This is a genomic window from Veillonella rodentium (assembly GCF_900187285.1).
Classification (GTDB): Bacteria; Bacillota; Negativicutes; order Veillonellales; family Veillonellaceae; genus Veillonella; species Veillonella rodentium.
In genome coordinates this window covers 57,672-105,000 of sequence record NZ_LT906470.1, presented here as the reverse complement: position 1 = coordinate 105,000, position 47,329 = coordinate 57,672, and the positions used below count along the sequence as shown (strand labels likewise).

The window sequence follows — 47,329 nt, the reverse complement described above, 5'->3', positions numbered from 1 at the left end:
TCCGGGTAATTAGATGTTTCAGTTCCCCGGGTGCCCTCCTCATACTCAAAGGTATGGGTGACAGTGCATAACCACTGCCGGGTTCCCCCATTCGGATACCTACGGGTCAAAGGTTGCTTGCACCTCTCCGTAGCTTTTCGCAGCTTACCGCGTCCTTCTTCGGCTGATATCGCCAAGGCATCCACCGTACGCCCTTATTATCTTTACTTATTTTGCGTTAGCATGTGCGCCTATCGTCGTCGCCTCACGCTCGATTTTGCCTTACGTACAACAGTACGCGGCAGCTTCATCTCGCTCAGGCTCCTAGATATGCATCAAATGCTAACGAAAATCTCATGATTAAATACATGAGAGATAATATTGACATGCATTAGATACATTGTCGTTCATTTGTAGCCGTACATTTTACATGTACGTCACCAATTAAGTCAGAGAATTATTTCCTATGTGCTCGGGTCAACCTACTTAGAAATTCTAAGAGATGACCTTACAAATATATATTAATTCTTCTATGCAGTTTTCAAAGAACAAACAATTCATATATTTCGCGTCTATCGTCGTTGCATTCGCTTCACTTGTCCTGCGTAATTACCATTACGCGGCGACGTCGTTCATCTCATGCGCCCGGATAGCCATCGAAATCTATTAAATTGTAAATGGTATTAAACCATCTGAGAGTCTTTACAGATCTCTCAAAACCGAACAATGATAAGTGGTAAGTACAGCTAGCGCTTATGCTACGTCTACTTACTATCCAAAGTGTCGACCTAAGTGACATCCAGGATCTCGGCCCGGTGTATGTCTCCCTAGAAAGGAGGTGATCCAGCCGCACCTTCCGATACGGCTACCTTGTTACGACTTCACCCCAATCATCGACTTTACCTTAGACGGCTGGCTCCCGAAGGTTACCCCACCGGCTTTGGGTACTTCCGACTTTCGTGGTGTGACGGGCGGTGTGTACAAGGCCCGGGAACGTATTCACCGCAGTATGCTGACCTGCGATTACTAGCGATTCCGACTTCACGTAGGCGAGTTGCAGCCTACGATCCGAACTGAGAGAGTGTTTCTCGGGTTCGCTCCACCTCGCGGCTTCGCTTCCGTCTATTGACTCCCATTGTAGTACGTGTGTAGCCCAGGTCATAAGGGGCATGATGATTTGACGTCATCCCCGCCTTCCTCCGCATTGTCTGCGGCAGTCTCTCATGAGTTCCCACCATTACGTGCTGGCAACATAAGATAAGGGTTGCGCTCGTTGCGGGACTTAACCCAACATCTCACGACACGAGCTGACGACAACCGTGCACCACCTGTTTTCTGGCTTCCGAAGAAGAGGAACCATCTCTGGTTCTGTCCATCAATGTCAAGACCTGGTAAGGTTCTTCGCGTTGCGTCGAATTAAACCACATACTCCACCGCTTGTGCGGGCCCCCGTCAATTCCTTTGAGTTTCAACCTTGCGGTCGTACTCCCCAGGCGGGGTACTTATTGCGTTAACTCCGGCACAGAAGGGGTCGATACCTCCTACACCTAGTACCCATCGTTTACGGCCAGGACTACCGGGGTATCTAATCCCGTTCGCTCCCCTGGCTTTCGCGCCTCAGCGTCAGTGTTCGTCCAGAAAGTCGCCTTCGCCACTGGTGTTCTTCCTAATATCTACGCATTTCACCGCTACACTAGGAATTCCACTTTCCTCTCCGATACTCTAGATCAGCAGTTTCCATCCCCTCACGGGGTTAAGCCCCGAACTTTTAAGACAGACTGACTGATCCGCCTGCGCGCGCTTTACGCCCAATAATTCCGGACAACGCTTGCCACCTACGTATTACCGCGGCTGCTGGCACGTAGTTAGCCGTGGCTTTCTATTCCGGTACCGTCAATCCTTCCAACTATTCGCAAGAAGGCCTTTCGTCCCGATTAACAGAGCTTTACAACCCGAAGGCCGTCATCACTCACGCGGCGTTGCTCCGTCAGACTTTCGTCCATTGCGGAAGATTCCCCACTGCTGCCTCCCGTAGGAGTCTGGGCCGTGTCTCAGTCCCAATGTGGCCGTTCATCCTCTCAGACCGGCTACTGATCATCGCCTTGGTGGGCCGTTACCCCTCCAACTAGCTAATCAGACGCAATCCCCTCCTTCAGTGATAGCTTACATGTAGAGGCCACCTTTCATCTATCCTCGATGCCGAGGTCAGATCGTATGCGGTATTAGCAGTCGTTTCCAACTGTTGTCCCCCTCTGAAGGGCAGGTTGATTACGCGTTACTCACCCGTTCGCCACTAAGATTGATAGAAGCAAGCTTCCGTCGCTCTTCGTTCGACTTGCATGTGTTAAGCACGCCGCCAGCGTTCGTCCTGAGCCAGGATCAAACTCTCCAAGATATCTTGAAGCTATTTGAATAGCTCATTTGTTTTGTTGTCGTTGCCATCAAGCAACTTTGAATTATGGTTGGTTTTGACTGTGTCAAAACCCGCACTCTGGCATATGTTCAATCGTTTTGATTGATTACCTATCATTGTTCAGTTTTCAAAGATCTGCGTCCCCCTCAAAGGGACTGCTTAAATATAATATCATTTCCACATACTCATGTCAACAGAATTTCTCTCAATTTCACCTTATTTTTTAAGAACTTTTACACCCTATCTTTTACTTATTTTAATAAACTATTTTTACCGAATTTCACGCAAACAAAAGAGACCGCAACAGAACGCATTACTGCATTCCGTTACAGCCTCTTTCCTATATGACAGTACGTCAATAGAATCCCTTATTGGCATCTTATTATATAATTAAAAACTATTATATTGTAAATAACTCGATAGATTACAAAAACAGCATAATCTATATAAGAAAAGAACTATCCATATAACAGATTAATTATATATTATGTGCAAATTAATTGTTTTCTTCTTGAATCGCTTCACGAAGATTGATTTCATGCATATCTCTGGCAGAAGGTTCTTCTGCAGACATATTTCTTACAGTTTGTTTTGTAGCAAACCAAACCGCTTCGTTCATGTAATGACGCAATTCTTCATTCGATACATGCTCTTGATCCTGAGCCATGATATCGAGCATAGCATCTTCCAATGCTTGTGCTTCTTCATCAGTCAAAGGACCGCCAACGGCCTTTTGTTTTTGAAGCAATTCATTCATGCGGTCAACCATGCTGCGCAATACGTTATAGCCATAGCTGTTCGTGAAACCTTTTTCCTCATCATATTTAGGGAATGTGTAATAGCTATACTCATTTTTATTGCGGTTTTCAGCATTCCAGTTCAACGCAGTCTCTTGACCATGTACATAGCCTAAAGAATGTTTACGGAAATAATCAGCATAATTATGCTTATCTTTAGAGTGTAACCATTTAGATTCTTCTTTAGTCAACTCTTGATGATTATTCTTTTTGCTTTCAGCTAGAGCAATGTGTTTTTCCGCATTTTCCCATGCTTTCACAAATTCATGAATGCCTTGTACAGCCTGAGGGCTGGCCACAGGGATCAATACGACGGAACCTTGTGTAGGCATTTTAGTCGGATTTGGTAAAAGCAATGCATCATCATATGTAGCAGGTGCCGCATTAACCTGCAATGCGCCACTGCCGAATAATACTGCCGCTGTGAAAGCAAGCAAAGTGGATTTTTTCATTATCTATTCCTCTTTTCTATCAACGAATTAATCGGGTGGGAGGACTCCCCCGAAAGGGAATCCTCAGCCCGTAATGATCAGAATGAACGTATTATAAACCTAGTCTTGCCATCATTGCAGCAATATTAGCTTTCATTTGTTCATTTTCAGCCTTCAAATCAGCTACTTCACCTTTTAATCCTTGATTTTCAGCTTTCATTGCAGCAAGTTCACGTTGCATTGCATATGTGGAACTGATAGGTCCTTTGCGATAACGATCTGCAGTTTGTGCTTCGCCATCCTTGTTGCCTACTTTCCAGGTTACACCGGCATTCGCCATCATATGGCTGTCGCCGCCTGCCCAAGCCAAACCGGCATGTAACATCATGGATTCATTTTTGTAATGAGCCACGCCTAATGCCAATGCGGAATCGCCATGGTAGTTACCATAACCCGCCATGATTTGAGTAGGTTCGTAAGGATCATAAGCCATAGGTTTCAACGCGGATAACGCGGAGGACATAGCACCAACTTGACGAACTTCACTAACAACATTGTTCATACTGTTAGCTACACGGTAAAGTTGGGAACCGTTCACTGCATCAGTGGAACTGGAGCTAACTTCACCAGGAGCCACATTGGTAATCTTATTACCGCCGTTGTTCAAACCGGAGCTTGTTAAGGATACGCTGCCACCACCATTATTCTTAATCGTGATACCGTTACCGTTCTGTACGGTTGTATGACCGGAATTATCCGTTGTCGTAATGGAGTTGATACCGGTAATATCTTTTGCGAGACGCACATTCAAATTACTGCTGCCGTCGGATACTACGCCGATATTATCCGCCGTTGAAAGTTTGCTCTGGTCTGTAATTCCGCCTTTGATATTAACTTGACCGTTAAGCTTCTGACTGATTACGGAGCCGGAATCGCCACCGTATTTCATACCGTCATCTTTAGTCGCCACCTGATGTGTCTTACCGCTTTCATCCTGGTATTTAATACGGGTAATTTCAGTGCCGCTGAGATCGGCATCACCTTTTTCGGTATAAATGTCAGCGCTGCGACCATCCTTGCCGTTCAGACCGATATGTCCGACGCCGTCCTTACCGTTAATGGCTACCGCATTTTGTCCATTATCACCTTTAGGTCCCACGGTAATACGTTCTTCAATTTCAACGGAACGACCTGTAAGATCTTTCGCCATCTTAATAGTGATGTTACCGTCTTTATCCGCTATCGTCTTAATGTTTTCACCGGAATATTCACTGTCGGCCTTAGTGCCTTCACCCTTGATGGTCACTTTTTGACCTAAATCGCGATGGAAGTCACCGCTGTTGCCGGCAAAGTCCAGACCGCCCTTCTTAACGCTGTCGATACCCTTCTTCAAGTCACCGATTGTCGCGCCGTTACTCAAACTGTCACTCTTATCAGTGATATTGTCGATATTTTCACCGGCTGCGTAACCGCTGGCCATATTGGTCACTTGATTTCCGCCGTTATTTAATCCGTTCTTGGTTAATGATACCTCGTTATTTATCGGAGCAGCTCTTCTCGCGGCAGCCGCACTGCCATTTGAAATTCTGATCCCTTCGGCATTTATGGATGTAATGGCCGTTTTAGAACTGATATCGACCCCTGCAGCATGCGTAGCGGTTCTATTCCCCTGAAGGTCCTGATTAACTACACTGCCGCCGGATACGGTCGTTATCAATTGACTTTTACCTTCACCGGTAGTAACGGTCATACCTTTAGACGTCATTTCCGCCTTATTGCCGGACTTATCGGCCACAGTCACGCCGGTCGCTTTCATATCCGTCGTATTGCCGTTACTGTCAGCCACGGTTGTACCTGTTGCGGTAGTCGTGGTTTTGTTACCTTCCTTATCCGTAACAGTTAAACCTTTACCATCGGTTACAGTTGTGTTGCCTGCTTTATCCGTAACAGCCAGCCCTTTAGCGTCAGTTACAGTTTTATTACCTTCACTGTCCGTAGTCGTTACGCTGTGAAGATTCAAGTCCTGCTTGATGTCCACTTTATACGTCTTGGATCCGTCTTTATTCTCAACAGGTGTTACAACCGTATTTCCGCTGTCACCGGCTTCCACCTTGGTAGTAGCCGCCGCAACCTTCTGATTTAACTGAGCCACATTAACCGCATCGGTATCATTTACACCGGCTTTTACATTGGTAATAATCTGATGATTGGCATTCAGACCGGCATTGGTAATATATACCTTACCGCCTACAGACACGCTGTTATTGCGAAGAACAACCTGTGTCGAAGGGTCCGCACCGACAGTTACGGAATCCAGTCCTTTAAGATTCTTAGCCAAACGAACATTCAAACTGCCGTTTTCAGATATAACACCGATATTACTGTCAGTTAAATCTTCTTTTTTGGATACGCCGCCTTTGATATTAAGCGTTTCACCGAGATTCTTATGAATCGCTTCACCGGAATCACCGCCGAAATTCAACCCTTTCTTAGTCAAGTCTTCAGTGTTTTTATCGATTTTGCCATCTACAACTTTCAACTGGTCTTCCGTTGCCGCCTGACCGCTTGTGATCGTCTTAGGATCCCAGGAAATGTTCGTCAAGTTGTTTACAGTACCGTTAGCGCCGTTAACCAGAACTTTACCTGCATTAATGTTGCCTGTTACACCATCGATTGCTACTTTACCAGCGTTGATTGTGCTGTTTACACCATTGATAGTTACTGCGTTAGCGCCGTCACCAGCTTTTACAATACCTTTTGTACCGTCGATGTTGACTGCATTATTACCGGAACCTAATGTTACAGTGTCTTTCAATGCAACTGTGTAAGTTTTAGCTTTTGTAGTTGGATCTACAGCTTCATCAACGTCGATGTTTTTGCTACCTTTTACTTTTGTATTAGATGCAGCTTTTACATCGTTCAATTGTTTAACATTTACAGCATCATTGTCTTCTACGCCAGCTGTTACGTTTTTGATTTGCGTATTGTTAGCATTGAAGCCATTAGCTGTAACGAATTGTTTGTTGTTGATTGTCAAGCCATCGTTGTTGATAGTTGTTTGACCAGTTGTTACGCTGTTCAAGCCTGTTAAGTCTTTTGCAAGTTTAACATTCAACTTACCGTTTTCGGATACAACACCGATGTTGTTGTCAGACAATTTAGCTTTATCAGAAATGCCACCTACAACATCCAATGTTTGACCAAGGTTTTTATGAATGCTTGTTGCGTCATCACCTTTGAAGTTCAAGCCTTTATTAGTGTTGTCTGTAACTTTTTGATCTACAGATTTCAATTGGTCTTCTGTTGCAGCTTGACCGCTTGTGATGTTTGCAGGATCCCAAGAGATATTTGTCAAGCTATTTACAGTACCATTTGCACCATTAACTAGAACTTTACCGGAAGTGATATTACCAATTGCACCATCAATTGCAACTTTACCAGCATTGATTGTGCTGTTTACGCCGTTAATAGTTACTGCGTTAGCGCCGTCACCAGCTTTTACAATACCAGTTGTACCGTCGATGTTGACTGCATTATTACCGGAACCTAATGTTACAGTGTCTTTCAATGCAACTGTGTAAGTTTTAGCTTTTGTTACATTATCTACAGTTTCATCAACATTGATGTTTTTGCTACCTTCTACTTTTGTATTAGATGCAGCTTTTACATCGTTCAATTGTTTAACATTTACAGCATCATTGTCTTCCACGCCAGCCGTTACGTTTTTGATTTGTGTATTGTTAGCATTAAAGCCATTAGCTGTAACGAATTGTTTGTTGTTGATTGTCAAGCCATCGTTATTGATAGTTGTTTGACCAGTTGTTACACTGTTCAAGCCTGTTAAATCTTTTGCAAGTTTAACATTCAACTTACCGTTTTCAGATACCACACCGATATTGTTGTCGGACAATTTAGATTTTTCAGTAATGCCACCGTTGATATCTAATGTTTGACCGAGATCTTTATGAATTAATTCGCCAGAATCAGCTTGGAAGTTCAAGCCCTTCTTAGTCAAGTCAGTGCTGTTGTCAGTGATTTTCTTATCAACAGATTTCAATTGGTCTTCTGTTGCAGCTTGACCGCTTGTGATATGTGCAGGATCCCAAGTGATGTTTGTCAAGTTGTTTACAGTACCAGCAGCACCGTTGACAGTCACTTTACCGGAGTTAATAGTGCCGTTTGTACCATTGATAGTTACAGCATTAGCACCGTCACCAGCTTTTATGATACCTGTAGTACCGTTGATGTTGATTGCATTATTGCCAGAACCTAAAGTTACATTGTCTTTCAACGCTACTTTGTAAGTTTTAGCTTGTGTATTAGGATCTACTGTGGAGTTAACGTTGATGTTTTCGCTACCTTCTACTGTAGTGTTAGACGCATTTTTAACTTCATTCAATTGATTCAAGTTAACTGCATCATTGCCATCAGTACCAGCTTTTACGTTTTTGATTTGTGTGTTGTTAGCATCAAAACCGTTAGCTGTAACGAATTTCTTACCACCAATTGTTAAACCTTCGTTATTAATTGTTGTAGCACCAGTTGTTACGCTTGTTAAGCCAGTCAACTCTTTAGCAAGCTTAACATTCAACTTGCCGTTTTCAGATACTACACCGATATTATTGTTGGATAATTTAGATGCATCAGAAATGCCACCGTTGATATCCAACGTTTCGCCAAGGTCCTTATGAATGCTTGTTGCATCATCGCCCTTGAAATTCAAGCCCTTCTTAGTCAAATCGCTGCCATTATCAGTGATTTTCTTATCAACAACTTTCAATTGGTCTTCTGTTGCAGCTTGGCCGCTTGTGATATTATTAGCATCCCAAGTGATATTTGTTAAGTTGTTTACAGTACCTTTAGCACCGTTAACAAGAACTTTACCGGAATTGATATTGCCTGTTGCACCGTTAATCGCTACGTTACCAGCATTAATTGTGCTGTTTGTACCGTTGATAGTCACAGCATTGTTGCCTTCGCCGGCTTTCACAATACCTTTTGTACCGTCGATATTAACAGCTGTATTGCCGGAACCCAATGTTACTGTGTCTTGTAAGCCAACTGTATAAGTCTTAGCTTTAGTAAGTGGATCTTCAGAATCAGTTACATTGATGTTTTTGCCTGCTTTTACAACAGTTTTAGCTGCCGCTGCGTTGTTGGATACTTCTTTCAACTGTTTAAGGTTAACTGCATGGTTATCCTCTGTACCAGCTTTCACGTTTGTGATTTGAGTATCGTTAGCATTGAAGCCATTACTTGTAACAAATGTGTTGCCACCGATTGTCAAACCATTGTTGTTAATAGTTGTAGCACCAGTTGTTACGCTGTTCAAACCTGTCAAATCTTTAGCAAGTTTAACATTCAATACGCCGTTGTTATTTACTACGCCGATATTATTTTCTGAAAGTTTAGATGCATCAGATTGACCGCCAGAAATTTTCAATGTTTGGCCAAGGTTTTTATGAATTGCAGTACCTGCATCGCCTTGGAAGTCCAAGCCTTTTTCTACGATTTCAGTTTTTGTAGTATCAATTTTATTATCTACTACTTTCAATTGATCTTCTGTAGCAGCTTGACCATTAGTAATAGCTTTAGGATTCCAAGTTCTGTTAGTCAATTCATTAACAGTACCTTTAGCACCGTTAACAACCACTTTTCCGGAGTTGATAGTGCCGTTTGTGCCGTTGATAGTCACCGCATTATCGCCAGTGCCAGCTTTCACGATACCTGTTGTACCGTTAATATTAATAGCTGTATTACCTGTGCCTAATGTTACTTCATCTTTCAAGCCTACAGTATACGTTTTAGCTTTAGTTACATTGTCGATGCTTTCATCAACTTTAATGTTTTTGCCTTCAGCTACCTTCGTATTTGCTGCAGATGCACTGTTGGATACTTCTTTCAATTGTGCCAAGTTTACTGCATCGCTGTCGATTGTACCACGAGCAACGTTAGTAATCTTGTTACCACCATTATCCAAGCCAGTTTTAGTAAGGGATACAGATGCATTGTTAGTAGCACCGTTGCTGATAGTTATGCCGTTGGAAGTAACTTTTGTATCGCCTACAGTTACGCTGTTCAAACCTTTAAGGTCTTTTGCCAAACGAACTTTCAAGTCGTTAGAGCCATCGGATACAACACCGATATTATCTTCAGCAGTCAATTTGGATGCTTCTGTAATGCCACCTTTAACATTTACTTGTTCACCAAGTTTTTTATTGATTACGTTACCGGAGTCAGCACCGAATTTCATGCCTTTATTGATCAATTCTTCTTTAGTCTTGAACAATTGGCTGCCGTTGATAGCATCTGTGGATGTAGCTGTTACAGCACCATCTTTTACATTTGTAATAGTAGTGCCGTCAGCACCTTCCAATGTTACCTTAGTTTTATCAACAACACCGTTATTGATGTCGTATTTAACAGCACGATCTGTCAATTTATCTACAGAAGTCTTGGATGCAATGTTATTGATTGTAACTTGCTCTTTAACGCCTGCATGGTTTTTATCCTCTACAGTCAAGGATACTTCACCATTGTCGTTTACCTTGTAGGAACCGTCAGCGCTGGAATTTCTTACAAGACGGTAATCAGTTGCACTGCTACCTTGTTGAGTAATTTGTTCGCTAACTTTTTTCAACTGATCTTCAGTCGCAGCACGACCGGATACGATAGATGTGGAATCCCAGTTTTTATTGCTCAAGTTAGTTACATAATTACCAGTTTCGCTTGCATGTTTCGTATTTTGAACAGTTTGAGCACCCATTACAACAGCGCCAGCAGTCACTCTGCCTGCAGTACCATCAAGAACTACTTGATTGTTACCGCTACCCAATGTCACTTTGTTGTTCAAACGAAGATCATATTTAGCGCCTTCAGTACTTGTAGCAGGAGTCGTTGTCAATTTAAGGTTATCATCGGAAACAGTTACTTTTGAATGTTTGCCTGCTTCGATTTTTACATCATGCAATTGGCTGCCATTTACAGCATCTGTAGAAGTAGAGGATACTTCACCGGCTTTCAAGTTAGTAATTGTTGTACCGCCTTGGCCTTCCAAAGTAACCTTGTTTTTATTAACAGTTGCACCATTAAGATCATATTTAACAGCGCGTTCTGTCAATTTATCCAATTCAGTTTTGGATGCGATATTGTTGATTGTTACCGTATTAGCAGGGTTGTTAGGATGAGCTTCATCTTTAACTTTTAAATCAACTTTATTGTTTTCTACAGAGTAAGAACCGTCCGCAGAATTTGTATTGTTGATCAAGCGATAATCTGTTTTAGCTGCATTAGTAGTCTTGATTTCATCAGACACTTTTTTCAACTGATCTTCAGTTGCGGCACGACCAGATGTAATCGTAGGGTTTTGAACATTCCATTCTTTGTTGTCCAACCCGGTTACATAGTTCTTATTGTCACTATGTACACCCATACGAACGGAACCTGCAGTTACACTGTTCAAGCCGGTCAGATCTTTCGCCAGTTTGACATTAAGGTTGCCGTCTTTGGCCACAACGCCGATATTGCTGTCCGTCAATGCACCTGTAGCGCCGCCTTTAACAGTTAAGGTTTCGCCCAGTTTTTTATTAATAGGTGCACCGGAATCGGCGGCGAAATTCAACCCTTTTCCGATCGTATTGTTGATGTTTGTAATGTCCTGCTTATTCTTATTAATGTTTGTAGTGTTAGTATCCTGTTGCGTTTTGGACGCGATATTCGTCAACTTGACCTGTGTAGGATTGGAACCGTCCGCATCCGCAACAGTCAATGTCATGCTGCCGTCAGCAGCTACTTTATATTCGCCGTTGCTACCATGTGCAGGGTTTGCAATTAAACGGTAGTCAGTTTTGGAAAGACCATTAGAGATTTTAGAGATATCAACATCGAATGTTTGATTATCATTACGTGTCAATGTCAATCTCTTACCGTCATTGGATACGGTACCGGATGTAACATACGTATTTTTCAAACCTGTTACTTCAGCAGCCAAACCGTTTGTACCGGTCATGTTTACCTTGCCGTCACCGTTCGCTTCATAGCTGGCGATACCGCGTTCCAGATATTTATCGTACTTGGCCGCAATACGACTGATATCGCCGATATTGGCCGCATTCGTTACCACATCGCCGCCGGATTTCACGTTGGTAATCTGATAGCCACCGGCATTGATGCCGGATTTGCTCATAGAAACATTGCCCGTTGTAACGGAGTTGAAGTTTGCATCATCAACTGTTGCAACCGTAACATTGTCTCCGGCGCCTTCTAATTTAATATTATTACCAGCGTTAAAGTTCACTGTACGATTAGGAGCTTTTACGTCTTTAACTTTTTTGCCATTAACTTGAAGTTCCCAACCTTGATTTACGGATTGAATTGCTTCATGAACAGTGTTTTTACCTGTATCACCAATATTAGTCATGGTGATAGAACCGTTTTGGTCAACTTTAGCATTACCGCCTAAGATATTCTTAGTGCTTTTAGCTACATTACCTACTGCATTAGCAACGCCATATAATTGGCTACCATTAATAGCATCTGTAGATTGTGCATTCACACGACCAGCCGCTACGTTAGTAATTGTACGTTTTGTAGAAGTATTACCTACGCTGACCGTGGAATCGGCGGAACTGCCGGCGTAGTTATATGTCAAGCCGTTAATAGTTTCACCGGCGGTACTTACAGGATCCGCTGTTTCAGAGTTAGCACCCAGTGCAACGCCACGAACATGATTTACCTTCGCATTGCTGCCAAGAGCTAAGCCTTTGTTTGCTTGTACGCTCGCTTCACTACCGATTGCTACCGCATCACTTACTTCTTTTACAACATTAAGTTTGGAAATAAGTTCCGGATTGTCCTTATACCGACCGTCACGTTCTCTCGTCAATGTACCGGCTTGAGCACTTACACCCAATGCGATGGAACGAGTACCGGTAGCCTGTGCGTCATCACCGATAGCCATAACACTTTTCTTGTCACCCGTTTGAGTACTCAAGGAGCTGGCTTCACGACCCATGGAAATAGAGCCGTAACCTTCCGCATGTGCATTATTGCCGACAGCTGTGGAACGGTCACCCAATGCCCATGCGGCATTACCTGTAGCCACGGAGGAACCGCCGGATGCGTTCGTATCGTTACCGAAGGCTACCGCCGATCCGCCCGTAGCATGAGCGGAGTTACCTACGGCAATAGAGTTATTCACTTTATAAGAAGGATCGTTTTCCACGCCCGCTTCGGCATTGTTCCCGATTGAAATTCCGTCAACAGCATAAGTTTTGGCATTATTGCCGATAGCTACCGCATTATCACGATAGTGTGCCGCACCGTTACCGATAGCTACGCCCTGTAATCCTTGAGAAGTGGCATCTTTACCGATAGCTACGCCTCTGGCAAATTCTTTACCTTTAGAATTCGTACCGGACACCACGCTGGCACCCGTCCCCATAGCGACGCTGTCATTCGTGTTCGATTTGGCACCTTGCCCCACAGCGATGGCACGTTGTCCGTTAGCCTGCGTATTGGTGTTCCCATCATATTTAGTATACGGAGTGTTTCTATCATCATATAAAGGTGTAGGGTTTGCGGAACCGATAGCAATGGACTGAGTCCCTTTCGCCAATGCGGAATGCCCCATCGCCAGGCTGGCTTCCCCCTGAGCGGATGCGGCCGTACCGATAGCCGCCGCATATTTTGCACCTGCATAAGCTTGGCGCATCATAGCCAGCGAGTTGAACGCATCCGCTTTAGTCGCCGAGCCTACCGCAACGGCTCCGATCGCATTGGACTGCGCATATTGACCGAACGCGGCCCCCAATCCTTGAGAGGTGGAATAATCACCGATAGCGATACCGGATACGGAACCGTCTTTAGCTCTCACACTGGCGCTATTACCGATTTGAATACCGAATACCTTGTTATTGGTATATAAATAACCTAGACCTTCATTACCCGGCGTACCGTAATCGAACATTCTGATTTCAGGAGCGCCCGGAGACGGTTTTAACCATGTCAAACCGCCGTCGTAACCGTTCGAGCTCGGGCTCAGGGAAATCCCCTGAGTACCGGCATATACGGACGACACCAGTCCGCTGCCGCCGGTAAGGATCATTGCGGCTAACCCGACTCTGGCCGCAACTTTAGTGGAATTGCCGACAAAACTTTTGGAACCACGGGAATGATTCTTCGCGATTTCAGATACGACAACATACGCTCCCCGTACCTGACTCCAAATTACCCTATAAATACGATTCATTTAGCAGTACCTACCTTTCACACAGTTTTATAAGGAATTCTTAAAACTTACACCAAAACACTAATAAATAAATTTTTTATCAAAAATTTAATCATCATACATATAAAATATCAGATTAGTTTATAAATGTAAATATATTTTTTCATGATGCGCTCATTCATTTTTATAAATTTATCTCTTTATTTATAATGTCAAAAATTTTACTCATCAAAATATCTTTACAGCCATATAAACCCTTGTTTTAAAAGGTTAAACAACACATATCACCAAACGTTAACCATTTTATAGTAAATTAATCACATTTATTATTTTCGATAAAAATCATATGTTTCGTATTATACACTATTATGAATTATTTGTGAAGTCAAATACAAAGAAAGAACGAAAGTCCTCTTGGAAGAGACTCTCGTTCTTTCGACAATTTAAAATATGCAGTTGAAATCATCGCATTTTCATGAGTATTTTATAGGGCATGCACTCATTTTAGCCATATGAGAAAAAGATGAAATTGCGGTAAATTATATCCCCAATCGACTCATAATAAGAGCCAATTGACGCTTCGTTTCTTCATTATCTTTTTGCAAACGAAGATTATCTTCTTTCAATGCCGCATAGTCCGCGGTCAACTGTTCATCATGCGCTTTCATCCGTGCATTTTCGGCTTTCAGCGCCGTCATTTCATCCTGCATCACGTACATGGAGCTGATAGGCCCGCCCTTGTAACGTTCAGGAACCGCTTTCTTCGCATCGGAGGTACCGAATTTACGGGTTACACCGGCATTCACCATATTATGATGGCTGCCTACGGACACGCCCACATGGAACATGGTGTCTTCCGCCGTGTAATGTGCAACGCCTAAAGCGGCCGCTGTTTCGCCTCTGTAATTACCGATACCGGCCATGATTTGAGTCGGTTCCAACGGATCGTATTGAATCGGTTTCAACGCGGATAGTGCCGCCGCATGAGCGCCTACACGCTGTGTTTCGCCCGCCACGGAATTAATGGCGTTGGCCAAGCCGTCTGTAGCACCCTTCAATTGATTCACGTTAACCGCATCCGTACCGTTCACACCCGGACCTACATTACTGATTGTGTTACCACCGTTGTTCAAACCGTCCTTAGTAAGACTTACGGTGTTACCGCCGGCAGGGGTAATCGTTACACCGCCGCCGTTCACAACGGTCGTATTGCCTGCCGCATCCTTGGTCGTTACGGAATTCAGACCTTGTAAATCTTTCGCCATACGAACCTTGAGGCTGTTGTTGCCGTCGGATACGACGCCCAGATTATCTTCAGAGGTCAACTTATCGACATCCGTGATACCGCCGACTACATTCACCTGTTCGTTAAGCTGTTTCCTGATTACCGTACCGGAATCACCGCCGTACTTCATACCGTCGTCTTTGGTGGCCACCTGATGTGTCTTACCGTTTTCATCCTGATACTTGATACGGGTAATTTCGTTGCCGTTAAGATCAGGATCACCTTTATCAACCGTAATGTCCGCATTACGACCGTCCTTACCGGTTAATCCGATGTGACCGACACCGTCCTTGCCGGACATGGATACGGCATCTTTACCGTCCTTACCGGTAACACCCACCTTGCCGTCCGTACCGTCAGCGCCGTTAGGGCCCGTAATGGATACGCCATCCTTGCCGTTTTTGCCGACTTTTACGGAATCGGTGGTTACACTGTCGGTCGTCAGATTCTTATCCATCATGATTTCCACATTGCCGTCCGCATTGATTTTCGTCCTGATGTTATCAGAAGTATAGTTATCGTCGGATTTAGTTCCGCCGCCGACAACGGATATAGTTTCACCCAGATTCTTGTGAGTCGGAGTGCCGCTATTTGCACCGAAATTCAACCCTTTTTTCGTTACTTCATCCCCCAGATTGGTGATCTTCTGATCCAACATGGTATGAGATTTCTGAAGTTGATCTTCCGTTGCCCCCTGTCCGCTGGTGATATTGTTCGGATCCCAAGTCTTATTGGTCAAACCGTTCACAGTTCCTTTATCGCCGTCTACGAGTACCTTGCCGGCTTCAACAGTGCCCTTGTTACCGTCGATAGTCACTTTATCGCCCGCTTTAACAGTACCTTTATCACCGTCAATGGTAACATTACCGGCCTTAATAGTACCCTTATTGCCGTCGATTTCAACTTTATCACCGGCTTTGATGGTACCTGCGTTACCGTCGATTTCGACCTGTTTTGTAGGGTCGGAGCCCAATGTCACCTTATCATTAAGACTCACTTCATAGTTCTTGGAACCATTAGAATTATCACTAGGTGTAACAGTGATATTGCTACCTGCGGATACCGTCGTGGATGCAGCCGCCGCCGCTTTATCCAATTGGGATTTGTTAACCGCATCATTAGAATCCGTACCTTCGGCCACATTCGTAATCTTCTTGCCCGCCGCATTGATACCGTCCGTCGTCATGGACGGTCCGTCCGTAATCGTCACGCCGTCCTTCGTAACGGATGTCAACGGTTTCCCTGCTGCATCGTTGATGGTCATACCGCCGCCGTTCACAACAGTTGTACCGTTCGTACCGTTATTAAAAGTTGCGGAATTTAAGCCCTTCAGGTCTTTCGCCAGACGAAGCATTAATGTATCGGTACCGTCGGACATGACACCGATGTTATCTTCGTCGGCTAATTTGCTTACATCGGAAATACCGCCCTTGACATTCACCTGGTTGTTAAGTTTTTTCTTAATCACATTGCCTGTATCGCCGCCGTACAGCATACCGTCGTCCATGGTCGCCACTTGATGTTCGCCGTTTTTGTCCTGATAAACAATGCGCGTAATACCGTTAGTACCGTCTACGCCGTTTGCACCTTTTACGCCTTTAGCTGCATCATCGTAGCCGTTCTTCACAGACATGTCGATACCGTTTGTACCGTCAATACCGTTCGTGCCTGCAGGGCCGGTCAGGCCGATATGACCTACGCCGTTCTTACCGGACATAGATACAGCATCTTTTCCATCTTGACCGGTGATACCCACCTTGCCGTCGGTACCGTTCACACCGTCAGGACCTGTAATGGACACGCCGTCCTTGCCGTCTTTGCCGACCTTCACGGATTCAGCTTTAAGATTTTTATTCATCTTCACGTCAATAATCGTGTTACCTGTCGCCGCATCCTGTTTGATGAAAGTTTTAATATTTTCACCGCTGTAGTCACCATCAGCAGCTTTTCCTTCACCTTGAACAGTGACAGTAGAACCAAGTTTATTAGTTTGTACGCCGCCTACATTAGCGTTGAATTTAAGCCCTTTATTAGTCAATGTGTCCGTATTATCCCTGATCTTATCATTCAAGTAGTCCACATTAACCGCTTCGCTGCCGTCATTTCCTGTCGCATACGCCAAGTTCGACACATGCGTGCCGCCTTGTTTGTTGTTATAGGCAGGACCTTCGTAGGTTACCTTGGATTTATCAGAGTTACCCGCAGGATCCAAATCATACTTAACAGCACGGTCTGTCAATTTATCAAGGCCGGATTTAGAGGCGACGTCCTTAATCTTGACTGTTTCTTTTGTACCCGGATGATTTTTGTCTTCCACAGTCAAATCGATGTTGCCGTTGTCATCAACCTTGTAAGCGCCATCGGCTTCACTAGCATTTTTCACCAAACGGAAGTCCGTAGCATTAGCGCCCTGTTTCTTAACTTCATCGCTAACTGTTTTCAACTGGTCTTCTGTTGCAGCACGACCGGATGCGATTGCAGGATTATCGATATCCCAATCCTTATTATCGAGGCCTGTTACATAGTTACCGTTATTACCAGGGTTCGCACCATCAGTCTGTTTACCCATGGTTACAGTACCGGCTTTCACAGTATCGGATGCCGTTACGGATTGCAAGCCTGTCAAGTTCTTAGCCAATTGCAATTGTAATTTTGCATTGCCATCAGCATCGACCGCCGCAGATGTAACACCGATATTATTACCGGTTGCCAAATCAGCCGCATTTGTCACACCGCCCGTGATGTTCACTTGTTTGTTAAGTTTAACATTGGATGTAGCACCCATATCGCCTTTAAATTTAAGGCCGTCGTTCAAGGTTGCCACTTCTTCATTCGTGCCGTCAGGTTTTTGATACGCAATACGTGTTGTAGTCGTGCCAGGTGCACCGTCTACACCGGGTTGACCGTCTCGAGTGACGGAAATGTTAGTCGTTACGCCGTCTTTACCGTTAATGCCGATTTTACCGTCTTTACCGTTTGCACCGGTAGCGGTAATTGTTTCGGTTTTAAGGTCTTTACCGAGTTTCACATCAATTGTGCTGTCGCCGTTACCGTCTTGAGAGATTTCCGTAATGATGTTGGAGTTATCCCCTTTAACAGTTACTTTGGAGCCCAATTTATTTGTTTTTACGCCGCCATTATTAGCGTCAAATTTCAAACCTTTATTAGTTAATGCATCTTCACTATCTTTGATTCTATCTTTCAAGTAATCCACATTAACCGCTTCGCTACCATCGTTGCCTGTAGCATACGCCACATTTGTTACGTGAGTACCACCAACTTTATTAGCATATGTAGGACCTTCATAAGTTACCTTGGATTTATCAGGGTTACCCGCAGGATCCAAATCATACTTGACAGCGCGGTCTGTCAATTTATCAAGACCGGATTTAGAGGCAACATCCTTAATCTTAACTGTTTCTTTTTTACCTGCATGGTTTTTATCCTCAACAGTTAAGTCAACATCACCGTTAGAGTCAACTGTATAGGCGCCGTCTGCAACTGCCGGATTCGCAACTAAACGATAGTCCGTAGAAGCAGCACCTTGGCTTTTAATTACATCGCTGATTTTCTTCAATTGATCTTCTGTAGCAGCACGACCACTTACAGGATTAGATGTATTTATATCCCAGTCCTTATTTTCAAGGCCTGTCACATAATTTTTAGTATCAGCGTGTTTACCCATTGTTACGCCGCCTGCTTTTACAGTATCTGTAGCAGTAACAGTAGTAACATTAAGATCTTTTTTCAATTTAACGCCGATTGTAGTATCATCACCAGTTTGCGTAATTTCAGTAGTGATATTGTCATCACCATTGACTGTTACTTTAGAACCAAGTTTGTTTGTTTTTTCATCGTTATTATCAGCGTTAAAACGAAGACCTTTGTTGATAAGTTCAGTTTTGGCATTATTGATATTAGTAGTTAATTCGTTTTTGGCATCGTGCAATTGACCGCCGTTTACAGCGTCCTTACTGCCTGCGCCTACTGTACCATTGGCAACATTCGTTACCTTTTGGTCATTCGCATTGAGACCTGTTGAAGATACATATGTTTTACCGCCTACAGTCAAACCGTTGCTATCAATCTTAGTATTACCAGCTGTAACGCTGTCCAAGCCAGTCAATGTTTTAGCTAATTTCACATTCAATGTGCCATTGCCGTCAGATTCAACACCAATATTACCATCGGATAATGTGCCTGTAGCACCGCCTTTAACGGTTACAGTATCACCTAATTGTCTGTTACTTGCAGTACCTGTATCGCCAGCAAAGTTCAATCCTTTATTAATTTTTGTATTAATATTGGAGATGTCTTGCTTGTTTTGAGCAATATTGCCAGCATTATCTGTGATATTTTGCTTATTATCAGCGATATCTTGTTTATTCTTGTCAATTTGAGTCTTATTAGTGTTAACTTTTTCGTTTACCGCTTTTAACTGATCTTCAGTAGCACCACGACCAGATACGGCCGCAGGATGATCTACATCCCAATCTGTATTTGTAAGGCCTGTTACATGACCAGCATCACCGTCTACAGTTACAGGGTTTGCAGTACCTACGGTAATCTTATTTCCTAATCCGACAGTGAATTCCTTACCGCCCGCCGCATTTGTACCTTCCGTAACAGTTACATTCGCGTCTTTCGCTTTCACAGTGGACGCCTTGGCAGTACCGCCGATAGCATTCTGTAATTGACTGAAATTAACTGCATCGTTAGGAGCGGTGCCGTTTGCCACATTGGTAATCTTCTGATTGTTCGCATCGATGCCGTTCGGTGTTACATAGGTCTTACCGCCTACGGTCAATCCGCCGTTATTAATAGTTGTAGTACCTGCTGTAACACTATCCAAACCTGTTAACGTTTTTGCCAATTTCACGGTCAATGTACCATTGCCATCCGACACAACGCCGATGTTGCCGTCCGACAATGTGCCGGTAGCGCCGCCCTTGACGGTTACGGTATCACCTAATTTTCTGTTGCTTACGGTACCGGTATCACCGGCGAAATTCAGGCCTTTATTAATTGTTGTATTGATAGTGGAGATATCCTGCTTGTTCTTAGCGATATCGCCGGCGTTTTTAGTTATATTCTGCGCATTGTTGTTGATATTTTGTGCGTTATTCGCAATATCCTGCTTGTTTTTAGTGATATCACCGGCATTTTTAGTTATATTCGTTGTATTCGTATCGATAGCGGATTTATTGGTGTTGACCTTGTCATTTACCTTTTTCAGCTGATCTTCCGTCGCTCCGCGGCCGGATACGGCCTGAGGATTATCCACATTCCAGTCCGTATTGGTAAGGCCCGTTACGGTACCTGCGGTACCGTCAATAGTGACAGGGTTCGTACTGCCTATTTTAACAATGTTGCCCAATGTCATATTAATGGTTGTATCACCGTTAGCCTGTGTGATTGCCGCATTGATATTGCTGCCGTCGCCTTTAACCGTAACTTTGGAGCCTAATTTATTGTTTTTCACACCACCTGTATTAGCGTCAAAATTAAGCCCTCTTTCAACTTCTTCCTTTACGGCGTATAACTGGCTGCCGTTAACCGCATCCGTACTGCTGTCATCGATACGACCGGCCGCCAGATTGGTAAGAGTACGATAATATTTCTTGATACCCGCCACACCGGATACATTATTGGCACCGATACTTACGGTACCCTGAGCCGTACCGCCTGCAAAAGTCTTGTTTACACCGTTGATAGTCGCATTAGGCGTGCTTACCACCGTTTCAGTGGTCGAATTGGTCCCCAGTGCTACGGAATTCGCCTGATCCACACGGGCGTTGTTCCCCATTACGAAAGAATCCATTGCGGTAGCATATGCCCAGTTACCTAATGCCATGCTGCCCTTTGCGGATATGGTGGAATTGTTCCCCATAATATGAACGCCTTCCTCGGTCGTATCCACATGGTTATTATTCCCCATAACGCTGGAAAATTTAGAATTAACAGTCCCGTTATTCGTTCCCCATACATAGGTATCATCGGAATTAACGATGTTCTTACTGCCAAGAACGGCGGAACTTGTGCCGTTGGCTTCGGAACCGCGGCCGATAACCAGACTGTCCTGTTTCGTCGCTTTGGAGCTGGTACCGATAGCGATAGCGTTCGTTTCCGTCGTCACCGATCCTTCACCGATAGAGATAGAAGAACTGCCACTGGCTGTACTGTTCCAGCCCATGGCGGTGGAATTGACACCGTCGGCTGTGGAGTTAGCCCCGATAGCGCGCGCACCGGCGGCCATAGCCTTGGCACCGTTACCGATAGCTACGCCCCAGTCGCCTCTGGATTGAGATCCGTTACCCATAGCAATGGCACCGCCTTTAGAGGCCTTCGCATCATTACCGAACGCCATGGAGGAACCGCCATAAGCACGGGCATTGGAACCGAAGGCCTGATCGTTATCAAGACCTATCAATTGATTGTTTTCATCAAACCCTGCACGGGCATTATTGCCCAGAGCAAAGCCGTTCGTAGACTGCACACGTGCTTCATTACCGATAGCCACACCGTTATTGGCGATTGTACGCGCATTACGGCCGATAGCCACGGCCTGCGCACCTTGCCCCATAGTGCCGGTACCTAATGCGATCGTATTGATATCTCTTGTTTCCGCACTATGACCGATAGCGATACCGCCACTCTTATCCGTAATGCCGGATGTAGCCGTTGCAGGGTTAACGGTTACTTTTGCACCGTGACCGATGGCGATACCGTTCTGACTTTCAGATTCGCTCGGATCACCCTTACCGACACTCGCATCAGTACCGAGAGCCACACTATAATCACCGCGAGCCGTTGAATTACCGCCCATAGCGATACCGCCGTCATTTTCAGCTGTTGCGCCTGTACCCCATGTTAAAGGGGCCGCCTGCGCCTCCATCGGCACCATAACACCTGTCAACATAACGGCACATACCGCAACGCCCGCCATTTTGGAAAATGCCGCCGTCAAAGATGACCGTTTTGTCATGTTCTTAGCCGTTTCCGCCACAACGACGTAACAGCCCTTCGTACGATTCCAAATTACTTTAAAAACCCGATTTATTTCATCTTACTCCTATAAACTAACTATATTCACTTACAGAAAAATCACAGTACTAATCGATAATCACTGAAATTATATCGATTTATCTAAAAGCATATATCTAAAATACCACAAATTACGAGAACTGCAAAGGCTTTTTTCATTTTATCTTCATAAAACGGCAAATCTAAACTATTAATGACCTCGATATAGTAAAAACTTCGCAATAGGTAATAACATTTCACAACAAATACAAAATTTATTTTCTCTTCCTCATCCTGTTTTATGATGAATTCTATAATAGAATGATATCTCGCCATAAACGGATATCGTACACGGCATTCCGCCATCGACTCAATGTACATACACAATTACTACATACCTACTTAAGCCAATTAACTATAGCACATTACACATGTCTATGCAGGTAACATTTTATTATATAAGAAAAGAAATACTTGTGAAGGTCAGATCACAGGTGTTTCTTTTCTTTTTTATACCCAAAGTATACAGAAGGCGCACCGACAGCTTTATACACTTAATAGAAATAAGACATATGTGTATAAAAACTATTTATGAAGAATCTCCATGTGTTTTTTAACTTTCCCTGTTATACTGAAAACAGAAAGGAGGAAGATTCTATGTCAGAACTCAATATCTTACAATCTAATCCAAAAACACCGGATGCGGTGACGGAAGAAGATATCGTAGTTACGCGAGATAATCAAACTTTCACAATCAAAGGCCTTTATAACGGTGATGAAGGCGTATTCACATACGATACGGACATCCAACCGAATGACCGGTTGCAATTTCTGCATCACGACATTACAGCCATTGTCAAAAAAATTACATATAAGGTGATTCAGGGTCAGCGAATCACATTAATTGCAAAATTATATGCATAAAAATATCGGGGTATTGTCATACAAACAACACCCCGATATTTTTTCGATTTTATAAGGCACACAACAACACAAAAAGCCTTATACTCCAGTTTTATTCAATTATTATCGATGTATCAATCGCCGCATGGAGGTCAACAGATCAATAATTTATTTTGAAAGCCCCGCCTGCTGCATCAGCAATGCTATTTGAGCTTTCATTTCCTCATTATCTTCCTTGACGGTAGACAATTCAGCAAGACTCTGTTTCATGCGTTCATTTTCAGCTTTCAACGCGACCACTTCGTCCTGCAATACATAAACGGAGCTGATAGGACCGCCCTTATAGCGTTCAGGAACCGCTTTCTTCGCGTCGGAAGTACCGAATTTACGTGTTACACCAGCATTTACCATGTTATGGTGACTACCAACAGATACGCCTACATGGAACATTGTATCTTCTGCTGTGTAATGTGCAACGCCAAGAGCCGCCGCAGTTTCACCTCTGTAATTACCGATACCGGCCATCACTTGAGTTGGTTCCAATGGATCATATTGAATAGGTTTCAATGCAGACATAGCCGCTGCATGTGCGCCTACACGTTGTGTTTCGCCCGCTACGGAGTTAATAGCATTAGCTAACCCATCTGTAGCACCTTTCAATTGATTTACGTTAACTGCATCCGTGCCGTTTACACCAGGGCCTACATTGGTAATTGTATTACCGCCGTTATTGAGGCCATCTTTAGTAAGACTTACAGCATTACCGCCGGCAGGTGTAATTGTTACACCGCCACCGTTCATAACTGTAGTATTCCCTGCAGCATCCTTAGTTGTTACTGTTTCAAGACCTTTCAAGTCTTTCGCCATACGAACCTTAAGGTTGCCGGTACCATCGGATACGACACCTAAATTGTCTTCTGTAGTCAACTTGCTAGCATCAGTAATACCACCCACTACATTAACTTGTTCGTTAAGCTTTTTCTTGATTACGGAGCCGCTATCGCCACCGTATTTCATACCATCATCTTTAGTTGCCACTTGGTGGGTCTTACCGTTTTCGTCTTGGTACTTAATACGAGTGATGTTGTTACCGTCTAAGTCTGGATCACCTTTATCAACGGTAATATCCGCATTACGGCCGTCTTTGCCAGTTAAACCGATATGACCAACACCGTCTTTGCCGGACATGGATACAGCATCTTTACCGTCTTTGCCTGTGATACCTACTTTGCCGTCTGTACCGTCAGCACCGTTAGGGCCAGTAATGGATACGCCATCTTGACCGTTTTTGCCAACTTTTACTTTATCAGTAGTTAAGCTGTCAGTCTTAAGGTTTTTCGCCATCTTGATATTAACATTACCATCTTGGTCGGCTACTGTTTTAATATTTTCGCCGAAGTATTTATCGTCAGACTCTGTACCTTCACCTTTGATAGTAACCTTTTGACCTAAATCACGGTGGAATTGACCTGTATTACCGGCGAAATTCATACCTTTTTTCGTGATTTCATCACCTAGGTTATTAATCTTATTATCCAAGGATTTGTGAGATTTTTGCAATTGATCTTCTGTAGCAGCACGACCGCTTGTGATATTGTCAGGATCCCAATCTTTGTTTTCCAAACCTGTCACATAACCGTCTTTGCCATCAACAGATACCTTGCCTGCTGCAATCTTACCATCTTTACCATCGATAGTTACCTTGTCGCCAGCTTTAATGGTGCCGTTTTCACCGTCAATTGTTACATTGCCAGCTTTAATAGTACCCTTATTGCCGTCGATTTCAACTTTATCACCGGCTTTGATGGTACCTGCGGTGCCATCAATTGCCACTTGTTTCGTCGGATCCGTGCCCAATGTCACCTGATCATTAAGACTCACTTCGTAATTTTTAGACCCGTTTCCGTTGTTACTCGGTGTAACCGTAATGTTCTTACCTGCCGTTACCGTCGTGGATGCGGCCGCCGCGGCCTTATCCAACTGGGATTTATTAACCGCGTCGCTACCAGCAACACCGTCGGCCACATTGGTAATCTTGTTTCCGCCTGCATCAATACCGTTTTTTGTAATGGACGGACCGTTCGTAATTTTCACACCGTCACCGTTAATAGCCGTTGTATTGCCGCCGTTTGTGAAAGTAGCAGACGTCAAGCCTTTCAATTCTTTTGCCAAGCGCAATTTCAATGTATCGGAACCGTCGGAAACTACGCCGATATTATCTTCAGCAGCTAATTTGCTTTCATCGGAGATACCGCCCTTGACATTCACCTGGTTGTTAAGTTTTTTCTTAATCACATTGCCTGTATCGCCGCCGTACATCATGCCGTCATCCATGGTCGCCACTTGATGTTCGCCGTTTTTGTCCTGGTAAACAATACGGGTAATACCGTCAACACCGTCCACGCCGTTTGCACCTTTCACACCTTTAGCCGCATCATCGTAGCCGTTCTTCACGGATATGTCGATACCGTTTGTACCGTTCACGCCGTTCGTACCCGCAGGGCCCGTCAAGCCGATATGGCCGACGCCGTCCTTACCGGACATGGATACGGCGTCCTTACCGTCGGCACCAGTAATGCCCACTTTACCGTTATTGCCGTCCTGACCGGCTACACCCGTAGGACCTGTAATGGATACACCGTCCTTGCCATCTTTGCCGACCTTCACGGATTCAGCTTTAAGATTCTTGTTCATCTTCACGTCGATAGTCGTATTGCCTGTCGCCGCGTCTTGTTTGATGAAAGTTTTAATATTTTCACCGCTATAGTCAGCATCGTCAGCTTTACCTTCACCTTGAACAGTAATTCTGGAGCCGAGTTTATTGGTTTGTACACCGCCACTATTGGCATCAAACTGTAATCCCTTAGCCACAACATCGTCCAATTTGGATTTGGATGCAATGTCTTTCAATTTCACGGTTTCTTTTTGACCCGGATGGTTTTTATCCTCCACGGTCAAATCGATGGCACCGTTATCATCAACCTTATAAGCACCATCCGCTTCAGCCGCATTTTTCACCAGACGATAATCCGTAGCGTTGGCACCCTGTTTCTTAACTTCGTCGCTGACTGTTTTCAACTGGTCTTCCGTCGCGGCGCGACCGGATGCGATGGTAGGGTTTTGAATATCCCAAGCCTTATTATCAAGACCCGTTACATAGTTACCGGTATTCGCAGGATTGGCGCCGTCAGTTTGTTTACCCATGGTGACGGTGCCGGCTTTCACGGTATCGGATGCCGTTACGGATTGCAAGCCTGTTAAATTCTTAGCTAATTGCAACTGCAATTTCGCATTGCCGTCGGCATCGACCGCCGCGGATGTGACGCCGATATTGTTACCGGTCGCCAAATCGGACGCACTCGTCACACCGCCGGTGATATCCACCTGTTTGTTGAGTTTAACATTGGACGTAGCGCCCATGTCGCCTTTAAACTTGAGACCGTCATTCAAAGTCGCCACTTCCTCGTTCGTGCCGTCAGGTTTCTGATACACGATACGTGTCGTCGTTGTGCCTGCCGCACCGTCCACGCCCGGCTGACCGTCACGAGTGACGGAAATATTGGTAGTGACGCCGTCTTTACCGTTGATGCCGATTTTGCCATCTTTACCGTTTGCGCCGGTGGCGGTAATCGTTTCGGTTTTGAGATCTTTACCGAGTTTCACATCAATTGTGCTGTCGCCGTTACCGTCTTGAGAGATTTCCGTAATGATATTAGAGTTATCCCCTTTAACAGTTACCTTGGAGCCCAGTTTATTCGTTTTCTCACCGCCGTTATTGGCGTCGAATTTCAAACCTTTATTAGTTAATATGTCTTCGCTGTCCTTGATCTTATCTTTCAAGTAATCCACGTTAACCGCTTCGCTGCCGTCATTACCAGTCGCATACGCCACATTCGTCACATGAGTACCGCCTGTTTTATTGGCATACGCAGGACCTTCATAGGTTACTTTCGTTTTATCAACATTACCGCCGTTATCCACATCATACTTAACCGCACGATCGTTTAATTTATCAAGGCTAGATTTAGATGCAACATCTTTAATCTTAACGGTTTCTTTTTTACCTGCATGGTTTTTGTCCTCTACAGTTAAATCAACATCACCGTTAGAATCGACAGTATAAGCACCGTCTGCAGCTGCCGGATTCGCAACTAAACGATAGTCCGTAGAAGCAGCACCTTGGCTTTTAATTACATCGCTGATTTCCTTCAATTGATCTTCTGTAGCTGCGCGACCGCTTACAGGATTAGATGTGTTCACATCCCAGTCCTTATTATCAAGGCCCGTCACATAATTTTTAGTATCAGCGTGTTTACCCACCGTTACGCCGCCTGCTTTCACAGTATCTGTAGCCGTCAACGTCTTAACATTAAGATCCTGATTTAGTGTAACGCCGATCTTGGTGTCATCCCCGGTTTGAGTAATTTCAGTAGTGATATTATTATCGCCGTTTACGGTTACCTTGGAGCCGAGCTTATTCGTTTTTTCACTGTTGTTGTCAGCGTCGAAACGAAGGCCCTTATTGATAACTTCATCCTTGGCATTATTAATATTCGTATTTAATTCATTCTTAGTATTAGTGATTGTATTGCCAAGATCTTCTTTAACCTGATGTAACTGACCGCCGTTTACGGCATCCTTGGAGTTGGCAGCCACGTCACCGTCAGCAACATTGGTAATTTTCCGGTCATTCGCATTGATACCCGTCGGAGATACATAAGTCTTGCCACCCACGGTCAGACCGCCGTTATCAATCTTAGTATTACCAGCTGTAACGCTCTCCAACCCTGTCAAATTTTTAGCCAATTTCACATTCAATGTGCCTGTACCATCAGATACAACACCGATGTTTCCATCAGACAATGCGCCTGTAGCGCCGCCCTTAACGGATACCTTTTCACCTAATTTTTTATTGATAACCGCCCCAGAATCACCGTCAAAGTTCAAGCCTTTATCAAGGGTCTTATTGATGTTGACAATATCCCCCGCGTTCTTTGTAATATTTTGCGTATTAGTATTAATATCCCCGGCATTTTTATCGATAGCGGATTTATTGGTGTTGACCTTGTCATTTACCTTTTTCAGCTGATCTTCCGTCGCTCCGCGGCCGGATACGGCCTGAGGATTATCCACATTCCAGTCCGTATTGGTAAGGCCCGTTACATGACCTGCATCACCGTCTACAGTTACAGGGTGTGCCGTACCTACGGTAATCTTATTTCCTAATCCGACAGTGAATTCCTTTCCGCCTGTCGCATTTGTACCTTCCGTAACAGTTACATTCGCGTCTTTCGCTTTCACAGTGGACGCCTTGGCAGTACCGCCGATAGCATTCTGTAATTGACTGAAATTAACTGCATCGTTAGGATCGGTGCCGTTTGCCACATTGGTAATCTTCTGGTTATTGGCATTGATACCGTTCGGTGTCACATAGGTATTACCGCCCACAGTCAACCCGTTGTTGTTGATAGTCGTTGCGCCGGCTGTAACACTGCCATCAATACCGAGATCAATATCTTTTTTCAATTTAACCGTCAAAGTATCGTCACCATTGGAAACAACCCCGATATTATTATTCGTTAAATCCGCTTCATTGGTTACACCACCGACAATATTGGTCTTTTCACCAAATCTCTGCATAAATTCATTAGTACCTGCCGCAGCGGCTTTTACATCACCTGAATAGACAATCCCTTTATTAAGTTCTTCAGTAACGGCAAACAACTGGCTGCCGTTAATGGCATCCGTAGATGCAGCACTGATACGTCCGGCCGCCACATTAGTAATCGTGCGTTCCACACCGACCTTACCGACGCTGACTGTAGAATTCGGATTCTGACCTGCAAAATTATGAGTAACCCCATTTATAACTGAGGAAGGCGTTCCTACCGCGTCCGCAGTTTCAGATGATGCCCCAAGCGCCACATCCTCCGCATTATTCGCTTTCGAATCGGCTCCGATAGCAGTAGCAGTACTTCCGGTCGCCTTAGAAGCGGAGCCGACTGCAGTTGCATAGGCACCTGCAGCCTGCGCATTATAACCCATAGCCGCCGCACTCGTATCTCCCGCATTCGCCAAATAACCTAACGCCGTCCCGGCATATCCGTCGGCTGTGCCGCCGAGAGCGATAGTGGATGTATTGGCCGCTTTTGCTCCGTTACCGATACTTACCGCATTTTGACCTGTAGCTGTCGCACCGGTACCAATAGCTAACGCCGCCCCGCTGAACTGACCGCCCGTCGCGGTTCCTGTCGCGGACGCCAGATGACCGATAGCCATATCATAATCTTTTACCGCCGCAGCATTTGTACCGATCGCCACGCCCCCTGCTCCCGATACACTGGATTGATTGCCCAGAATCATGGCATTGTCGGCAGAAGCTGTATTGTTATTCCCGATTACACGTACATTATTGATGGTACCGGAGAATGTATTATTATTACCAAATGCCCCCGATTCATTGGCCGCTACCGTACCGTTATTATTACCGACAGTATATGTACCTGTTCCCGTAATCGTTGTTGGGTCACCAATAGCCCCGGAATGTGCACCAGATACAGTATTACCTGTACCAATGGAAATAGCATCTTCCGCTTCTGCTTTCGCACCTTTACCAATAGCAATACCTTTTGGTGCATTTTTCGCACTAGCTTGGTCGCCAATAGCAATTGCACTCTCACTATTCGCAGCTACGGAAGATGTATACCCTACCGCAACACCTTTATTAGAAAGAACTTTAGCTTCACGACCTACCGCTGTTATGCCGGCGAAAGTACCTTTATTAGTGCCGGGTGCATTATCAGCTACATTATAATTACCAATAACTACATTATCCGCACCCAATACATCACGACCAGCATTTTTACCAATAAAAATACTGTCATTACTTTTTTGTAAACTACTTGTATCAATGCGAACCGTACCATCATTAGGTGCCATGGTGGCAGTGGATTGTGAACCTGCCTGGTACCCGATAGCAGTCGTATAATCACCTGCAGCTAATGAGCTAGTACCTATAGCAGTAGCACCTTTTTCACCATGTGCAGTAGATAATGTACCTAATGCATAAGTATCTGCTTTTTCTACTTTAGAACCCCAGCCAAGAGCTACGCCATTAAGTGCATTAGCACCTGTGTAACCCCCTAGTGCTGCCAAAGAATTTTCACCATGTGCCCGAGATTCACTACCAAAAGCAGTGGATTTTTTACCGTAAGCATGAGAGCCTGCACCAAAAGCTGTAGAGGCCGTGCCATTAGCTACCGTCCAGTTCCCAAAAGCTGTGGCATATGTACCATTAGCAACCGACTCATTACCAAAAGCTGTTGCTACCACGCCATTTGCTTCTGTAGAATTACCAAAAGCCGTTGCCTGTGTATTTGTTGCTTTCGACTCGAAACCAAACACCGTAGATAGCGAACCTGACGCTATATTTTTAGCACCAAAAACAGTACTATTTTCACCAGAAGCTGTATTATTAGAACCAAAAGCTGTCGCTGATTTAGCAGATGCGATATTCTCTAAACCAAAGGCTGTGGCCTGCGTACCGCTAGCTATAGTACCAATACCAAATGCTGTCGCATCTTCACCCTTAGCATTGGTTTTATAACCAAAAGCTGTCGCATTCTTTCCCTCTGCTATTGTTTCAGAGCCAAACGCGGTAGACTGTTCTCCAGATGCCTTTGTATTATTACCAAACGTAGTACTGTTACTACCACTGGCTTCAGTTTGATAACCAAAAGCGGTTGCCGATACAGCATTTGCTTTTGTTTCATAACCAAATGCTGTTGCACCTGTTGCACCTGCTGCTGTAGATGTGCCATTACCAAAAGCAACGGAGCTAACGCCATTAGCCGTCGTTTTCGTCCCAAGAGCAAAAGAGTTTTTGGCTAACGCCTTCGCTTCAGAGCCCATAGCAACAGAAGAAGCCCCTGTTGCCTGACTATTATCCCCTATAACAATACTATTCTCTCCAGTTGCCTTATTTTTATAACCAATCGTTGCCACATAATTTCCAGTAGCAGTATTCTGATCTCCTACATTAAGACTTGTTGCTGACAACCCCGCCGCATCAACTTGAATAGCTGGAAAAAACGTTGTCGTTACACATGCACCTACACATAAATAGACTAATTTTTTCTTATCCATCTTCATCTTTCACCTCACCCTAACATATTAAAAACACTATCACAGTTAAAATATACAATTATGTTCCCCTTAAAATGAAATTTTGATACTCCCTAAAAGCCGTTCGCTCTCCATAGGACCTCGTCTATACATATCTGGTACAGAGGCTTCTGCACTACGATTGCCAAATTTCCAAGTCACACCTGCGTTAGCCATTAAATGATTATCACCACCACCTGCATAAGAAACACCGGCGTGTAATAGCATAGATTCATTCTTATAATGTGCTAAGCCTAATGCAACGGCAGTAGAGCTGCGGTATGCACCAACACCAGCCATAATTTGTGTAGGTTCTAACGGATCATACTGAATTGGTTTTAATGCAGAAAGAGCTGCCCCCAAGGCATCCGTAGGCATCATAACGCCCGTCAACATAACGGCAACCGCAGTAGCGCCTACCATTTTAGAAAATACAACCGACAAAGAAGAGCGTTTCGTCATGTTCTTCGCTGTTTCCGCCACAACGACATAACAGCCCTTTGTGCGATTCCAAATTACTTAAAATACTCGGTTCATTAATCTTACTCCTATAAACTAACTATATCCACTTACAGAAAAATCACAGTACTAATCGATAATCACTGAAATTATATCGATTTATCTAAAAGCATATATCTAAAATACCACAAATTACGAGAACTGCAAAGGTTTTTTTCATTTTATTTTCATAAAACGGCAAACCTAAACTATTAATGACCTCGATATAGTAAAAACTTCGCAATAGGTAATACCATTTCACAACAAATACAAAATTTATTTTCTCTTCCTCATCCTGTTTTATGATGAATTCTATAATAGAATGATATCTCGCCATAAACGGATATCGTACACGGCATTCCGCCATCGACTCAATGTACATACACAATTACTACATACCTACTTAAGCCAATTAACTATAGCACATTACACATGTCTATGCAGGTAACATCCTATTATATAAGAAAAGAAATACTTGTGAAAGTCAGATCACAGGTGTTTCTTTTCTTTTTTATATCCAAGGTATACAGAAGGCGCACCGACAGCTTTATACACTTAATAGGAATAAGACATATGTGTATAAAAACTATTTATACAGAATCTCCATGTGTTTTTTAACTTTCCCTGTTATACTGAAAACAGAAAGGAGGAAGATTCTATGTCAGAACTCAATATCTTACAATCTAATCCAGAAACACCGGATGCGATGACGGAAGAAGATATCGTAGTTACGCGAGATAATCAAACTTTCACAATCAAAGGCCTTTATAACGGTGATGAAGGCGTGTTCACATACGACACGGACGTTCAACCTAACGATCAGTTAAAATTTCTGCGTCACAACTTCACGGCCATCGTAAAAAAAATTACATATAAGGTGATTCAAGGTCAGCGAATCACATTGATTGCAAAACTATATGCATAAAAAATCAGGGGTATTGTCAATACAAACAACACCCCAATTTTTTTTACATAATAACCCGATTTTCGGTCTTAACATAATAAGATTACAACACAACAACACTTCTTATCCGTTACGTAATATTCAATTGTCTATGTCGCAATCGAACTATCTATTGAACTGTCGGTGCGTTGATTGCAGTGCGAAGGTCAACCACATGTGCGTCCTCCATTAAAGGAGCGCCTTTTTCGTCCACAGGTTTCACGCGATTATTGCCGTCCTTCATGGCTTCGTTCAAACTGAAGATAACCATTTCATTCATATAGGCCCGCAATTCATCATTGTGTACATTGGCCGTATTGCGCTCCAGAATGTCGATGATCTGCTGCGCATAATCCGATTTACCGTCAACGGATACCGTCCCGTGTTCCGTGAAAAACTGTCTGTAATCATTATACAGACGGTCGAGCGCCATGCGCGCATAGCTGTCGTTCTTGTAACGATGACTCACGATGTACCAGCTGCGACGGACGTTCATATAATACAGCACGTTATTACGGTACCGTTCCTGCCCGCTCATAATACGCGTATCATCCATAATACGCTTACCGGTCTGATCCGACTGAAATTGTGTGAAAGCGTTCACCACATCGCGCACCTCCTCGTCAGGCGCCGGCACGGATACTTCCGCTTCGATGACGTTTAACGGTTCAGCCGGCTGTTCCGGCATCATCAATACATCGCGCGCCGCATCGGCCTGTCCTGCGACACATACGCAGGCAAGCGCCAATACAGGCATAATTTTTTTTAATTTCATACAGCCTCCTTATAATCAGCCGCCCGCACGGGCGGCTTTCATATTCCTTACATGATAAGAGTATACTAAATCTTTCATTTAATCAAATTAATTAATTTTAAAATTTATTTTTTTATTCCTGCCTTCTGCATTAATAATGCAATTTGCGCTTTCATTTCTTCATTATCCCGTTGTACCTGATCATACTTGGCGGTTAACTCTTCGTCATGTTTTTTCATACGTTCATTTTCAGCTTTCAAAGCCGTCATTTCATCCTGCATAACGTACATGGAGCTGATAGGACCGCCCTTGTAACGTTCAGGAACCGCTTTCTTCGCATCGGATGTACCGAATTTATAGGATACACCGGCATTGACCATATTATCATGACCGCCGATGGATACACCCATATGGAACATGGTGGATTCATTAGTATAATGTGCCAAACCTACAGCGGCGGCAGTGCTGCCTTTATAGTGACCCACGGCAGCCAATACCTGAGTCGGTTCCAACGGATCGTATTGCAACGGTTTAAGCCCCGAAATGGCTGCACTGGCGGCACCCACATCGGCGACCTTGCCGTCCATGTTACGCATAACGCTGCTCAACTGATTCACATTGACCGCATCGGTGCCGTTCACGCCCGGCGCCACATTGGTAATCGTGTTGTTTCCGTTATTCAAACCGTTCTCCGTGAGACTTACGGTATGATTGGAGACAGGGCGTCCGTTAACGGACGGTGTAATTGTCACGCCCTGTCCGTCCACCTTCGTCTGCACAGTGTACGGAACAGTTGTATTCGTACCCGCCACCGCTTTTGTGTAAGAGGTGGAACCGTCACCCATATTGATATCTTTGGCCAGCTTGATGTTATAACCGTCCCCGGCGGAATTCTTCACAACGCCGATATTGTTATCCGTCAAACGGTTCACGTCGGCACCGCCTGTAAGATTCACGGTGTCGCCCAATCCGCGAACGACCTTGCCGTCATCGCCGGACTGATCGCCCTGGAATACGCGACCGGTTTTCGCCTTATTGTTAAAGTCGTCATTAACGGCTTTCAACTGGTCTTCCGTAGCCGCACGACCTGTAACAGCCGCAGGATTGTCAGGGTTCCACGTTTTGTTATCCAAACCGGTCACAAAGTTGCCGGTCTGACCGCCGGAAGACTGTCTGCCCGCAACCACATCACCGGCTTTCACCGTATTCGCCGTTACGGAACCGTCGTTACCGTCAACCTTAACCCGGTTGACACCGCTGCCGGCCGTAATCGTACCTGCGGCGCCGTCCATCTTAACCTGTTTCGTACCGTCACCGGCTGTGACGCTGCCTGTGGCCCCGTCCACCTTAACCTGTTTTGCAGGATCCTGTCCGATGGTAAGCTTGTCGTTCAGAGAGATCTTAACGGCATCGCCGTCTACGGAAGTCTTGATATTGCCGTCACCTTTTAAGTCAATTGTACTGCCGAGCGGTTTTTTCACGGACTGACCGTCCTCCGCGGTAAGACCGAAACCTGCGGACTTGATGTCCTCAATCGCGGTATGCAGCTGACCGCCGTTTACGGCATCCTTGCTGCCGGCACCTACGGTACCTTCGGCCACATTCGTAATTTTCTTATCGGCCGCATCGATACCGTCCTTCGTCACTTTAGGTCCGTTTTCAATAGTCAAACCGTCTTTGTTGACAGTCACGGCTTTGTTGCCGCCGTCATTAATCTGCAATCCGTCTTTAGTCAGCTTGGCCGCTTCATTGGCGCCGTCCTTAACGGTAACACCGTTCGTATCCATCGTCGTATTACCTGTCGTCACCTTGTTGGCTGTCACGGTATCCACATTGATATCTTTCTCCAATTCCACCTTGACGATTCCGTTATCCACGGACGTTTTGATATTCGTGCCGTCGCCTTTAACCGTCACCGTTTCGCCAAGCGATTTTTTCACGGTTTGACCGTCTTCCGCGGTAAGGCCGAATCCTTTCTCTGTGATGGATTTAGTGACGGATTCAATTTGATCCGCTAATTGACCGCCGTTTACGGCATCCTTACTGCCTGTTTCAACCTTACCGTCCGCTACATTGATAATCTGCTTGTTCGCCGCGTCGATACCGCCCGTCGTCATGGACGGACCGTTCGTAATCGTCACGCCGTCCTTCGTAACGGATGTCAACGGATTCCCTGCTGCATCGTTGATGCTCATACCGCCGCCGTTCACAACAGTTGTACCGTTCGTACCGTTATTAAAAGTTGCGGAATTTAAGCCCTTCAGGTCTTTCGCCAGACGAAGCATCAATGTATCGGTACCGTCGGACATGACACCGATATTAGCATCAGTGGAAAGTTTGCTCTCATCGGATATACCGCCTTTTATGTTCACCTGATTGTTGAGCTTTTTCTTGATTACAGTTCCGCCGTCACCGCCGTACAACATGCCGTCATCCATGGTCGCCACCTGGTGTTCACCGGTTTTATCCTGATATACGATACGGGTGATGCCGTCAGCACCGTCCACGCCTTTCTCACCTTTTACGCCTTTACCGGCGTCATCGTAACCGTTCTTCACGGATATGTCGATACCGTTTGTACCGTTCACACCGTTCGTACCGGCAGGACCCGTCAAGCCGATATGACCTACGCCGTCCTTGCCGGACATGGATACGGCGTCTTTACCGTCGGCACCGGTAATACCAACTTTACCGTTGTTACCGTCCTGACCGGCAACGCCCGCAGGACCTGTAATGGATACGCCGTCCTTACCGTCTTTGCCGTTCTTATTGACCTTAATCGTGTCAGCCACGACATTCTTATTCATTTTCACGTCAATCGTCGTATTACCGCTCGCATCCTGGGTGATGAAAGTCTTGATGTTTTCACCGCTGTAATCGGTGTCGGCCGCAGCGCCTTCCCCTTTGACCGTAACTTTGGAGCCTAATTTATTTGTTTTTTCTCCGCCCGTATTGGCATCGAATTTCAGCCCCGTATCGGTCAATGTATCGGCATTGGCTTTGATTTTATCATTCAAATAGTCCACGTTAACCGCTTCACTGCCGTCGGTACCTGCCGCATACGCCACATTCGTCACATGAGTGCCTCCCGTTTTATTGGTATACACAGGGCCCTCATAGGCCACCTTTGTCTTATCCGGACTGCCGCTGCCGTCCAAAGCGTACTTGACAGCGCGATCCGTCAGTTTATCTACAGCGGATTTTGACGCCACATCCTTGATTGTAACGGTTTCCGTCTTATCCGTATGGTTCTTATCCTGTACGGTCAACGCCACATCGCCGTTGCCGTCCACGGTATAATCACCGTTGGAGCCGGTCGCCTGATTCCTGATCAAGCGATAATCCGTCGCATCCGCACTCTGTTTATCCAAGGCTTTTTTCAACTGATCCTCCGTTGCGGCACGGCCGGATACAATTTTATCCGCCGCCCAGTCCGTATTATCAAGGCCGGTTACATAATTACCCGTTTCAGCGGTTCCTTTAGTATTCGTCACCGTCTGATCGCCCATGGTAACGGTACCTGCTTTCACCGTCTTGGTCGCCGTTACGGAATCAAGATTCTTAAGATCTTTCGCCAGTTGAAGTTCCAACGTGTCGGTACCGTTCGCCTTCACATTGATATTGCCGGATGCGCTCGTGAACGTACCGGACGCCGTTTCCGTCACGCCTTCACCTTGTATTTTTACCAGAGAATTCAATTTCTGCTTATTCACGGTACCTGTATTATTACCTGTGAATTGCAAACCGTCTTCCATGGTCGCCACCTGGTGTTCGCCGGTTTTATCCTGATATACGATACGGGTGATGCCGTCAACACCGTCCACGCCTTTTTCACCTTTTACGCCTTTACCGGCGTCATCGTAGCCGTTCTTCACGGATATGTCGATACCGTTTGTACCGTTCACACCGTTCGTACCGGCAGGACCCGTCAAGCCGATATGACCTACGCCGTCCTTGCCGGACATGGATACGGCGTCTTTACCGTCGGCACCGGTAATGCCCACTTTACCGTTATTGCCGTCCTGACCGGCAACGCCCGCAGGACCTGTAATGGATACGCCGTCCTTACCGTCTTTGCCGTTCTTATTGACCTTAATCGTGTCGGCCACGACATTCTTATTCATTTTCACGTCAATCGTCGTATTACCGCTCGCATCCTGGGTGATGAAAGTTTTAATATTTTCGCCGCTGTAATCGGTGTCGGCCGCATTGCCTTCCCCTTTGACCGTAACCTTGGATCCGAGTTTATTGGTTTGTTCGCCGCCTACATTGGCGTCGAATTTCAGCCCGGTATTGATCAAATCCTGTTTTGTCGCGTCAATCTTATTATTTATAGTATTCGTCGTATCGGTAATCTGATCGCCCAAGTCCTGTTTTACCTGATGCAACTGACCGCCGTTCACCGCCTCTTTGGAGCCGGTCGCCACATTGCCGTCAGCAACATTTATAATTTTCTGATCATTGGCATTAATGCCGTTCGACGACACATACGTCTTACCGCCCACGGTCAAGCCGTTACTATCGATGGTAGTACCGCCTGCGGTTACACTGTCCAAACCGGTCAATGTTTTCGCCAGTTTCACGTTCAATGTGCCGTTGCCGTCGGATACGACACCGATGTTGTTATCGGCCAATTGAGTTGTATCGGCGCCGCCTTTAACAGCAACCGTATCGCCTAATTTTTTATTAATAGTCGCACCGGAATCCCCGTCAAAGTTCAGACCTTTATCCATTGCGGATTTGGACGCCACATCCTTGATTGTGACAGTCTCTGTCTGACCGGCATGATTCTTATCTTCCACGGTCAACTTGATATTGCCGGATGCATCCGCCGTATACGCCTTGTCGGCGGCATTAGCGTTTTCCACCAGACGATAATCCGTAGCGCTTGCATTGGCAGCTTTCACTGCATCACTAACAGTTTTAAGTTGATCTTCGGTGGCTGCACGACCCGATACATAGGCGGGATCGGACATAGTCCAGGTCTTATTATCCAGACCGGTCACAAAGTTACCGGCTTGCGTAGCGGACTTGTTGTCCGTTACGGATTGGTTGCCCATAGCAGCGGTACCCGCTTTCACGGTGTCGGATGCCGTTACGGATTGCAAACCTGTTAAGTTCTTAGCTAATTGCAACTGCAATTTCGCATTGCCGTCGGCATCGACCGCCGCGGATGTGACGCCGATATTGTTACCGGTCGCCAAATCGGACGCACTCGTCACACCGCCGGTGATATCCACCTGTTTGTTGAGTTTAACATTGGACGTAGCGCCCATGTCGCCTTTAAACTTGAGACCGTCATTCAAGGTCGCCACTTCCTCGTTCGTGCCGTCAGGTTTCTGATACACGATACGTGTCGTCGTTATGCCTGCCGCACCGTCCACGCCCGGCTGACCGTCACGGGTGACGGAAATATTGGTGGTGACGCCGTCTTTACCGTTGATGCCGATTTTGCCGTCTTTACCGTTTGCGCCGGTGGCGGTAATCGTTTCGGTTTTGAGATCTTTACCGAGTTTCACATCAATGGTGCTGTCGCCGTTACCGTCCTGAGCGATTTCCGTGATGATGTTGGCATTATCCCCTTTAACGGTTACCTTGGAGCCCAGTTTATTCGTTTTTTCACCGCCGTTATTGGCGTCGAATTTCAAACCTTTATCGGTTACCGTAGTTTCACTGTCCTTGATTCTATCTTTCAAGTAATCCACGTTAACCGCTTCGCTGCCGTCATTATCGGTCGCATACGCCACATTCGTCACATGAGTACCGCCTGTTTTATTGGCATACGCAGGACCTTCATAGGTTACTTTCGTCTTATCAACGTTACCGCTGTTGTCCGCATCATACTTGACAGCACGATCATTTAATTTATCAACATTAGCTTTAGATGCCACATCTTTAATGGTCACGGTTTCCGTCTTATCCGTATGGTTCTTGTCCTGTACAGTCAACGCCACGTCACCGTTGGAATCGACCGTATAGGCCCCGTCTGCAGCGGCCGCATTTTTCACTAAACGGAAATCTGTCGCATTGGCGCCTTGCGTCTTAACAGCTTCGGTAACTGTCTTCAACTGGTCTTCCGTTGCGGCGCGACCGCTGACAGCGGTCGGATTGGTGACGCTCCAGTCCTTATTAGCAAGGCCTGTTACATAGTTCCCCGTATTCGCAGGGTTGGCACCGTCAGTTTGTTTACCCATGGTGACGGTACCGGCTTTCACCGTATCTGCAGCCGTAAGGGTGGTCACATTCAAATCTTTATTTAATGTAACACCGATCTTGGTATCATCGCCGGTTTGCGTGATGTTCGTCGTAATATTGTTATCGCCGTTCACAGTCACCTTGGAACCCAATTTGTTCGTTTTTTCACTGTTATTATCGGCATCAAAACGAAGACCTGTATTGGTAAGCTCGGTCTTGGCATTATTAATATTGGTGTTCAATTCATTTTTTGCATCATGCAACTGACCGCCGTTCACCGCATCCTTGGAACCGGACGCCACATTGCCGTCCTGCAGGTTGGTTATCTTCGTACCGTTGACACCTTCCAAGGTCACCGTATCTTTACCGGCAGTACCGTCGTATTTTACGGAACGATCCTGCACCTTATCCAATTCGGTTTTGGATGCGATATCCTTAATGGTAACGGTATTGACCGTACCGGTTTTATCATCCTTCACCTTCAAATCGACCCGGTTATTGTCAACCTTATACGAACCGTCAACGGCATTATTCGGATCACCGATCAGACGATAATCCGTTGCGCTCGCATTAGCCGCTTTCACTGCATCACTGACGGTTTTCAACTGATCTTCCGTTGCGGCGCGTCCCGATACATAAACGGGATCGGATATGGTCCAGCTCTTATTATCCAGACCGGTTACGAAGTTACCGGCCTGCGTAGCAGCCTTGTTATCCGTTACGGATTGATTGCCCATAACAGCGGTTCCCGCTTTCACAGTCTTAATCGCCGTTACCGTATTGACGTTGATATCCTGCCCCAATGCGACCTTGATTGTCGTATCGTCACCGCTCTGTGTAACGGCAGTACTGATATTAGTACCGTCACCGGTTACCGTTATCCTGGAACCCAGTTTGTTGGTTTTAGCATCGTTATTATCGGCATCAAATTGTAATCCCTTGTCGATAAGATCCTGTTTTGTCGTATCGATCCTATTATTTATGGTATTCGCCGTATTGGTAATCTGGTCGCCCAGATCCTGTTTTACCTGATGCAGCTGGCCGCCGTTCACCGCCTCTTTGGATCCGGCCGTCACGTTGCCGTCCGCGACATTGGTAATTTTCTGACTATTCGCATCAATACCGTTCGACGACACATAAGTCTTACCGCCCACGGTCAAGCCGCTACTGTTTATGGTAGTACCGCCTGCAGTTACACTGTCCAGACCGGTCAGTGTTTTCGCCAGTTTCACGTTCAATGTACCGTTACCGTCGGATACGACACCGATGTTGCCGTCGGACAGGGTACCTGTAGCACCGCCCTTAACAGTTACGGTTTCACCTAATTTACGGTTGCTTGCGGTACCGGTATCACCGGCGAAGTTCAGCCCTTTATCCATTGCGGATTTGGACGCCACATCCTTGATCGTAACGGTTTCCGTCTTATCCGTATGATTCTTATCCTGTACGGTCAACGCCACATCGCCGTTGCCGTCCACGGTATAATCACCGTTGGAGCCGGTCGCCTGATTCCTGATCAAGCGATAATCCGTCGCATCCGCACTCTGTTTATTCAACGCTTTTTGCAGCTGATCTTCCGTTGCGGCACGGCCGGATACGATATTGGACGCATCCCAGTTCTTATTGTCCAGGCCGGTTACATAATTACCGACAGTCGGATTCGTTCCGTCAGCCTGTTTGCCCACGGTCACACCGCCGGCTTTCACCGTATCGACAGCGGTTACGCTTTTAACATTAAGATCCTGATTCAGTTTAATACCGATTTTGGTATCGTCACCGGACTGTGTGATTTCCGTCGTGATATTGCTGTCGCCGTTAACAGCTACCTTGGAACCTAACTTATTCGTTTTTTCGCTGTTGTTATCCGCATCGAAACGCAGACCTTTGCCGATGACTTCATTCTTGGTGTTAGTAATGGCAGTGTTCAATTCATTTTTAACGTCATGCAACTGACCGCCGTTCACAGCCTCTTTGGAACCGGACGCTATCAGACCGTCTTTCAGGTTGGTGATTTTTGTGCCGCCAACACCCTCCAAGGTTACCGTATCTTTACCGGCAGCCCCGTCGTATTTAACGGAACGATCCTGCACCTTATCCAGTTCGGTTTTGGACGCGATGTCCTTAATCGTCACTGTTTTCTTGTCGGCAGGATTCTTGGCGTCCTGTACGGTCAAATCGACCTTATTACCGGATACGGTATACGCTTTATCCGCGGCACCGCTGTTTTCCACCAGCTGGTAATCCGGAGCATCCACGTCAACCTTATATGTCTTATAAGTACCGTCAACGCCTTCCGTAATCACGGTATTTTTGCCGGCAATCACCTTGACGGAGTTTTTCGCCTCTTCACGGATAACGGTCCTGCCGCCGTCCGTAATATTACTTAAGTCAGTTTTCGCCACCTTCGCGGGATCCACGTCCACAATGTAATTGCGTACGCCGCTTGCGTCAGGTGTTCCTCCTGAAAGCGTCATTAACCCGCTCGTACCCAAAGATACTTTTGTATCCATACCGTTAACGGTATATGTTTTCTGCCCTGTCACGGGATCCGCGACAGGTGCGCCGACAGTCACATTGTTACCCGCCTGCACAACAGTACCTAAAGCTGTAATGTTCTTCTTAGCTGTATCCGTAATATTGGACAGATCCTTATCCGCCGCATTGTCGATTTTCTTTTTGGTCGCATCCGTCAACGCCACATCGATCGTCTGATTATTGGCGGTCGTCGTAATGTATGTACCGTCGCCTTTCACCGTCAATGTCTGATTGTCCAGCAAGACGTCATTTCTGCCGCCGTTGGCATTCGTATTGCCCGCCACTTTCAGATTGACGTTGCGCAATTGTGCCACATTGACAGCATCCGTATCGGCCGTACCCGCCGCCACGTTTGTAATCTGACGGGTCTTCGTGCCTCCGTCACCGACTGATACTGCGCCCAGTGCGGATGTCAGTGCGGCGCCTGTCAATCCGCTGTATGTATTGGTACGGCTGTTCGCCGTTCCCACATTATAACCGGTCTTGCCCGCCGCAACGGAAGCGACGGAATCGGAACCTAATGCGACACCGTCATTTACACTGCTTTTAGCTTTATAACCTATCGCGGTGCTGTTTGCATTAGCCGCGCTCGCATCGGCGCCGACAGCGGTACCGTAATTGCCCGCCGCGGATGTGCGCACGCCGGCCGCCGTCGCATTGGTACCGGTCGCCCCTGTATTATCATAATTGGCATCGGAGGAATCGCCTTTCGCACTGAAGAAGTTCGTCTGTGCCGCTTCCACCGCATCTTTCACCGTATGATACGTACTGTTCTTAATATTGAAATCGGGCGCCTTATAGGTGGACCCGTTCGCTTCATAACCCGTATAGGAGGAACCGGCGATGGATTGCGCCAGATTACTGTTTACATACTTCAACTGTTTTATATTCGCCGCGTCGGTATCATCCTCACCGCCCGCCACGTTGGTGATACGACGGCCGACACCGTCATTACCCACAGCCACGACACCCATCACATAGTTATGATTAATTTCATTGGTAAATGCGGAATATCCGTCCGTTAACGTCTTGGTTATCTCCGTGCCGGAGCCTAATGCCAAGGAATTGGGAGTGGACGCCTTCGCGTTTGTACCGATGGCCATAGCATTGGCCCCCGTAACGGTCGCCCCCGAACCGATAGCGGTACTGTTGGCGCTTACAGCCTGTGCGCCTTTACCTAACGCGATAGCCCCTGTATTACCGGCATTAGCGGCCCCGCCGATAGCCAATGCGTCCGCACCTTGAGACTTCGCATTACCGCCTAATGCGATGGAATTGGCCATTTTCGCCAAAGAGGAACTGCCCATAGCGATGGAGTCAGTACCCGCCGCACTTGAACTGCTGCCCATGGCGAAACTGCTGGTGCCCGTAGCCTGTGCGGATTTCCCCATAGCGGTAGCGCCTGTGCCGGTGGATACAGCGGTATTACCGATAGCGAAAGAGTCCGTAGCTTTGGCCTGTGCATTATAGCCCATAGCCACGGCGTTGGCACCGCTTGTATTCGCCTTGGAGCCGAACGCCATGGAATCATCGGCACCGGATGCAGTCCGAGCAGAGGTACCGAATGCAAGAGAACGCGCGCCTTCCGTTACGGTATTGCCGTCACTATTATATTCCGCACTCGGTATATTCCCCTGGCCCGCCAGTTTTTTCGTTTCCGCCGCACCGATGGCGATAGATTGCTCTCCTTTTGCCGTTGCGGAATACCCCATGGCGAAACTGCCCACACCGTCAGCCCATGCGGCCGTACCGATGGCTGTCGAGAAATCTTTCGTCGCCGCCGACTGACGCATCATAGCCAGGGAATTGAATCCTGACGACAATGTCGCGGTGCCAATCGACATGGATGACGCGTTTGTGGCTTGCGCATAATTACCGAAAGCAAGAGACAACCCGCCCGTAGCCTTTGCATAGCTGCCGACAGCCACGCCGGAATAGGAATTCGAAGTACCTGATTCCCGAATATCAGTGCCTTCACCGAGAGCCACCCCTGAAAAACTGGTGGTTGTATAATATCCGGATTCAGAACCGCTTCCATCCAAAGCGGCCTTATTCCCCGGATTTTTATAATTGAATAAGTAACTGTTAGAACTATATGGATTTTTACCTACAGCATAACCGTTAGATACACCGTCAATAATCAACACCGCATGTGCCGTTCCGATATTAATCCCCGCCAACAGTGCCGCTACGGCCATGATTACGCTCATGCGCGCCCATGACGTACCGGTGTGTACGGATCTGGTCTTGCCTCCACCGCTCTTTACCAGTTCAGAGACTACAACGTAACATTTTTTAGCTTTACTCCAAATGACATTATAAATTCGATTCATCTTGTTCCTTCCTCACCGAAACATCGGTAAAACCTGTATTACCATATATCGCCGTCCACGGCAACAGTAAAAAAAATAAGAAGCAGTAGTTATATACAATAGTCTACTCTTCTAACACAAAACGACAGTTATCGGAATCAACCCGATACTATGCTTTTAATTATCTTTTCATTTTATACTCACCCATGGATATACAATATCAAAACTTTTCTATCTTGTAAATGATTTTTTCATCTGTTATTCATTTTTGTATTTTATTTAATATTTTTAATAATCAGGATAGAATTTTTTCTATCTCTCATATGTATATGTGTGATAAAAATCACGTATACACAGGCGACAAAATATATGAACGACAAAAGCCGGTCAATATACGCCCCGACTTTTGCCGTTCCTGCATAGATGTATTCTATTTTTTATTGACCCTTACACGTTCAATTACCGGCTGCCCTTCATGATTTTGGGCAATTGTATCCACACGGAACAAGGCCATTTCAGGGCCGAATTCCGAAACGAGGCGATTGTCGACGGCAACGCCGTTCTGCACCGCACGATACACAATCTGCGCGAACTCATAACGGGTCAGCATCCGATCTCCTCCGAACGTACCGTCAGGATAGCCCTCCACAAGGCCGCGACGCGACAGATCGCTGACCGCCGCATACGCCCAATGGTTATTCGGCACATCAGGGAATAATGTGCTGCGGTCCGCTTTCATATCCGTCCCCGCCAAGCCGTTCAGGAGTGCGGTCAGCTTCTGAATCTGCGCGTTCTGTGCCGCCACAGTTTTCTTGAGTTCCAAGACCTCCTTACCGATGGCCACACGGGAACGGGATACATTACTGTGAGCCCCCAGCTTGACAGACAGACCGGCATTAACGACGGTTTCACCGTTTCCCACGGTGGAGCCCACACTGAACTGCACGTCCTCGTTCGGTCTGTAGAAAGCGCCCAACGCGCCGGCATTACCGTCACGATAATGACCGTAACCGGCGGCAAAGTCCCATTTCGCATCGGGATCAAAATCTAACGGATGCAATGCGGCAAGAGCGGCGGCACCGGCCACGGATTTATTGAGCCGCTTATCGAGACGCGCCACATTCTGTCCCATATCGGTCACATCATTCTTAATGTTCGTCACATCCTGCTTAATATTGTTCACGTCACCTTGTATATTAGTGATGTTTGTCGTATTGTCCGTAATCTGATCCGTTATATCGTCCGACAGACTGACCCTGTAATCTTTGACCGTACCGTCTGTGGTGGTCGTCACATTGATATGATTGCCGGCACTGACCGTAGTCGAACCGTTCGTATTCACCTGATTCTGCAACTTCTTGAGCTGCGCCACATTGACAGCGTCCGTATCCTTTGTGCCGGCCGCCACGGAAGTAATTTGCCGCGTTATATCATGATCCGCGTCACCGACGGATACCGCGGAACGGGTCGCCTTCCAGGTGGCGCCCGTATCCGTGGACTGCGCCTGTGTACTCATATCATACCCGGCCGCTCCGGCCGCCACGGTCGCCTTCGATTCACTGCCCACCGCAACACCGTCGGCAACGGTTACATTCGCGTTGTGACCAACGGCAACGGCATTATCGACCGAGGTCGTCGTATTCGTGTCCGCCGATCCGATAAGAACCGCATGATCGACGCCCGTCACGGTACGATTATCGCCCAATACGACACCATTTCGGGACCCGGTCACGGTATTTTCGGACCCCATCACGGTCATGTTGGACACTGTATCCGCCGTATTGTGAAAACCCGCCAGCATCGTATTTTTACTTTCATTATCCTTGGAACCGGTCAATGTGTTGTTCACACCGATAAGGGCGGAACGAAGCGTGTAGTCCGCCCTGTTGCCGCCTCCGAACGCCATCGTGGAGCCCGCACCGTCGGAAGCTTTTACGGCAGCACGCAATGTTTCAGCTAATTCCTTAGGGGAACCGCCTCCGTCAGTCGGTGCTGAAATACGAGTCACGGAGTTCGTAATCTCATTGCCGGCGCCAAATATGAGAGAACCGTTGGAATTGAAGGTCCGATTGGCGGTACCTACGATACTGTTGGCAACACCGGAATAATAACTGCCGGCCGTTTTAGATTCAATACTGTTTAACGCACCGTTAACGGTGGCTCCGAAATTCTTTGCGGGATTTGCCAAACGTCCGCCGTTATATTCACTGGAAATAATATTATATACACCTGTACTTGTAGTAAAAGCGCCGTTGCTGAAACTATTGGCGCCAATTGTCGTAGCGTACACATTCAACGCATCCGTCCTGGTCGAGGCGCTGTCCACAGTAGTATCACCCAAAGCACCTTTATAATTATGGGATCCGACCATAGTACTGCCGGTACGGGCAAAAGTATTATCGCCGATGGCGACGCTCCCCACCACTTTCGTCGGGTCCGCGGGAATTCTGGAGGAAGAAAACCAGTTACCGCTATAGGTTGTTTGCCCCAAAGCGAAGCTGGCTTCTCCGCCGCCGGCCATATTTTCAATTTTTGCATTTTTACCGATAGCGATACTGCCGCCCTGACTGGCATAGTTATTGATATTAGCACCATTGCCTACAACTATATCGCCCGTAGCCGCACTGGCACCGTTGGAATACGATATGCCCGCACCTCTGCCGATTGCCACATTTTCCGCCTTGGGCGCATTACTTCCCGTGCCGACAGCCACACCGTTACCGCTGCCCGGTGTCATATCCGCCGCACCGACAACATACAGCCCGGAAAATAGCATACCGTTAATTAATATCGATAATATAAGTTTTCGCCTGCTCATTCTATCCTCTCCATTCCTCGATGAATTCCGCTCAAAGCTTATAAGTTCATTT

9 protein-coding genes, 2 rRNA genes and 1 pseudogene (1 of these 12 running past the window's edge) are annotated in these 47,329 nt (G+C 46.0%); 2 read left to right on the top strand and 10 right to left on the bottom strand.

All coding sequences use genetic code 11. The features are described from left to right. The 5 genes from CKV62_RS00290 to CKV62_RS00270 all read right to left on the bottom strand — a co-directional run. Positions 1–208, bottom strand: a 23S ribosomal RNA gene (locus CKV62_RS00290) (it extends 2,727 nt beyond the left edge of the window). A 602-nt stretch (positions 209–810) separates the two neighbouring features. After that, positions 811–2,374 (bottom strand): 16S ribosomal RNA (locus CKV62_RS00285). The 16S and 23S rRNA genes sit together here, the layout of an rRNA operon. A gap of 514 nt (positions 2,375–2,888) precedes the next feature. Then, on the bottom strand, positions 2,889–3,641 hold the full coding sequence (locus CKV62_RS00280) for a hypothetical protein (protein ID WP_054674848.1): 753 nt from the start codon (positions 3,639–3,641) through the stop codon (positions 2,889–2,891). Positions 3,642–3,732: 91 nt separating this feature from the next. Continuing rightward, positions 3,733–13,869: an ESPR-type extended signal peptide-containing protein gene (locus CKV62_RS00275; protein WP_095064705.1), complete on the bottom strand. Its 10,137-nt coding sequence runs from the start codon at positions 13,867–13,869 to the stop codon at positions 3,733–3,735. 518 nt (positions 13,870–14,387) lie between these two features. Continuing rightward, positions 14,388–22,193, bottom strand: a complete 7,806-nt coding sequence (locus tag CKV62_RS00270) for an ESPR-type extended signal peptide-containing protein (RefSeq protein WP_095064703.1) — start codon at positions 22,191–22,193, stop codon at positions 14,388–14,390. Positions 22,194–22,813: 620 nt separating this feature from the next. On the opposite strand from CKV62_RS00270, the gene CKV62_RS00260 reads away from it, so the two are divergent. Beyond that, positions 22,814–23,080, top strand: a complete 267-nt coding sequence (locus CKV62_RS00260) for a hypothetical protein (protein WP_095064700.1) — start codon at positions 22,814–22,816, stop codon at positions 23,078–23,080. Between the two features lie 147 nt (positions 23,081–23,227). Here CKV62_RS00260 and CKV62_RS00255 read toward each other — a convergent pair whose 3' ends face one another. After that, positions 23,228–31,210, bottom strand: a complete 7,983-nt coding sequence (locus tag CKV62_RS00255; protein ID WP_095064698.1) for a YadA-like family protein — start codon at positions 31,208–31,210, stop codon at positions 23,228–23,230. 99 nt (positions 31,211–31,309) lie between these two features. Further along, a pseudogene (locus CKV62_RS00250) lies at positions 31,310–31,738 on the bottom strand (YadA-like family protein); the annotation flags it as partial. Between the two features lie 640 nt (positions 31,739–32,378). On the opposite strand from CKV62_RS00250, the gene CKV62_RS00240 reads away from it, so the two are divergent. Then, positions 32,379–32,645: a hypothetical protein gene (locus CKV62_RS00240; protein ID WP_095064692.1), complete on the top strand. Its 267-nt coding sequence runs from the start codon at positions 32,379–32,381 to the stop codon at positions 32,643–32,645. A 148-nt stretch (positions 32,646–32,793) separates the two neighbouring features. On the opposite strand, the gene CKV62_RS00235 is transcribed toward CKV62_RS00240, so the two are convergent. The 3 genes from CKV62_RS00235 to CKV62_RS00225 form a co-directional block, all read right to left on the bottom strand. Next, positions 32,794–33,438 (bottom strand): hypothetical protein, encoded by a 645-nt coding sequence (locus CKV62_RS00235; RefSeq protein WP_095064690.1) that lies wholly within the window; start codon positions 33,436–33,438, stop codon positions 32,794–32,796. A gap of 104 nt (positions 33,439–33,542) precedes the next feature. After that, positions 33,543–44,480, bottom strand: coding sequence for an ESPR-type extended signal peptide-containing protein (locus CKV62_RS00230; RefSeq protein WP_095064688.1), 10,938 nt, complete (start codon positions 44,478–44,480; stop codon positions 33,543–33,545). Positions 44,481–44,889: 409 nt separating this feature from the next. Continuing rightward, positions 44,890–47,277: an S-layer homology domain-containing protein gene (locus CKV62_RS00225; RefSeq protein WP_095064686.1), complete on the bottom strand. Its 2,388-nt coding sequence runs from the start codon at positions 47,275–47,277 to the stop codon at positions 44,890–44,892. Positions 47,278–47,329 lie beyond the last annotated feature (52 nt).

Bases quoted from the DNA above. Each gene is read 5' to 3' on its own strand.
- CKV62_RS00255 (WP_095064698.1), bottom strand. From the start codon at position 31,210: ATGAAGATGGATAAGAAAAAATTAGTCTATTTATGTGTAGGTGCATGT.
- CKV62_RS00280 (WP_054674848.1), bottom strand. From the start codon at position 3,641: ATGAAAAAATCCACTTTGCTTGCTTTCACAGCGGCAGTATTATTCGGC.
- CKV62_RS00225 (WP_095064686.1), bottom strand. From the start codon at position 47,277: ATGAGCAGGCGAAAACTTATATTATCGATATTAATTAACGGTATGCTA.
- CKV62_RS00230 (WP_095064688.1), bottom strand. From the start codon at position 44,480: ATGAATCGAATTTATAATGTCATTTGGAGTAAAGCTAAAAAATGTTAC.
- CKV62_RS00275 (WP_095064705.1), bottom strand. From the start codon at position 13,869: ATGAATCGTATTTATAGGGTAATTTGGAGTCAGGTACGGGGAGCGTAT.
- CKV62_RS00260 (WP_095064700.1), top strand. From the start codon at position 22,814: ATGTCAGAACTCAATATCTTACAATCTAATCCAAAAACACCGGATGCG.
- CKV62_RS00235 (WP_095064690.1), bottom strand. From the start codon at position 33,438: ATGAAATTAAAAAAAATTATGCCTGTATTGGCGCTTGCCTGCGTATGT.
- CKV62_RS00240 (WP_095064692.1), top strand. From the start codon at position 32,379: ATGTCAGAACTCAATATCTTACAATCTAATCCAGAAACACCGGATGCG.